General features: G+C 44.8%; 56 protein-coding genes and 2 riboswitches (2 of these 58 only partly in view). Of the genes, 35 read left to right on the top strand and 21 right to left on the bottom strand.

The genetic code is table 11. The annotated features are described in order from the left end of the window. The 5 genes from BLS23_RS01090 to BLS23_RS01070 all read left to right on the top strand — a co-directional run. On the top strand, positions 1-509 hold the 3' portion of the coding sequence (locus tag BLS23_RS01090; protein WP_089650665.1) for a LacI family DNA-binding transcriptional regulator. The gene continues 505 nt to the left of window position 1, outside the view; only the last 509 of its 1014 coding nucleotides appear in the window; its start codon lies off the left edge, out of view; its stop codon occupies positions 507-509. A gap of 83 nt (positions 510-592) precedes the next feature. Next, the gene (locus BLS23_RS01085) at positions 593-2707 is read left to right on the top strand and encodes an amylo-alpha-1,6-glucosidase (RefSeq protein WP_089650664.1); all 2115 of its coding nucleotides are present in this window, start codon (positions 593-595) and stop codon (positions 2705-2707) included. Positions 2708-2729: 22 nt separating this feature from the next. Then, entirely contained in the window at positions 2730-4010 is a 1281-nt protein-coding gene (locus BLS23_RS01080) for an ABC transporter substrate-binding protein (RefSeq protein WP_089650793.1), read from the top strand. A gap of 150 nt (positions 4011-4160) precedes the next feature. After that, positions 4161-5045 (top strand): carbohydrate ABC transporter permease, encoded by an 885-nt coding sequence (locus BLS23_RS01075; protein WP_208599153.1) that lies wholly within the window; start codon positions 4161-4163, stop codon positions 5043-5045. Between the two features lie 12 nt (positions 5046-5057). Beyond that, positions 5058-5879 carry a carbohydrate ABC transporter permease gene (locus tag BLS23_RS01070; RefSeq protein ID WP_089650663.1) on the top strand — a complete coding sequence of 274 codons (822 nt, stop codon included), beginning with the start codon at positions 5058-5060 and terminating at the stop codon, positions 5877-5879. A 137-nt stretch (positions 5880-6016) separates the two neighbouring features. Here the strand turns inward: BLS23_RS01070 and BLS23_RS01065 are convergent, their stop codons facing one another. Beyond that, the gene (locus BLS23_RS01065; RefSeq protein WP_089650662.1) at positions 6017-7090 is read right to left on the bottom strand and encodes a hypothetical protein; all 1074 of its coding nucleotides are present in this window, start codon (positions 7088-7090) and stop codon (positions 6017-6019) included. Positions 7091-7406: 316 nt separating this feature from the next. Between BLS23_RS01065 and BLS23_RS01060 the strand changes: the two genes are divergently transcribed. Together BLS23_RS01060 and BLS23_RS01055 are read left to right on the top strand one after the other, a co-directional pair. Continuing rightward, positions 7407-7778, top strand: a complete 372-nt coding sequence (locus tag BLS23_RS01060; RefSeq protein ID WP_089650661.1) for a CidA/LrgA family protein — start codon at positions 7407-7409, stop codon at positions 7776-7778. After that, on the top strand, positions 7771-8460 hold the full coding sequence (locus tag BLS23_RS01055; RefSeq protein ID WP_089650660.1) for an LrgB family protein: 690 nt from the start codon (positions 7771-7773) through the stop codon (positions 8458-8460). The genes BLS23_RS01060 and BLS23_RS01055 overlap by 8 nt, the downstream gene beginning before the upstream one ends. Positions 8461-8501: 41 nt before the next feature. Here the strand turns inward: BLS23_RS01055 and BLS23_RS01050 are convergent, their stop codons facing one another. Further along, positions 8502-9032 carry a hypothetical protein gene (locus BLS23_RS01050; RefSeq protein ID WP_089650659.1) on the bottom strand — a complete coding sequence of 177 codons (531 nt, stop codon included), beginning with the start codon at positions 9030-9032 and terminating at the stop codon, positions 8502-8504. A gap of 46 nt (positions 9033-9078) precedes the next feature. Next, positions 9079-10152, bottom strand: a complete 1074-nt coding sequence (locus BLS23_RS01045) for a serine hydrolase (protein WP_089650658.1) — start codon at positions 10150-10152, stop codon at positions 9079-9081. A 446-nt stretch (positions 10153-10598) separates the two neighbouring features. On the opposite strand from BLS23_RS01045, the gene BLS23_RS01040 reads away from it, so the two are divergent. The 7 genes from BLS23_RS01040 (at position 10599) to BLS23_RS01010 (ending at position 17745) form a co-directional block, all read left to right on the top strand. Next, a complete protein-coding gene (locus BLS23_RS01040) occupies positions 10599-12110 on the top strand; it encodes a malate:quinone oxidoreductase (protein WP_089650657.1) in 1512 nt (503 codons plus the stop codon). 288 nt (positions 12111-12398) lie between these two features. Next, positions 12399-12803, top strand: a complete 405-nt coding sequence (locus BLS23_RS01035; RefSeq protein WP_089650656.1) for a VOC family protein — start codon at positions 12399-12401, stop codon at positions 12801-12803. A 200-nt stretch (positions 12804-13003) separates the two neighbouring features. After that, on the top strand, positions 13004-13210 hold the full coding sequence (locus BLS23_RS01030) for a hypothetical protein (RefSeq protein WP_244157017.1): 207 nt from the start codon (positions 13004-13006) through the stop codon (positions 13208-13210). A 197-nt stretch (positions 13211-13407) separates the two neighbouring features. Further along, positions 13408-14670, top strand: a complete 1263-nt coding sequence (locus BLS23_RS01025; RefSeq protein ID WP_089650654.1) for an MFS transporter — start codon at positions 13408-13410, stop codon at positions 14668-14670. Then, entirely contained in the window at positions 14624-15244 is a 621-nt protein-coding gene (locus tag BLS23_RS01020; protein ID WP_089650653.1) for a TetR/AcrR family transcriptional regulator, read from the top strand. The genes BLS23_RS01025 and BLS23_RS01020 overlap by 47 nt, the downstream gene beginning before the upstream one ends. 103 nt (positions 15245-15347) lie before the next feature. Further along, positions 15348-15450, top strand: a riboswitch (SAM riboswitch). A 96-nt stretch (positions 15451-15546) separates the two neighbouring features. Then, entirely contained in the window at positions 15547-16668 is a 1122-nt protein-coding gene (locus BLS23_RS01015; protein WP_089650652.1) for a 5-methyltetrahydropteroyltriglutamate--homocysteine S-methyltransferase, read from the top strand. A gap of 90 nt (positions 16669-16758) precedes the next feature. Next, entirely contained in the window at positions 16759-17745 is a 987-nt protein-coding gene (locus BLS23_RS01010) for an aldo/keto reductase (RefSeq protein WP_089650651.1), read from the top strand. Positions 17746-17912: 167 nt separating this feature from the next. Here BLS23_RS01010 and ahpF read toward each other — a convergent pair whose 3' ends face one another. After that, positions 17913-19448, bottom strand: a complete 1536-nt coding sequence (gene ahpF / locus BLS23_RS01005; RefSeq protein WP_089650650.1) for an alkyl hydroperoxide reductase subunit F — start codon at positions 19446-19448, stop codon at positions 17913-17915. Positions 19449-19462: 14 nt separating this feature from the next. Then, complete coding sequence (gene ahpC, locus BLS23_RS01000; RefSeq protein WP_089650649.1) at positions 19463-20026, bottom strand: alkyl hydroperoxide reductase subunit C; 564 nt, start codon at positions 20024-20026, stop codon at positions 19463-19465. Between the two features lie 385 nt (positions 20027-20411). Between ahpC and BLS23_RS00995 the strand changes: the two genes are divergently transcribed. The 5 genes from BLS23_RS00995 to BLS23_RS00975 all read left to right on the top strand — a co-directional run bounded on the left by BLS23_RS00995 (position 20412) and on the right by BLS23_RS00975 (position 26165). After that, positions 20412-21146, top strand: a complete 735-nt coding sequence (locus BLS23_RS00995; RefSeq protein WP_089650648.1) for a hypothetical protein — start codon at positions 20412-20414, stop codon at positions 21144-21146. Positions 21147-21242: 96 nt separating this feature from the next. After that, the gene (locus BLS23_RS00990; RefSeq protein ID WP_089650647.1) at positions 21243-22073 is read left to right on the top strand and encodes a PRD domain-containing protein; all 831 of its coding nucleotides are present in this window, start codon (positions 21243-21245) and stop codon (positions 22071-22073) included. Between the two features lie 205 nt (positions 22074-22278). After that, the gene (locus BLS23_RS00985; RefSeq protein ID WP_089650646.1) at positions 22279-23652 is read left to right on the top strand and encodes a sucrose-specific PTS transporter subunit IIBC; all 1374 of its coding nucleotides are present in this window, start codon (positions 22279-22281) and stop codon (positions 23650-23652) included. 101 nt (positions 23653-23753) lie between these two features. After that, entirely contained in the window at positions 23754-24710 is a 957-nt protein-coding gene (locus BLS23_RS00980) for an aminoimidazole riboside kinase (RefSeq protein WP_089650645.1), read from the top strand. Positions 24711-24713: 3 nt separating this feature from the next. Beyond that, the gene (locus BLS23_RS00975; protein WP_089650791.1) at positions 24714-26165 is read left to right on the top strand and encodes a glycoside hydrolase family 32 protein; all 1452 of its coding nucleotides are present in this window, start codon (positions 24714-24716) and stop codon (positions 26163-26165) included. A gap of 71 nt (positions 26166-26236) precedes the next feature. Here the strand turns inward: BLS23_RS00975 and BLS23_RS00970 are convergent, their stop codons facing one another. Beyond that, positions 26237-26941 carry an SgrR family transcriptional regulator gene (locus BLS23_RS00970; RefSeq protein WP_089650644.1) on the bottom strand — a complete coding sequence of 235 codons (705 nt, stop codon included), beginning with the start codon at positions 26939-26941 and terminating at the stop codon, positions 26237-26239. Positions 26942-27237: 296 nt separating this feature from the next. On the opposite strand from BLS23_RS00970, the gene BLS23_RS00965 reads away from it, so the two are divergent. Further along, positions 27238-27456 carry a hypothetical protein gene (locus tag BLS23_RS00965; RefSeq protein WP_089650643.1) on the top strand — a complete coding sequence of 73 codons (219 nt, stop codon included), beginning with the start codon at positions 27238-27240 and terminating at the stop codon, positions 27454-27456. Between the two features lie 87 nt (positions 27457-27543). Here BLS23_RS00965 and BLS23_RS00960 read toward each other — a convergent pair whose 3' ends face one another. Next, a complete protein-coding gene (locus BLS23_RS00960) occupies positions 27544-29043 on the bottom strand; it encodes an esterase/lipase family protein (protein WP_208599147.1) in 1500 nt (499 codons plus the stop codon). 198 nt (positions 29044-29241) lie between these two features. On the opposite strand from BLS23_RS00960, the gene BLS23_RS00955 reads away from it, so the two are divergent. Then, positions 29242-29610: a hypothetical protein gene (locus BLS23_RS00955; RefSeq protein WP_089650642.1), complete on the top strand. Its 369-nt coding sequence runs from the start codon at positions 29242-29244 to the stop codon at positions 29608-29610. Between the two features lie 57 nt (positions 29611-29667). On the opposite strand, the gene ymzB is transcribed toward BLS23_RS00955, so the two are convergent. Continuing rightward, the gene (gene ymzB / locus BLS23_RS00950; protein WP_167355967.1) at positions 29668-30009 is read right to left on the bottom strand and encodes a protein YmzB; all 342 of its coding nucleotides are present in this window, start codon (positions 30007-30009) and stop codon (positions 29668-29670) included. A 240-nt stretch (positions 30010-30249) separates the two neighbouring features. On the opposite strand from ymzB, the gene BLS23_RS00945 reads away from it, so the two are divergent. The 3 genes from BLS23_RS00945 to BLS23_RS00935 all read left to right on the top strand — a co-directional run bounded on the left by BLS23_RS00945 (position 30250) and on the right by BLS23_RS00935 (position 32635). Next, entirely contained in the window at positions 30250-30948 is a 699-nt protein-coding gene (locus tag BLS23_RS00945; RefSeq protein WP_089650641.1) for an LppM family (lipo)protein, read from the top strand. Positions 30949-31033: 85 nt separating this feature from the next. Then, complete coding sequence (locus BLS23_RS00940) at positions 31034-31582, top strand: histidine phosphatase family protein (protein ID WP_089650640.1); 549 nt, start codon at positions 31034-31036, stop codon at positions 31580-31582. Positions 31583-31723: 141 nt separating this feature from the next. Next, positions 31724-32635 carry a hypothetical protein gene (locus tag BLS23_RS00935; RefSeq protein ID WP_089650639.1) on the top strand — a complete coding sequence of 304 codons (912 nt, stop codon included), beginning with the start codon at positions 31724-31726 and terminating at the stop codon, positions 32633-32635. A gap of 122 nt (positions 32636-32757) precedes the next feature. Here the strand turns inward: BLS23_RS00935 and BLS23_RS00930 are convergent, their stop codons facing one another. The 5 genes from BLS23_RS00930 to BLS23_RS00910 all read right to left on the bottom strand — a co-directional run bounded on the left by BLS23_RS00930 (position 32758) and on the right by BLS23_RS00910 (position 37918). Next, complete coding sequence (locus BLS23_RS00930; protein ID WP_089650638.1) at positions 32758-33378, bottom strand: NUDIX hydrolase; 621 nt, start codon at positions 33376-33378, stop codon at positions 32758-32760. Between the two features lie 61 nt (positions 33379-33439). Next, positions 33440-35383, bottom strand: coding sequence for an ABC transporter permease (locus tag BLS23_RS00925; RefSeq protein ID WP_089650637.1), 1944 nt, complete (start codon positions 35381-35383; stop codon positions 33440-33442). Further along, positions 35373-36134, bottom strand: a complete 762-nt coding sequence (locus BLS23_RS00920) for an ABC transporter ATP-binding protein (RefSeq protein ID WP_089650636.1) — start codon at positions 36132-36134, stop codon at positions 35373-35375. Before BLS23_RS00920 ends, BLS23_RS00925 begins: the two co-directional genes overlap by 11 nt. 99 nt (positions 36135-36233) lie before the next feature. Then, positions 36234-37238, bottom strand: coding sequence for a sensor histidine kinase (locus BLS23_RS00915; RefSeq protein WP_089650635.1), 1005 nt, complete (start codon positions 37236-37238; stop codon positions 36234-36236). Then, positions 37235-37918: a response regulator transcription factor gene (locus BLS23_RS00910; protein ID WP_089650634.1), complete on the bottom strand. Its 684-nt coding sequence runs from the start codon at positions 37916-37918 to the stop codon at positions 37235-37237. The genes BLS23_RS00915 and BLS23_RS00910 overlap by 4 nt, the downstream gene beginning before the upstream one ends. A 190-nt stretch (positions 37919-38108) precedes the next feature. On the opposite strand from BLS23_RS00910, the gene BLS23_RS00905 reads away from it, so the two are divergent. Together BLS23_RS00905 and BLS23_RS00900 are read left to right on the top strand one after the other, a co-directional pair. After that, a complete protein-coding gene (locus BLS23_RS00905) occupies positions 38109-39176 on the top strand; it encodes a branched-chain amino acid aminotransferase (protein ID WP_374189694.1) in 1068 nt (355 codons plus the stop codon). Positions 39177-39325: 149 nt separating this feature from the next. Beyond that, complete coding sequence (locus tag BLS23_RS00900) at positions 39326-40417, top strand: DUF3221 domain-containing protein (RefSeq protein ID WP_089650632.1); 1092 nt, start codon at positions 39326-39328, stop codon at positions 40415-40417. 191 nt (positions 40418-40608) lie between these two features. On the opposite strand, the gene BLS23_RS00895 is transcribed toward BLS23_RS00900, so the two are convergent. Then, positions 40609-40794 (bottom strand): hypothetical protein, encoded by a 186-nt coding sequence (locus BLS23_RS00895; protein ID WP_089650631.1) that lies wholly within the window; start codon positions 40792-40794, stop codon positions 40609-40611. A 165-nt stretch (positions 40795-40959) separates the two neighbouring features. On the opposite strand from BLS23_RS00895, the gene BLS23_RS00890 reads away from it, so the two are divergent. Together BLS23_RS00890 and clpP are read left to right on the top strand one after the other, a co-directional pair. Then, positions 40960-41616: a sigma factor-like helix-turn-helix DNA-binding protein gene (locus BLS23_RS00890; RefSeq protein WP_089650630.1), complete on the top strand. Its 657-nt coding sequence runs from the start codon at positions 40960-40962 to the stop codon at positions 41614-41616. Between the two features lie 15 nt (positions 41617-41631). Continuing rightward, complete coding sequence (clpP, locus tag BLS23_RS00885) at positions 41632-42213, top strand: ATP-dependent Clp endopeptidase proteolytic subunit ClpP (RefSeq protein ID WP_089650629.1); 582 nt, start codon at positions 41632-41634, stop codon at positions 42211-42213. 27 nt (positions 42214-42240) lie between these two features. Here clpP and dapA read toward each other — a convergent pair whose 3' ends face one another. Then, on the bottom strand, positions 42241-43137 hold the full coding sequence (gene dapA, locus BLS23_RS00880; RefSeq protein WP_089650628.1) for a 4-hydroxy-tetrahydrodipicolinate synthase: 897 nt from the start codon (positions 43135-43137) through the stop codon (positions 42241-42243). Positions 43138-43258: 121 nt separating this feature from the next. After that, a riboswitch (Lysine riboswitch) is annotated at positions 43259-43437 on the bottom strand. Between the two features lie 781 nt (positions 43438-44218). Between dapA and BLS23_RS21900 the strand changes: the two genes are divergently transcribed. Both BLS23_RS21900 and BLS23_RS00870 read left to right on the top strand, forming a co-directional pair. Next, positions 44219-44641, top strand: coding sequence for a hypothetical protein (locus tag BLS23_RS21900; RefSeq protein ID WP_089650627.1), 423 nt, complete (start codon positions 44219-44221; stop codon positions 44639-44641). A 155-nt stretch (positions 44642-44796) separates the two neighbouring features. Continuing rightward, the gene (locus tag BLS23_RS00870; RefSeq protein ID WP_089650626.1) at positions 44797-46056 is read left to right on the top strand and encodes an MFS transporter; all 1260 of its coding nucleotides are present in this window, start codon (positions 44797-44799) and stop codon (positions 46054-46056) included. A 177-nt stretch (positions 46057-46233) separates the two neighbouring features. On the opposite strand, the gene BLS23_RS00865 is transcribed toward BLS23_RS00870, so the two are convergent. The 3 genes from BLS23_RS00865 to desA form a co-directional block, all read right to left on the bottom strand. Further along, entirely contained in the window at positions 46234-46842 is a 609-nt protein-coding gene (locus BLS23_RS00865) for a response regulator transcription factor (RefSeq protein ID WP_089650625.1), read from the bottom strand. Positions 46843-46844: 2 nt separating this feature from the next. After that, entirely contained in the window at positions 46845-47975 is a 1131-nt protein-coding gene (locus BLS23_RS00860) for a sensor histidine kinase (RefSeq protein ID WP_089650624.1), read from the bottom strand. Between the two features lie 67 nt (positions 47976-48042). After that, the gene (desA, locus tag BLS23_RS00855) at positions 48043-49092 is read right to left on the bottom strand and encodes a Delta(5) desaturase DesA (RefSeq protein WP_089650623.1); all 1050 of its coding nucleotides are present in this window, start codon (positions 49090-49092) and stop codon (positions 48043-48045) included. Positions 49093-49358: 266 nt separating this feature from the next. Here desA and BLS23_RS00850 point away from each other — a divergent pair, with 266 nt between their 5' ends. Next, a complete protein-coding gene (locus BLS23_RS00850; protein WP_089650622.1) occupies positions 49359-49793 on the top strand; it encodes a universal stress protein in 435 nt (144 codons plus the stop codon). Here BLS23_RS00850 and BLS23_RS22235 read toward each other — a convergent pair. Further along, a complete protein-coding gene (locus BLS23_RS22235) occupies positions 49779-49940 on the bottom strand; it encodes a hypothetical protein (RefSeq protein ID WP_425250609.1) in 162 nt (53 codons plus the stop codon). The genes BLS23_RS00850 and BLS23_RS22235 overlap by 15 nt on opposite strands. A 374-nt stretch (positions 49941-50314) precedes the next feature. Here BLS23_RS22235 and BLS23_RS00845 point away from each other — a divergent pair, with 374 nt between their 5' ends. The 3 genes from BLS23_RS00845 (at position 50315) to BLS23_RS00835 (ending at position 54401) form a co-directional block, all read left to right on the top strand. After that, the gene (locus BLS23_RS00845; RefSeq protein ID WP_089650789.1) at positions 50315-51232 is read left to right on the top strand and encodes a proline dehydrogenase family protein; all 918 of its coding nucleotides are present in this window, start codon (positions 50315-50317) and stop codon (positions 51230-51232) included. Positions 51233-51264: 32 nt separating this feature from the next. After that, the gene (gene pruA, locus BLS23_RS00840) at positions 51265-52812 is read left to right on the top strand and encodes an L-glutamate gamma-semialdehyde dehydrogenase (RefSeq protein WP_089650621.1); all 1548 of its coding nucleotides are present in this window, start codon (positions 51265-51267) and stop codon (positions 52810-52812) included. Positions 52813-53096: 284 nt separating this feature from the next. After that, positions 53097-54401 carry a PucR family transcriptional regulator gene (locus tag BLS23_RS00835; protein WP_089650620.1) on the top strand — a complete coding sequence of 435 codons (1305 nt, stop codon included), beginning with the start codon at positions 53097-53099 and terminating at the stop codon, positions 54399-54401. Between the two features lie 65 nt (positions 54402-54466). On the opposite strand, the gene BLS23_RS00830 is transcribed toward BLS23_RS00835, so the two are convergent. Further along, a complete protein-coding gene (locus BLS23_RS00830; RefSeq protein WP_089650619.1) occupies positions 54467-56086 on the bottom strand; it encodes a CoA-disulfide reductase in 1620 nt (539 codons plus the stop codon). A gap of 200 nt (positions 56087-56286) precedes the next feature. Between BLS23_RS00830 and BLS23_RS00825 the strand changes: the two genes are divergently transcribed. Beyond that, positions 56287-56637, top strand: a complete 351-nt coding sequence (locus tag BLS23_RS00825) for a YidH family protein (protein WP_089650618.1) — start codon at positions 56287-56289, stop codon at positions 56635-56637. Positions 56638-56692: 55 nt separating this feature from the next. Here the strand turns inward: BLS23_RS00825 and BLS23_RS00820 are convergent, their stop codons facing one another. Further along, positions 56693-57671: the 3' portion of an MDR family MFS transporter gene (locus BLS23_RS00820; RefSeq protein ID WP_089650617.1), read on the bottom strand. Its footprint extends 419 nt past the window's final position; only the last 979 of its 1398 coding nucleotides appear in the window; the start codon falls outside the window, past its right edge; the stop codon is at positions 56693-56695.

Genomic DNA, 57671 nt, shown 5'->3' with positions numbered 1-57671 from the left:
CTATGAAAGCGATCCGCCATTTAGCTGAATTAGGACACTCCAACATTGCTATGATCAATGGTCATGATCAGGCTTATGTAAGTAAAGAAAGAAGAAAAGGGTTCGAACTTGGCATGGTGGAAGAAGGCTTGGACATCCACCCGGAATGGATAGTGAATGGTGAGTTCACGGAGTTAAAAGCAGAAGAGGCAGCCTATCAACTTCTGAAAAACAACCCTGAAATTACCGCAATCTTTTGTGCTAGTGATTTAATGGCTTTAGGTGTCATGAGAGCAGCATTTGATCTTGGTAAGAAAATTCCTGGTGACTTATCCATTGTCGGCTATGACGATATTACTTTGGCTTCTTATGTAACACCAGCTTTAACAACAATCGCTCAGGATACTTTCCGTATGGGTTATGAAGCAGCTGATTTGCTTTTGAAGATTCTCCACCAGACAGATGAGAAAAGAGTTCAGTTGATTGATAATGAACTAAAAGTTAGAAAAACAACAACAAGATGTAATTAATATATTTTTTTGAGAAATTCCGAAACGTTTCGGATATATTTTTTATCTTAAATCCAAAACGTTTCGGTTAGGAGGATGAGAAGATGGAATATCGTGTTTTGAAGGACAATGAATTATTTTTGTTAACGGATAAGAAGGGAGACATCCCACTAAATCATAAGTATGGACTGGGGCTGTACAAGAAAGATACCCGTTTTCTCAGTGAAATGAAGATAACGATTAATGGAGAAGAGCCCATTCTCTTAAAATCAGAACCAGGTGAAACCTACGAGTCTTCAATGTTACTTACAAATCCTCACATAGAAAAAGACGGGGAAGTGGAGTTATGGCGAGAATCCATAGAAATAAAGAGACATCGTTTCATTTATAGTGATGTTCTATATGACAGGGTCACCTTAAGGAACTATAATCCGAAAAAGGTGAAGTTCACGGTTGAGCTTTCACTCGATGTCGATTTCTCTGACATGTTTATCGTTCGAGGTTTTCAAAACGGAACGACCGGCAAGAAATTAGGAGTGTCCCAAACCGCTAACGATTTAGTTTTTTCATACGTTGGAGCGGATGACATAAAGAGAAATACTAGAGTTGCCTGGGATGAACAAGAGAATGCAAATGTGAACGACCAAACGATTCAAGTACCGATTGAGTTGGATCACGGCGAGGTGAAAGAACTTACTTTATATATCATTCCTACATTGGCAGGAGAGAAGATAGAAGTGCACGATTGGTCCCTGGCTTATAAGGGTTTGAAAGAGAATTATAAAACTTGGAATGAAAGCGTTACCAATATATCAACAGAATATAAACCACTGCAAAACCTGGTGGACAGAGGAATACAGGATTTGCAGGCATTATCGACCGATGTAGGTCATGGGCCTTTCTTTGTAGCTGGTTTGCCGTGGTTCGGTGTTCCTTTTGGGAGAGATAGTTTAATTGCAGCATTACAAATGCTTCCGTTCCAACCGGATATCGTACGCGGGACGCTTAGGACGATGGCTCACTATCAAGGTACAAAGAAAGATTCCTGGAGAGATGAAGAACCAGGGAAAATTATGCATGAAGTACGTTATGGTGAGCTTGCAAATACGAACCAAGTTCCATTTACTCCTTATTATGGATCTATCGATTCGACGCCACTGTTCCTCATTTTAGTTACCGAATATGTACATTGGTACAAGGACATGCAGCTTTTTGAAGAATTAGAAAAAACCATTGAAGCAGCCCTTGATTGGATCGATTTATATGGGGACAGGGATGGAGATGGTTTTGTAGAGTACCACCAGGAATCATCGAAAGGAATTGCTAACCAAGGTTGGAAAGATTCCGCTGATTCGGTTGTTCATAGAAATGGAGACTTTGGAGAATCCCCAATTGCTCTTGCAGAGGTACAAGGGTATGTGTATCAAGCAAAAGCCGGCTTGGCTCAAATCTATGAAGCGAATGGTCAAGAAGAAAAAGCAAAAACATTGTGGAAACAAGCGGAATCACTTAAGAAAAAATTTGAAAGTGCTTTCTGGATGGAAGATAAAGAGTTCTATGCCATTGCTTTAGATAAAAATAAAGAGCGAGTGGGGACGCTTACCTCTAATCCCGGACATGTTTTATTTTCCGGTATGTTAATGGAAGAAAGAGCACAAAAAGTGATGGATATGCTCGTTTCCCCTGCTATGTTCTCTGGATATGGCATTCGTACGATGGGAGAGGGAGAAGCGGCCTACAACCCGATCAGCTATCATGACGGAAGTGTCTGGCCTCATGATAACAGTATGATTTTACTAGGAATGGGGCTGTTGAAAGGTGATGAACAAGCGAACAAGGTTATCTCAGGCATGATTGAAGCTTCTCAATCATTCGAAAATCATAGACTCCCTGAACTGTTTTGTGGATACAGCAGAGAAGAAGGCAAGCCGGTCCCTTATCCAGTAGCATGTTCTCCGCAAGCATGGGCGGCTGGCACACCACTTACTTTTGTTAGAACGATGCTTGGTTTGTATCCAAATATAGAAAATAACCAATTAGCTATTCATCCAAAATTACTGCCTGAAATGAGTGAACTGAGCTTGGAAAATCTTCCTCTTGGGGATGGATATCTATCTTTGAAAGTGAAACGAGATTCCAGTGGGCATCAAGTAGACATTCATAAGAATACAACGGGTTTCCTTATTCAAAAAGCAGAACATGTGAGTGTTAATGTTTAAAAAAACGGAGGGATTGATGGGTATGAAAATCAATAAAATGTTGGCGGCTGTAGGGGTTTCAGGCATGCTGTTAGGAACAGCTCTCGTAGGATGCAGCAGTGACTCTTCGGGTGGAGGAGAAAATGAGGATGGGAAGACGGTTGTTGAACTAGCTGGTTGGGGATCTAGTCCTGAAGAAGAAAAATTATTGAAAGAAACCATCGCCTCTTTTGAAGAAAAACACCCTGATATTGAAGTGAAGCACGAAGTGATTGCTGATCAATATATGGACGTTACAAAAACCCGTTTGGTAGGTGGGGAGGCCGCTGATGTCTTTTATCTAGATGCATTAGAGGCTCCTTCACTCATTGATACTGGAGTTCTAGAGCCTTTAGATGAATACGTGACTGAGGATTTCGACGTAGAGGACTTTGAAGAGCCGCTTCTGAATGCGTTCAAGATAGATGGAACTCAATACGGTTTTCCAAAGGATTTCTCAACATTGTCTTTATTTTATAATGAGTCAGCCTTTGAAGAGGCTGGTCTCGAAGGTCCTCCAGAAACATGGGAAGAACTTGGAGAGTATGCACAAAAGTTAACGGTGGATGAAGACGGAGATGGGCAGCCAGAGCGATTCGGTCTTGGTTTGTCTAAAGAACTTGCACGACAATTTTATAAGTTCCAACCTTATGGTGGACAAGTTGTCGATGACAATGGGAAAGCAGCTTTCGCAAGTGAAGAGGCCATTGCTTCACTAAAACCTGTCATTGAAATGTACCAAGAGGATCAGAGCGCTGGATTACCCTCTGATGTAGGTACAGATTGGGGTGGAGATATGTTTGGTCAAGGAAAGGCTGCTATGGTTATTGAAGGGAACTGGACCATCCCGTTCTTAGAAGATAACTTCAGTGACTTAAACTTTACAACAGCGGAACTACCAACCATCAATGGAGAGAAAGCAACCGCTGCTTTCACTGTTGCTTACGTAATGAACAAACAATCCGAGGTGAAAGAAGCATCGTGGGAGTTGATTTCTTACCTCACAGGTAAAGAAGGTATGGAAACATGGACAAGCAAAGGATTCGCACTGCCAACGCGTAAATCTGTAGCGGAAGAGCTTGGGTATGATGAAGATCCTCTTCGCCAGTCATTTGTAGAAGGAGCATCTTACGCACAACCATGGCAAGCAGGTAAAAACCTACCGACCATTATGACAAACTTTGATAACCAATTCATTAGTGCACTTCTTGGCGAACAAACGTTAGAGGAAGCGTTGCAAAAAGCTCAAGAGACGGCCAATAAAGAAATTGAGTCTTCCAATTAAAGGATAAGAGGGGACCACTTGAGTCCCCTCTTACATTTATATCAGGAAAGAGGTGTCAACATGGATCCGGTGAAAAAAGAGGATCGTTCTCAAGTTTTTCAGAAAAGAGGTTCCAAACAAAAGAAACAACCAAAAAAGCCGAAGAAAATGATGACGAAGACATTTAAAGAAGGGTTTTCGGGATACTTGTTTATGAGCCCTACGATCTTCACGATTGGAATTTTTGTTGTCATTCCTATTTTATATGCTTTGTACTTATCCTTTAATGATGTTCAATTGCTGGGAGGCATAGGGTACGAATTCATTGGACTCGATAATTATACAAGGTCGTTTGATGATGGACGGGCCATGATCGCTCTAAAAAATACTGCTGAATACGTTTTGATTGTAGTACCCGTCCAAACCTGTTTAGCCTTACTATTAGCTGCTGCTTTAAATTCTAATATCCGTGGGAAAAACGCATTCCGAATTATTTTCTTTTTACCGACGGTAACATCATCCGCTGTTCTTACAATCATTTTCATGTGGATGTATAATCCTGACGGGCTTATCAATACCTTTTTGGCTTTTTTACAATTGCCTACGTATAATTGGCTGGCCGATCCGAGCATTGCCCTGAAATCTATTATGATTATGAATATCTGGGCCACGGCTCCATTCTTTATGGTCATTTATTTAGCGGCGATGCAGGATATCTCTGATTCTGTTTATGAAGCAGCGACCATCGACGGAGCAAACTGGTGGCAAAAGTTTATCTACATCACAATCCCAATATTGAAGCCTGTAACTTTCTTTGTCGTTGTCATGGGGGTCATAGGTACATTCCAGTTATTTGACCAATCCTACATCTTCTCTGGAGGATCAGGTGGACCAAATAACTCGACACTGACCATCGTGTTACTTATTTATCAATATGCCTTCAAATCATTAGATATGGGCTATGCATCAGCATTGGCAGTTATTCTGGCAATCATCATCATGGTAGTTACATTGATTCAGAAGAAATTCTTTGGTGAAGAGAAGCTTCATGACTAAGGGGGTTCAGAGATGAAGAAAAGACTATTTTCCAAGCCTTTCATTTACACAATCTTAATTCTATACGCGGTCATCACATTCATTCCATTTTTGTGGGCTATTCTTTCTTCCTTCAAATCGCTGGAAGAAATCGTATCAGGAATTACATTTTTACCAGAAACATTCACTTTTGATAACTACATTCAAATCTTTTCCCAAGAGCCCTTATTTCTAAGGTGGATGTTCAATTCCATTTTTATCACAGCTTGTATGGTTTTCTTGAACATTATTTTTAACTCCATGGCCGGATACGCATTGGCAAGAATTAAATTTGCAGGCCGTAAGTTTTGGTTTTTCCTAATCCTTGTGGTTCTCATGATTCCATTCCAAGTAACCTTGATTCCTAGTTACCTAATTTTAAAGATGTTCGGATGGTTAAACACCTACCAAGGATTGATCATCCCAGGTATGGTTAATGCAACGTTCATATTCATGATGAGGCAGTTCTTTTTGAACTTCCCGAAAGAGCTCGAGGAAGCGGCTCAAATGGATGGACTTAGCCGGATCGGTACGTTTTTCAAAATTGTTATGCCATTAGCAAAACCCGCACTCGCTGCGCAGGCTGTCTTTATTTTTATGTCTTCTTGGAATGACTTTATGAGACCGCTAATCATCATGTCAGATGAAGAGATGTTTACGCTGACTTTAGGGTTGAATACATTTAAAGGACAATACATCAGTTTCTGGAATTTAATTATGGCAGCATCGACTCTTATGACGATTCCGTCCTTACTGATTTATGCCTTCTTTAACCGTTACTTTATTAAAGGTGTCACGTTTACAGGTGGTAAATAACTCAAAAGTCTTTTAAACCTCATCACTCGGAGAATCTTCACATGGTGAAAGTGGGAGTATCGTTTCTAAAAACCATTGCTCCTCACTATCGCAACAGAAAAAGTGCCTGCTCGTCATTAAGCGAACAGGCACTTTTTTTATTGATAATTCACTATCGCAGGACTAGGATCGAGTTTCACAACTTCTTCCGGTGTCATCACCGGCTGATCCTTATCATAGAAAACTTTAAAACCTCCGTACTGGGAAGGATTGTCGCGCACATATTTTTTATACAGCGCCATTTTATCAATCGATGAGCCCCAGCCGTCAAAATTAAGCGCCACTTCCACGTTATCAGTGGGTTGAATAGCATCTTTATTCGTAAGCACATGTTCCGTGAACTGGTGGACAAGAACAAACTTATCGGGCAGGTTATTTTTCTCTGTCAGCTTGGAAAGGTATTCAACGGCTTTTTGAACCTCTTTTCCATCCACCTGGCCGAGGTCTTCTCCTGGTACTTCGCCTTCATCGACTTGAAATTCGGTGTCGATCGCAAGGTGAACGTTCGGATGCTTGAGCCATTTCTCAATGCTTTTCACCTGGTTCATCACCGTATCGGTACCAAGCTGGATATCGAGAAGAACGAGCGCATCGTGTTTCTCCGCGAGGTTTACATACTCCTCGATTTTTTCATCCGGGAGCTTACTCACGTATGTACCCTCAGGTCCCGGAGCGCGTTGGGCCATGGTCGTAATCAGTTCAATGGTTGGAATGGCCGGCCGGGCAGGATCAGCATTCGAGTAGGCCTGGGCCTGCTCTTTGAGCTGTTTCATAAGTTCCTCAGGCTCCATCGTGCCGAGAATGCCCATGTTTTCTGATTGAGGGGTCCCATAATAAGCGACAAGTCTATGATCCTTCAGCGGTCCGTTCGCCTTATCTTCCATCCCTTTGCTGAGTGTCTCACCGACAGGAACGGAACGCTTAGGGTCACCACCGAGCGCTAGCTCCTCATCCGGCATATTCTTAAGTTCTTCTTTGGACAAGCGTTCCTTGAGTGGGACGGCGTCTTCAGATGGTTCTAACGCTTGATAAGGAGGCTCCGGGTCCTTTTTTTGTTCTGGTGCAGTTTCTTTTTTAGGGGCTTCTTCTGCCTCTTCTGAAGTCTGCTCCGCACAGGCTCCAAGCAGAACAATTATTAGGGCTGCAAGCAGCAGTTGTATGAATTTTTTCATGATGTTACACACTTCCTTTTAACAGAAAAGATTGGTTGTTTAGGTACAATATAGAAAAATACTAACATATTGTGCAAGATCCAAAGCTCATGTCATGAGAATGAAAAAGAAATATAAAGAAGTGTCTATGTATGATTTAAAGTTTGTACTTAATGTTAAGATGATTCAGTACATGATGCGCGGGACAATCACTCTTATGGTAAGATCATTTCCTGTTCACTTAACAACTAGGGAGCAGGATTTTTGTATGCTCTTCACATTCCTATATAATGAAGGAAGAAAACTTCCATCTCACAACTAGAAAGAAGGATCACACGTGTCAAAAGCAGTCACTATTATTCTGCAGATCACCGGCTTATACATCATCTACTTACTCGGAACACTTATACAAAATACATTCAACCTATTTATCCCAGGCAGCGTCATCGGCCTGGTAATTCTGTTCGCACTCTTATCATTAAAGATAGTCCCCGAACACTGGTTCAAACAGGGCGTGGGGTTCATGATCAAACATCTGCCGTTCTTTTTCATTCCGGCCACAGTCGGCGTCATGAGCTATGCGTATGTTTTTGAAGGGAAAGGGGTGCTTTTGATTCTCATCGGCTTATTGAGTACGGCTTTAGTGATGGGGATCTCAGGTTTCGTCGCTCAGTGGATGGCGAGAAGGAGGGAGGCTGCTCATGAGTAGTCTTCTTCCGGCTTCGTTCATAATCATTCTGACGATTCTTATCTATCAGGGGGCGTTGTTCATCTATCGCAGGTTTCGCCGCATCTATACGGCCCCGATTATTTTGTCGACCGTGACCATAATCATTCTTTTACTGCTGTTCGGTCTTTCTTATGATACGTATATGCTCGGCGGCAAGTGGATTGATTATTTGCTTGGTCCGGCAGTCGTTGCGCTTGCTTTCCCGCTTTATCAGTACCGTGATCTTCTGAAAAGGATGCTCCTGCCGATTTTGGTAGGGACTTCAGTTGGCGCGTTTATTGGTGTGACCTCTGGACTTTTGCTTAGCAAGTGGGCGGGTTTCAGTGAGTTGATCATCCACTCGATCGTTCCGAAATCAGTGACAACTCCTGTTGCGATGTCAATTGCGGAATCAAGCGGCGGTGTCATGCCGCTTGCAGCTGTTTTTGTCATGATTGCCGGCATTGGTGGAGTGCTGATCCACCCTGTGGTGATGCGCTTTTCCCGCCTCACCCATCCACTCGGAAAAGGGGTCGGCATGGGGAGTGCTTCACATGCGATTGGGACGGCGACATCGATGGAGCGGGATCCGCTTGAAGGTTCTGTCAGTACGATCGCGATGGTGTTGAGTGCAGTCCTCGTGTCGATCCTGGCTCCGGGTTTAACGATATTGTTCATGTGAAAAAGTGTCTGCCTCTATTCTTCTGAGCGCAGACACTTTTTTTATTTTTTTGGCCAGATGAAATGGCTGATTGCAATGAGAAAGTCGACACCGAGGACAAGGGTCCAGAGCTTCAGTGCATTGGAAAGAGCTTCAGTGCGAGATGGATCACCAATGAGAAAAATCAGGCTCACAAGAAAAATGGCCCCAATTAAATAGGCAAGCACATGCTGCAGCCAGCTTTTAAAGTAGTGCTTAGCATGGGGGATGCCGGAAAGCTTATTGGGGCACGGCCCTTCTTTTGTGATGTAATATCGGAAACGAACATCCGCCCATTTAATCATGCTTTTACCGAAGGCGACCGACACACCGATATAGACGGCAGCAATCGCATGGGCGATTGTAGCCTCAGCCCCGTTCCATAGGTGAACACTTGTCGTTACAAGTAAGATCAAATCAATGAGTGGGGTTAAAGCGAGTAACAACAGTCCTGCTCTTTTCTTTTTGAAAATATAACGTGTCACTAGTCCTGCGATGATGACAACCCAAAATCCGATTTCACTTGCGACAATCACCCAGGCGATCAAGTCCAATGGTTTTCCTCCTGCCTTTTTTAAATCGTAATCTAAGTTTTACTACTCAAGAACTTATTTTCTTTCTAAACTCCTTGTTGGTTAACAGGTGAAGCAAAAAGGAGTTAAAGTTCCTTTGCAGTTTTCTAGAATTTAAGACGTTCAAATTGTTGGCCAAGAACACGACCTCTGTCTGATTGCCTTCTTTATCCGTTGTATAGGAAGCATGCGTGAAAACAAATAAAGTCGAGCCTCCTTTCATCCCACCGTGTTCGATCCACTTTCTGTTTGCTGGATGTATGTACAAAGCATAACCTAGGATTTCTTCAATACATCGCTGCATCTTATCATCAAATGTTCCTCTTCGATTGATGACCTGCATGAGGGTCAAATAGTCTTGGGCTGATGCTGCGGGTAATCGGTCAGACCATATCTTTTGGAACTCAACATCCAGCTTCACTTCGTTCATGTATCCTCTCTGTTCGTTTGCAGCTAAATGCTCATGAATTTCCAAAGAACAGTCAATATATTCCTCTCTAGACATGCCCTCAAGTCTCTTTAGAAGATCATTTTTATCCGTAACCTTCTCCTTGGTTTCAATATAGGAAGGGATGTACAAGGAGGAGACAATTGGGAATATGGGTGTATGGCTCTTCATATGAAGAGAAGCTGGTAAAAGATTGATAGCTTCTAAGCCAAGGTAATTCATTAGGAATTCTGTGTTAGCATTGGAGCTGTAGGCAATCATCCCAATCGCGATTTCTTTTAAGGTGTACTGGTCTTTGTCGGAATTGGCACGAACCCATTGTTTGTGAGCACCGCCATCTGTCCCTTCCATATAGAACTTCAAAAGCTCCTCTTTGGGAATCCATGCATTTTCATCAATTATGTTATCGCTCACTTGTCTTGCAAATACAATTGCAATGATGATTTTCATAGTACTTGCTAAAGGTAGAACAGTATGTGGATTAATTGAAATCGTGGGTTCATCGTTGCGTTTGATTATAAGTGAGATGTCATCTTTTTCTCTTCTTTTCTCGGCATAATTGATGACCATATCAAAATTGTTATAAAATATTTTCCATAATACAATGGCGGTTAAGGCAATCGCTACCCCTATTGGGATGAATTGGTCGGTCAAAGGAAAGTCTCCCTTCTATAGTATATTGAGTTCATGCATGTAGCCTTTTATATGTTTACGTTTGCATTTAAGATTTGTTTCATTTTTCCATTTGGGAGGAGTACCATTCTGTCGACTGATTTAGAGGTGAAAATAAAAAGACCCGTCCAAGACGGACTTTAAAAAATTCACTCATACCCTGGATATAAGATGTAAGTAACCAACAGGCTGAGGAAGCCCGGACCTATCCTTGCACTGCTCTCTATGAAAATGGACTTGAAGCCGTATGTGCTGAACACCACGGCCCTTCTTTGAATAAGCTGATGGTGCGATGTTTTTCTTTCCTTGATGGGAAAATACCCTACGGAATCCGTATTCGGAAGGGCTTCCAAATATTTTAATTTTTCGATAATAGTGATACACTGAACATAGATAAAAATAACTGATAATAGGGAGAATGAAAGGGAATGAGCAAAAAATACTCGAAGACAGATGTGATTTTAATTGGTGCAGGGATCATGAGTGCGACATTGGGATCTTTGCTTAAAGAATTGGTGCCGGACTGGAACATTCGCGTGTTTGAAAGGCTTGGTAGTGCAGGGGAAGAAAGTTCGAACGTATGGAACAATGCAGGCACAGGCCATGCAGCCCTTTGTGAGCTGAATTACACGAATGAAAAGCCTGACGGTACGATTGATATGACAAAAGCCATTAAAGTAAATGAACAGTTTCAAGTCTCCAAGCAATTTTGGTCTTATCTCGTGAAAAACAATCGGATCAGTAACCCGAATGACTTTATAATGCCATTACCCCATATGAGTTTCGTTCAGGGAGAGAGAAATGTTGATTTCCTGAGAAAGCGCTTTAATACCATGGTTGCGAACCCGTTGTTCAAGGACATGGAATTTTCTGATGATCCAGATAAACTGGAAGAATGGATTCCGCTAATCATGAAGAACCGAACGATCACAGAACCGATCGCGGCAACGAAGATCGATGCGGGGACGGACGTGAACTTCGGTTCATTGACGCGGAAGATGTTCGAGCACTTGGAAAAAGAAGACCTTGAAATCAACTACAAGCACAGTGTTGAGGATATCAAGCGTGCAGAAGACGGATCGTGGGAAGTGAAAGTACGGGACCTTCAAAACGATAAAATGGAATACCATAAGTCCGACTTCGTCTTCATCGGCGGAGGAGGGGGAAGTCTACACTTGCTTCAAAAAACGGGAATTCCTGAATCGAAGCAGATTGGTGGATTCCCAGTCAGCGGTCTGTTCATGGTATGCAACAACCCGGAAGTGATCGCCGAACACCGCGCGAAAGTGTATGGCAAAGCGAAAGTCGGTGCACCACCGATGTCTGTGCCACACCTGGATACACGTTTCATTGACGGCAAAGAAAGCTTGCTTTTCGGACCATTTGCAGGGTTCTCGCCAAAGTTTTTGAAAACCGGATCGCTGCTTGATTTGATCACCTCCGTCCAAAGAGATAACTTGGCTACAATGGTAGCGGCAGGTGTGAAGAACGCTTCCTTGACGAAATACCTGATCGAGCAGGTCATTCAATCGAAGGAAAAACGTCTGGAAGAACTGCGTGAATTCATCCCTGCGGCCAAAGCAGAGGACTGGGATCTCGTCACCGCAGGTCAACGCGTACAGGTCATTAAGGATACCGAGGGTGGGGGCAAAGGAACGCTTCAATTCGGAACTGAAGTCGTCAGTTCCGCCGATGGCTCCATCGCTGCCTTGCTTGGTGCTTCACCAGGCGCATCGACAGCGGTTTCTGTCATGCTTGACCTGATGGGAAGATGCTTCCCAGAGCAGTTGAAGGAATGGGAACCGAAAATCAAAGAGATGATTCCTTCTTACGGGAAAAAATTAGTTGAAAATCCAGAGTTGATCCGCGAAATTCATGCGACTACAGAAGAGACGCTTGGGCTGACGGAGGAGCAGGAAGAGAGTCCTGTGAATATTTAAATGCAGCGAAAAGTGCCTTTCCCCACACAGGTGGGAGGGCACTTTTTTTATTGTCTTATAGGTTAATGTTTCGTAACTCGTGTGCAATGTCCTCTAATGTTGCTTAAACGTCCCCTATCGAGAAGTTATTGTCCATTTTCTTACTCCGACCAAAGTTGTATATATTTTTCATTCTTTCCGCTAATGGGTTTTCCCTCGGAATCTATTACTATTGGTTAAAAAGAGGGCATTCAATCATGGCTAGTTTCAGTTAGAGAATTGCTCTCGGTAAGCGGGAGGAGAAGAAGAATGAAGTTTCCAAGCTTTGAAGCATCACAAATAAGGGTAGCGAGACCTACCGACCAATTAGAAAAAGTCATTGAATTTTATGAGGCAGGACTTGGTTTAGAGAGAATGACAGACTTTGCAGGACACAGAGGATATGAGGGTGTGGTTTATGGATTACCTGGTCTATCCTACCAACTCGAGTTCACCAGGCATGAATCTGGCAGCCCTTGCCCTGCACCTTCTAAGGATAATTTGCTGGTTTTTTATATAGAAAATCGGGGTGAGGTGCTGGATGTAACTGAAAGACTCCATGATATGGGATACAAGAAAGTGGAATCTGAAAATCCATATTGGAAGGAAAAAGGGATAACCATTGAAGATCCAGATGGTTGGAGAGTCGTTTTGATGAATACGAAAGGGATTTGAAATGAAAAGGTTAGTCAGATCAAAAGAAAGAGAAATGCATAGAAACACTATGCTTTTCTCTTTCTTTTATTCTTCCGAGGTCTACCAATTAAAGCTGTTGTGGGAGCTGAAAACGCTGTACTGAAGAATCTTTTAAATGGGAATGCTTGTTTTAGATTGGCATGGTTTGAAATAATGAAAAGCTGTAAGGAGGGATGTGCATGTTGTTCTTTATTATTCTTGCCTGCATGTTATTAGGTTGGTTGATTATGATGACCGGTCCTTTGATAGGAGGAATCATCACTTTTGGTATTGTTGTTGGTTGCTTATTTAGGGGGTTATTTCTCATCAGTGAAATACATAAACAAATAGTCAAAGATGAAAGAGAGAGAGACTTAGACAGCGACATGGATGAGAGGTCGTTCTAAGTTTGATTGCTGCATGGCCCTTGGATAAGTAGTAGTGAATATAGGGACGTAAAAGCATGGATGTAAAAACTTTGCCTTCATGCTTTTATGGGCGATTTTACTCTTTTTAAAACAACGGTTGCAAAACGACACCAGTGTCGATATAATATAACTAACAAAACGACATCGGTGTCGTTTAATTGAGAGGGGCCCAACCTATGGAACGTTTATGGAAAAACAAAGGGTATATGACCTTGATGTCCGCGCAAGCCATTTCGAGCATTGGCGACTGGCTCAGCATTGTTGCGATTATCACGCTTGTCGGATTGAAATGGGATGCATCACCGCTTGAAGTGTCGTTCGTCTTTTTATGTTTGGCTGTGCCGATGGCTTTGTTTGGACCGGTTGCTGGAATGGTGGCTGACCGCTTCAGCCGTAAAACGCTTATGATCGTATCTGATGTCGTTAGGGCGGCTTTAATACTGATTTTGACGGTCGCGACATCGCTTTGGATGGTTTATGCAACGCTACTTACGATCGGAATCTTCTCCGCAGTCTTCATTCCTGCGAAAAACGGGAAATTGAAGGAAGTGGTGCCGGAGGAGGATATGAAAGGGGCGATGTCGATCACTTCGATGATTGACTCGTCAACGAAAATTCTCGGCCCGCTCGTCAGTGGATTGCTTGTTACGGTTTTCGGCGCCCAGCAAGTTTTTATCATCGACTCGGCCACGTTTCTCGTGTCTGCGGTCATCCTCTTGTTTGTTCCAAATGCGCTTCCTCTGGAAACGACCGAAGAAGAAAAAGAGAAAGCGTCGTTCAAGAAAGAGTTCGCGCTCGGATTTTCTTTTCTTAAATCGAACCGCTTTATGATGACGGGTTTGATTCTTGTCGGGCTCAGCCTGTTGATTCTTCAATCGGCCGATTCTCAGCTGATTGTCTTAATTCGTGAGCTGACGCAGGTGTCCCCCGATTTGTTCGGTTATCTAGTGACGGGGTCTGGTCTCGGCATGTTCTTAGCAGGATTTTTGTTAGCGAAGAAAACGGATTATAAAGCTTATCCGCTCATGCTCCTTGGGGTTTGTGGAATCGGAGCGAGTTTTGGGATTATGGGGATGCTTACCTTTTATGACCTCAATTATTCTATCCTTTGGGGACCGGGACTCGGATTCACCGCGGGTTTCTCTGCAAGTCTGATTTTTGTTCCGTTCCAGGCGACTGTCCAGGTGAACACGCCTGTTCATATGACCGGGCGCGTGTTTGGGGTTATCAATAGTGTCATGACGACTGCGACCATCATTGGGCCTCTTGTCGGAGGATGGATCGCGACGATGATTGGCGTCATTCCGACGTTTACCATTGCAGCAAGTCTCCTTGTCTGCGTATCCATCGTAGGATTTGTAACGAAGCGAAAAGTAGAGGGAGGGAAAGCACATGTCTCCACGAGTGAGCAAGGAACACCTGAAGCAACGACGAGCTGACATCATGGAATCTGCAAGGAACGTATTCATCGAACATGGATACGAGCACACGACGATGAAGCATGTCATGGAGTCGGCTGGCGTCAGCCGCGGCGGTCTCTATCAATATTTTTCAAATAAAGAAGACCTATTTGAAGCCTTGCTTGAAGAAGGGCTGACGGATGAAGCTGAAACGACAGAAGATTCTCTTGAAAAAGTAGAGTCCTATTGGGACCTGCTTATGCAGCTTTTGTTCGGGGAAGATGGCAGTCCGAATACAGAGATGGACCCTCTCGCACCAAGCAAGCTTGAGTTCTTTATCACCGGACGTAACAATGAACGAAGACGTGCGTACGGGGAAAAACGTTATGAAATGGGTCTGCAGATTTACGATGGACTCATCACAAAAGGGCAAAAATCCGGTGAGTTCAGTGATCGCTATGAAAGCCAAATTATTGCGCGGTCGATCATCACTTTCATTGACGGGCTGGCACTCGATCATGCCATTTTGCCCGAAGAGAAGGTAAAGTTGAAGGAGCAGTCGGCTCTGTTCGTGGATTATTTGAAAATGGCGTTGATTGAATCCTCCTCTTGAAGAGGGGGATTTTTATTTAAGGAAAACAAGAGAAAAATGTTCAGAATCGGTTGTCAATTTCAATCGAAGTCCTGTATAGTAATCTTTAACAATTCAATCATGTTTCTTATCCAGAAAGGTGGAGGGACTGGCCCGTTGATACCTTAGCAGCAGACTTATAGAAAGTACTGTGCTAATTCCAGAAGCGTTCAGCTTGCAGATAAGAAGGGAATCGTTCGGCGGTTACTTAGCCCCTCTTCTTATTTAGAAGAGGGGCTTTTCTTATTGGAGCGCACAAACTATGAAAGAAAGAAGGGTTATAAATGTCTATAACAACCGAAAAGAATGTGAAGAGAACACCATTTAAAGGAGACCATGTAGGAAGCTTCCTACGGCCAGAACGATTGAAAGCAGCACGTATCCAACAGGCAGAGGGAGAAATAACGGAAGAGGAATTGCGTCAAGTGGAAGATGAAGAGATTGTAAAATTAGTAGAAAAACAAAAAGCAGCAGGATTGAAAGCTGTCACGGATGGCGATTTCCGCCGAAGCTGGTGGCATTTTGATTTCCTCGAAGGCCTCGATGGGGTAGAAGATTATGAACCTGAAAAAGGTCTGAAATTCAAAGGAGTGGAAACGAAAGCCCGTGGAATTAAAATTACAGGACAGGTAGGTTTCAGTGATCATGAGATGGTCAACCATTTCCGTTTTTTAAAAAGCATTGCCGGTGATGCTGTTGCCAAATTGACAATCCCGAGTCCGAACATGCTCTTATTTCGTGCGGATCGGTCGGAAGGCATTTATGATGACGATGAAGAACTCGTCAATGATTTAGTGGTGGCTTATCGAGGATTCATAAACAAAATTTATGAGGAAGGCTGCCGCTACCTACAGTTTGATGATACGTCATGGGCGACGTTTTTCTCAGAAGAAGGACGTGCTTCAATGAAAAAGAAAGGCCAAAACCCTGAGGAAGTGGCCGAGCTGTGTGCACGTGCCATCAATGAGTCGATTGCCAACAGACCGGATGATCTGCTTATTACCATGCATATTTGTCGAGGCAATTTCCGTTCGACCTTTATGACGAGCGGAAGCTATGAAGCGGTATCGGAAACAATTTTTGGTGGCTTGGATGTTGATGGTTTGTTCCTTGAGTTTGACGATGAGCGCTCCGGCGGATTTGAGCCCCTTCGTCATATGAACCGCCAAGACTTATCCATCGTTCTTGGTTTAATTACATCAAAGTATGGAGAGTTGGAGGATCCAGAGCGCGTGAAGGCTCGTATTCTTGAAGCTTCAGATTATGTACCTTTGAGCCAGCTGTGTTTGAGTCCTCAATGTGGATTTGCATCAACAGAAGAAGGTAATGAAATCACAGAAGAACAGCAGTGGAAGAAAATCGACCATGTTGTCAGGATTGCAGAAGAAGTGTGGCAGGAGGGCTGATGTAGACTTAATCTCCTTGGAAGGAATGTTTCATTTTTCTTATAGTTGGTTATACAACTATAGGTTCTTTTTAAAAGGAGGAATGAACACATGAAATCACTGCAGGATGCATTGAAACATAAAGTAGGACTTGGCACAGCCCCTTTAGGAAATATGTTCAGGGATGTCCCGGAAGAAGAAGCCCGTGAAACGATACAAACCGCCTGGGATGAGGGCGTCCGCTATTTTGACACTGCACCTTTTTATGGAGCCGGTTTAGCGGAGATGCGTGTCGGTGACGTGTTATCGAAGTATAACCGTGATGACTATGTATTAAGCACAAAAGTCGGTCGTTATATGACGGATGAGACAGAAGAGAACGCAGGGCTTTTTGAACATGGCCGGAACAATAAAGTCATTACCGATTACACGGAAGACGCAACGAAACGGTCGATCGAGCAGAGCCTTGAACGACTGCAAACCGATCGTTTAGACATGGTCTTCGTGCATGACGTTTCTCCTGATTTCCACGGAGATGAATGGGTGGCTAAATTTGAAGAAGCGAGAACCGGAGCTTTCCGTGTATTGTCACGTCTTCGGGAAGAAGGAGTCATCCGTTCGTGGGGCCTTGGCGTTAACACGACAGAACCGATTGAACTTGCGATGGAGCTTGAGGAAACAAGGCCGGATGTCTGCTTATCCGCAACGCAATATACGCTCCTCCAGCATGACCGCGCGTTACAGCGCATGATGACGATGGCAGAAGAGAAGGATGTAGACATCGTTGTCGGCAGTCCTTATAACTCTGGTGTCTTGTTTGGTGGAGATCACTACAACTATGAAAAAGCCGGCGCGGATATCATTGGAAGAGTAAATCAATTGAAGGAAATTGGCGACAAGTACGATGTGCCGTTAAAAGCAGCTGCACTCCAATTTTCAACGGCCCATCCAGCCGTAAAGTCGGTCATTCCCGGCTCGACTCGTCCGGATCGTATTAAGGAAGATTTGGAGATGATTCAGAGGGAGATTCCGAAAGCATTTTGGGATGAACTTGTGGAGAGAGGGTTTATTTCGCCGCTTGCTCCTCTGCCAATTTAATCAGTAAAAAGGAGGAAGCCGTGAGTGGTTTCCTCTTTTTTTTGATCTTTTCATGTACCTCTTTTTACTCCTCATGACACCTTCTTATATGAGTAACTTCCGTCTAGCTCATGTTGACAATAAAAAAGAAGAGCGACCATTGCCGCTCTTCTTTGGTATAAAGGTCATTAGTTACGAATCAAGTAATCAAACGCACCTAGCGCCGCGTTCGCACCATCACCCATAGAGATGATGATTTGGTTGTGTGGGGTGTCAGTTACGTCACCCGCAGCAAACAATCCTGGCACGTTTGTTGCGCCGTGTTTGTCTGTGATGATTTCACCGATGCGGTTCATTTCAACAGATTCATCCATCCATTCGGTATTAGGTACAAGTCCAATTTGGACGAAGACACCTTCAAGGTCGATGTGCTGCTCTTCCCCTGATTCACGGTCGATGTATGTGATTCCGTTCACATTGTCATCGCCGGTGATTTCTTTAGTTTGAGCATTTGTTTTCACTTCAGCATTTGGAAGGCTGTTCAAGCGTTCTTGTAAGACTTCGTCTGCTTTCAGTGTGTCTGCGAATTCAAGCACAGTTACGTTTTGTACGATACCGGCAAGGTCAATCGCTGCTTCGACACCAGAGTTTCCGCCGCCGATAACGGCTACGTCTTTGCCTTCAAACAATGGTCCGTCACAGTGTGGGCAGTAAGCAACACCTTTGTTCTTATACTCGTCCTCACCAGGTACGCCGAGTTGACGCCAGCGTGCACCTGTGGAGATGATGACGGTTTTACTTTTCAGCACTCCGCCGTTTTCGAGTTCAAGTTCGAACATGTTGTCATCGTTCTTCTGCAAGCTTTTCGCACGTTGAAGGTTCATGATATCGATCTCATAATCTTTGACGTGTTCTTCTAAGCTTGCGGCGAACTTCGGTCCTTCTGTGCTCTTCACACTGATGAAGTTTTCGATCGTCATCGTATCAAGGACTTGCCCGCCGAAACGTTCAGCGACGATGCCGGTACGGATGCCTTTACGTGCAGAGTAGATGGCTGCACTTGCGCCTGCAGGACCACCACCGATGACAAGAACTTCGTAAGGCTCACGGTTTGTGAATTCCTCTGGAGATGGACCTTCACTGATTTTCGCTACGATTTCTTCAAGCGTCGTACGTCCACCACTGAAGAATTCTCCGTTCAGGTGTACAGAAGGAACGGCCATGATGTTTTTCTCTTCCGCTTCTTCTTTAAACGCCGCACCGTCGATCATCGTGTGCGTAATATTCGGGTTCAGCACGCTCATGATATTCAGGGCCTGAACAACATCCGGGCAGTTGTGGCAGCTTAAGCTGACAAACGTTTCAAAATGAAACTCTCCGGAGATGTTTTTGATTTGGTCGATCATCGTATCGTCGATTTTCGGAGCTCTACCACTCACTTGCAGCAAAGCAAGAACCAAGGACGTGAATTCATGACCAAGCGGAACACCGGCAAACGTAACACCTGTTTCTTCTTGCGGGCGGTTCACGCTGAAGCTTGGTGTGCGTTTCATTTCTGTGTTTTGTACTGTGATTTTCGGTGACATGGATGCAAGCTCATCCGTGAGAGCCAGCATGTCACGGGAGACTTTATCGTCTCCCGTGCTGACTTTCAGTTCGATGTCACCTTCTAAAAGCTTTAGATACTCTTCTAATTGTGCTTTTATTTGTGCATCGAGAACCATTTATATTCCACTCCTTAAATTTTGCCGACTAGGTCAAGGCTTGGTGTTAGTGTATCTTCGCCTTCTTCCCATTTTGCTGGGCAAACTTCACCAGGATTGTTGCGTACGTATTGAGCAGCTTTGATTTTTCCGATAAGGCTGCTTGCGTCACGGCCGATTCCGCCAGCGTTGATTTCTACTGTTTGGATAACGCCGTCTGGATCGATGATGAATGTACCGCGCTCAGCTAGTCCATCTTCTTCGTTCAGTACGTCAAATTGACGGGAGATCTGCTGAGATGGGTCACCGATCATTGCGTAAGTGATTTTGTTGATTTTTTCAGAAGCATCGTGCCAGCCTTTGTGTACGAAGTGAGTATCTGTAGAAACAGAGTAAACTTCAGCACCTAGTTCTTTCAGTGCGTCGTAGTTGTTTTGTAGATCTTCAAGTTCTGTCGGGCAAACGAAAGAGAAGTCTGCTGGGTAGAAGCAAACAACGCTCCACTGTCCTTTGAAGTTTTGTTCTGATACGTCAACGAAGTCACCGTTTTTGAATGCTTTCGCCTGGAATGGTTGTACTTCTTTACCGATTAGAGCCATAGTAGAATTCCTCCTGTAAAGTATGTTTGATTAGCTGCCGGAATGTTGCAGCTTTTTATAATAATTCTAATTCAGTAGCTATTATTATATAAAATCGACTTTTTGTCAACAATGACAAAAATCTGTCGAAAATTAATTCTCAGCTGACTGAATGAGAATGATTATACAAAAATTTCTCACGTTTTCTAGTGTAACAAGAAATAGGGAAAGGGTTTAGTAATTAGCCTTCCCGATTTTCATTTATTATAGAATCATATTGAGGAAATAAATTCATGGAAAGGTTCAGTTTCTTTTGTTCGGGTTTTGTAAAGGTTGTGAGGGAAGTAAAGGGGAATGGCGGATGGTGTCGAATAGTACATAAGCACTCAAAAAGAGGAGGATGAGAATGACTGATAATAAGAAGAACATAGTGGCTTTTGCGCAGCCTTCCGAACAGACAACCCCTTTTCGTCATGGCCAACCACTGTCGGAGGAAGTCATGGACACGTTCTTGCCTGAGACTTACAATGACTTCGTTTCTTTTATTGTACAAAGAGTCGGGGAAGTGTATCGGCCGCTGTTGATGGAGTTCGTGGAGGATCACGATCCCCCGGAAGACAAACGCCTCGCGCTTGAGTTGAATTTGTTTTGGTGGCGCGTCCTATATGATGTTTCTGAAATTGAGAACGTAAGCTTTGTGGAGGATTTTTGTATGGAATATAAGCAAGATCTCAAGCAAACCCCTTTGATGAAAGCATGGCTTGAAGAATGGGAGAAAGCCTCACCGAAATTCTACTATATTGGCCACAAGTTCGGAGCAAACGCCTTCGTTGCTGTGGACATGGAGACAGAAGAAACGGTAGAGGTGGTCATGATTGATAGAAGGGTGAAGGAGCCTGAAAAAGGCAGCATAGCCGTGGGGACACTCATTCCAATGGGTAATGCTCTCTATTTTCCGGTGACCGGTTTCTATTATTTTGATCCAGAAGTGAGTAAAGAACTGGCCCGTCCGCTCATGTACCATTATGAAAAGCATATGGAAGCATCCCCTGTGCTCGAGGGATTTGTGCATGTTCTCTCCATTGCCCTGCAAATCGAACGTATGATTTTGGAAAAGACCACTCCTTCCTCCCTCTCTTAATGTTTCCTCTTTGCTCTAACCGCCCATACCATTGTCATAGAAGACTCTCTTCGTGGTAATATTGAAGGAGTAACCATTCGAGCGGAGGAGCTTACTATGCGCATTTTTAGAATCCTGAACAATAATGCAGTCGTTGTCTATGATGGCCCCCAGGAGAAGATTGTTATGGGGAAAGGCATCGCTTTTCAAAAGAAGCGGAACGATATTGTGCCGAAACATAAAATCGAAAAGATATTCCTCTTACGTGATCAGTCCTCAGAAAAATTCCAACAGCTTTTATCCACTTTACCGGAAAAGCATATAGAAGTTGCAGAACGAATCATTAGTCATGCGGAAGGGTATTTGGAAGCGCCGTTAAACGATCATATTCATATTGCGCTCACTGACCACTTATCTTTTGCATTGGAACGCCTGGAGCAAGGGTTCCCGATTCAAAACAAGTTGACGAATGAAATCAAGTTTCTATATAAAAAGGAATTCGAAGTAGGGATGTGGGCAAAAGAAGAAATCAAACGTGAGCTTGGTGTCGAGGTCCCGATGGATGAGGTCGCTCACATCGCGCTTCACGTTCATACCGCTAAAATGGACACGCCGTCGATGAGCGAATCGTTGCAGACGGCGACCATTTTGCGTGATTTTGTTGAGCAGGTCGAAGCGATTGTTGGGCTTACCATTGAAGAAACGAGCATCAACTACCAACGCTTGATTACCCATCTCCGCTTTGCATTGAATCGTGTGGAAGAAGGCAGCAACTTCGAACCGATTGATGAAGATATGCTGGAGCTGATTCAAACGAAATATAAGGAAGCTTATGAGACGTCAGAGAAAGTAGCCCGCTATTTGAAGGAAGAATACGGCGTAGATTTTCCAGATTCTGAAGTCGCCTACATCGCTTTGCATATCCAGCGTCTGTTAAACGTAAATTAATTTTATTAAGGGATTGACGATAGCGTTTTCATTGGTTAGAATGAAATTGTTCAAAGTTGAATATTGCAGGATTGTTACTGGTAAAGCAGGCAAGACCTAAAATGTGTAGAGTTGGCTAGGTGACTCGTGTATGCGAATGACCTATCCATACTGTGCGCGTTTTAGGTCTTTTTTATTTCCCAAAAAATAACAAGGAGGAAACATCATGAATCATAAAGAAGTAGCTGAACAATTGGTTCCATTGCTCGGCGGCAAGGATAATGTTGTCAGTGCCACTCACTGTGCCACACGTTTACGTCTCGTCATTGATGATGAGAGTCAAGTCGATAAAGCAGCTATTGAAGAACTCGATGGCGTTAAAGGAGCATTCTCAAGTTCCGGTCAGTTTCAGATTATCTTCGGAACAGGAACTGTCAACAAAGTTTTCACCCATTTCGGCCCAATGGTCGGAGCTTCAGTGGAAGAAGAAGAAAATGACAAATCCGTTTCTCACAAGGATGCGGCGAAAAGTAAAATGAACCCACTGGCGCGTTTTGCCCGGACGCTATCGAACATTTTCGTGCCGATCATTCCAGCGATAGTTGCTGCAGGTATGCTGATGGGTCTCCTAGGCCTGATGAACACGTACAACTGGGTCGATCCAGAGAGCGGAATGTTCGTCATGCTTGATATGTTCTCATCTGCCTCCTTCATCATTCTACCGATCTTGATTGGTTTTAGTGCCGCGAAGGAATTCGGAGGGAACACATATTTAGGTGCCGTTATCGGTGGAATTATGACCCACCCGAATCTTTTGAACCCATGGGGACTTTCTGATGCACAGCCGGAAACTCTTGATTTCTTAGGGTTTGGTGTCGAAATGCTTGGATATCAGGGAACAGTTATCCCTGTTCTATTGACGGTTTATGTGATGGCGAAAATGGAACAAGCCTTCCGTAAAGTTGTTCCGAATGCGATCGATTTATTGCTCACGCCGTTCTTGACGGTTATTTTCACAGGGTTTGTTGCCTTGCTTGTCGTTGGACCACTTGGCCGTACGCTCGGTAATGGATTGACTTCCGTGCTTGGTGTTGTGTATGACACGGCTGGCCCGATTGCCGGTCTGATTTTCGGTGGATTGTACTCCACGATTGTCCTGACAGGTGTTCATCACAGTTTCCACGCCATTGAAGCGGAACTGTTGAACGTCGGTGGTAACTACTTGCTTCCAATTTGGGCGATGGCGAACGTTGCTCAAGGTGGAGCGACGATTGCGGTCTTCTTCAAGACGAAAAACAAGAAAACGAAAGAAATCGCTCTTCCAGCAGGAATCTCTGCTTTCCTTGGAATTACGGAACCTGCGATTTTCGGTGTCAACTTGAAATACCGTCGTCCGTTCATCGGAGCAGCGATTGGTGGTGGACTAGGTGGCGCGTATGTTGTGTTCACAAAAGTGATGGCGAACGGAATCGGTCTGACCGGTTTACCGATGTTCGCAATTGCCCAGGATCCGATTAACTACGGAATCGGCTGCTTGATCGCGATTGGTGGTTCCATCCTTGCGACGCTTCTACTCGGATGGAATGAAGATACGAAATAATAGTGACGAATCCTTACTAGTCTTTCGGCTGGTAGGGATTTGTTTTGTATAGGTTAATGGAAGATAATAAAGATAGCTATGATTTTAGAGGAGGATGAACAATGAAAAAAGGTGTCATTTCGCTCGGGGAAGCATTGATTGATTTTATTCCGTTAGATCAAGACAATACGAACTATCAAAAGAGCCCAGGCGGGGCGCCGGCGAACGTTTCTGTCGGTGTGGCAAGACTTGGGGCCAAGTCTACATTTTTAGGAAAAGTCGGCGATGACGTGCTCGGGCGTTTTATGAAAAAAACGCTCACCGATTACGGGGTACAGACCCACAGCATGTTCCTCACACCGGACGTGAGGACGGGTGTTGTTTTTGTAACAAATGCCGAGGACGGGGAACGAAGCTTTGACTTTTACATCCACCCGAGTGCCGATCAGTTCCTTGAAGCAGGAGAGATTGACGTGTCAGATTTTGATACCCATAAAGTGCTTCATTTCGGTTCGATTTCAATGATTGGTGAGACAGTCAAAAAGGCGACGCACCATGCGGTTGCTTTGGCGAAGGAAAAAGGGATGATCGTCTCGTATGACCCGAACTTACGTCTCATGCTTTGGGATTCCGAAGAACAGGCACGGGAAACGATTCAGTCGATGCTTTCAGAAGCAGACCTTTTGAAAATATCGGAGGAAGAGTTGGAGTTCATCACAGGCGAAGCGGACATTGAGCGTGGGCTTGAGAAACTCGCAGCTTATGATATTCCTTTGACCCTGATTACGATGGGCGGAGAAGGTAACTATGTGTGCACGTCTGAGGGAATCCAGCATGTGCCAGCGATGAAAGTAAAAGCAGTCGATACGACAGGTGCAGGCGATGCGTTTGTTTCCGGCATGTTGTACTCCTTGAATGAGTACGAAGGCGATATCACTGCCATTACGCTTTCGGAAGCGGTGAAGATGGCGAAATTCGCAAGTGTATCCGGGGCTTTGGCTGCATCGACGAAGGGTGCCATGACAGCACTGCCGACACGAGATGAAGTAGTCAAACACCTTGAAGGGGCAGGCGAGTAATTGATGAGTAAAGATCAGGAGTTGCGCCAGGCCGCGTTTAAAGAAGTTGGAAAATACCAAGATCTTGTAGAGGCAGATCCTTATCGGCTGCACTATCACATCATGCCGCCCGTTGGCCTTTTGAATGACCCGAACGGCTGGATTCAGTGGAACGGGACCTATCATTTGTTTTACCAATGGATGCCGTTCAAAACGGGGCATGGGGCGAAGTTCTGGGGCCATTATTCGTCCGAGGATCTCGTCAACTGGACGCATGAAGATATTGCTCTTACTCCCTCTGAGTGGTTTGAGAAAAATGGCTGCTATTCAGGTTCTGCGATTGAACATAATGGCGAACTATATGCTTTTTACACAGGGAACGTGAAGGATGAGGAAGGCAATCGCGAGTCGTATCAATGTCTTGCTGTTTCAGATGACGGCATTCATTTTGATAAAAAGGGGCCGGTCGTACATCTGCCGGAAGGATACACGGCTCATTTCCGTGATCCGAAAGTGTGGGAGCAGGATGGTTCTTACTTTATGGTGGTCGGTGCTCAGACGGAAGACTTGAAAGGAGCAGTCGCACTGCTTCGAAGTGAGAATTTATATGAGTGGAACCATGTCGGCGTCTTAGCTGGCGGGGGAGAAGGCCGGCTAAGTGAGTTCGGTTATATGTTCGAATGCCCTGATCTGTTTGATCTGGGCGGCGAGGATGTGCTTGTATTTTCACCCCAAGGGCTTGAGGCTGAAGGAATGAAGTATCAAAACGTCTATCAGGCGGGCTATGTTGTTGGGGCGTTTGATTCTCAGAATGGATCCTATGAGCATGGTGACTTTTATGAGCTGGATCACGGCTTTGACTTTTATGCACCACAGACGACGGAAGATGAGCAAGGCCGCCGGATTTTGTTCGGTTGGATGAGTGTGCCGGATCAGGATGAACAGGATCATCCGACTGTGAAGCATCAGTGGCTGCACAACATGACGTTGCCGCGCGAACTAAAGCTTGTAGACGGAAGAGTCTATCAAACACCAGTAGCGGAGCTTGAAGGTTTACGCGAAGGTGATGTGGTGGAACGAGAAGTGGAGCTTGATCACGAGACACTTGAAGTGGACGGGGTCAAAGGTGAAGCAGAAGAGCTGAAGCTGGAGCATATCGATGTTTCTGAAGGTTGGTTCGCGCTTGAGATTGGCGGAGCTGCACGTCTCGTTTATTCCAGTGGGCAGAGAATCTTTACATTGGAACGTGAAAGTTACGTGGACGGGGTCGTTGAGAAGCGTCAGACAGAAGTTGCGGAGTTAAAGGATATGCACATCTTTATCGATACTTCGTCTGTAGAAGTGTTTGTCAACGGTGGCGCACACGTCTTCACCGCCCGCTTCTACCCAGCACCTAACGACGAAAGCCTTCGGTTCACCGCATCAGACAAAACAACCTTCAACCTTAAAAAATGGGATTTGAGGAAAGTGTTTTAAATTTCCATTATCTGTATGACCTGGTACACCATATTATGGTATATAAAATCATAAAAGAAGCCGGAGCTCGCTTAGAATGCGTCTAAGTAAGCTTCGGCTTCTTTTTTGGTGGGAAAGATTTTGTTGTGACCCATTTCGTCCATCCGCTGTTTCAAGTATGGATACATGTATTCAGCATGTGTGTAGAGGGCGATAGCTGAAGGTTTTTTAGAGACGACGAGGGAGCGGAGTTCTTCCATTTCCCCTTCTACATCAGGGGTGTTGATTTTTTCACCGTTCATATCAATGAGGATCGTAAACCCTTCCGTCGCGTGCTCCAAGCTTTCTTTGATGGCGCTGCAGTAAATAGCAACGTTTTCTTTGGTGATAAGTTCGCGTATATTAATAAACTGTCTTTGTATGGCCGGATCGTAATAGACAATAAATTTCGAATGGTAGTACCAGTCTGTCAGCTCTAGCATGATTGAGGGGGCTTCTGTTTCCACACGAATGAACGCTTCATTTTCCCGGCCGTCGAAAATCATACTCTTGAAGAATTGAAGCTGCGCTTCTTCTTTTGTCAGATGAAAGATGATGGACGAACGATTCCCGCGCCCGCGTCCAGGAATCCAGGTCAGCCACCCCACCTCTTCCATCTTTTTTATGATGATTCTTAAATTCCTTAGTGTGTAAAAGAGATCATCCGCCAGCTGCTGCATGGTGACGTCCACTTGCTCTTCTTCTCCTACGTTATGAAAATGTGTACGCAAACGAATATAAGTTTCCTCAAGCTTCACGGTCTTCTCATCTCCTCAAAAGCGGAATTTTACCTGCATGACCTTTGCCTCTTTATCTCTCTCTATTCCTGCTATGATTGAATTAGAAGTTAAAAACAGTATAACACTTTACTGTGGGAATACGGACGTGCATAGAGTCTTCCATTTTTATCAACCTGTTTATCAAGTGAACCTGCTTAGCTCTGTTTAAGCTAAAATCATTGAGCTGGCTTTGGCGGAATTTATAACAGGTTTGGAAATGGTGGTTTCAGTATCTTAAGGACATTAATATTAGTACGAACGTAAGGGGTAAAAATATGGTTAAATTCATTTTATTTATACAGAAGGTCGTTGTAAGGCTATTATCGATGAATGGGTGTTTGCAAATCACCGCAATAAAGAATGGACGGCATTTCAGTTTCGAAATCATTCTAACTAAAAAGAAGCGCATTCCTTTAAATTGGAGAGCCATTCCCATCTCGGTGGGATCAGGAGATGACCGTGAAAAAAGAAAAGTGCTTCATGAAAGTGATTAGGTGGTTGTATGATTTCCATATAATGTATGACGTGGTACACCAATATATGGGAAAAGACGGTCCTTTTCAAAGGGACCGTCTTTTTGTTTATGGTGCGTAGAGTTTGCCTTTGTCATCGATGTAAACGGTTTGGATGAGAGTTCGTTCGAGAGGGGTACCTTCATAGGTTCCTTTCACGTCGATGGTCATGTTGTAGACGCCTTCACCAAGGCTTGGGATCTTAAAGTCATTCCCATTCTTCTTCGCCTTCAATTTCTTCTCTTTTAACTTTCCGTTTTTATCATAGTACTCAACAGTCATATCGGTTTTTACGTTCAGTTTTTTGTTTCCTTTCACCTTCATTTGATTTCCTTTCACTTCTCCACTAAGCATGGCATCGACTGGGCTTTCGAAAGTCGTGTTCAGGAGGTAGCGTTCTTTTTGTTCGGCTTTCGTTTCGAGCGTCCATTTCCCTGCTTCCGGTTTTTCAATGGTGAGGGTGTGGTGGTAGGCTCCTTTGAAAAATTCAGTATCGTCCGCCGTCACCTTAAAGTCGGCATATGTTTTTTTACTCGGTGATGCGAGTGCCAAGGAGGTATCTTTTTTGTCACTGATCCAGTCAAAGGTTACGGAATCCACGCCCTTTTCAACCGCTACACTTTCCTTATGTGTCCCGGCATATTCCCCGCCTGTGATGTAATGGCCTGCTGGTGTCTCAGCACTTTCCGTCACAGCAGCTGTCTCGAAGCTTGCGGCAGAAGCTGAATAGAACGTTTCTTCATTTAAGTAATTTTTGAACAGGTTGAAAGTAGAGGAACCTTCTTTGATTGTCGTATGGTTCCACCTACCTACACTGATTTCAGCAGCGTAAGGAAGGCGCGAGCTTTGGACGGTTACGGCGCCGTCATTGCTTCCATAGGCACTCAAATAAAGACCGCCCCAGTATAAAGCGCTTCCAAAATTTCCCCATTTCGTTCCTCCCAATGTGTAAATAGGGGTGTTGTACACATTAGCGTGGCTGTCTGTTACCGAGCGGTAATAGTCCATGTAGCCGGTTTGGAGCGAGTATGTGCCATCATTTTTACTTCCTATGATGCCGGTAAGCCATCCCGCCCAGCTGCTGTATGCGAGGTCTGCAAGCTCTGAGCCGCGGTGGGGTGAGGATAAGGTGATCACACGTTCGATATACGGATCTGCTCCGTAATGAACGAGGGCGGACTGGGTATCCACACCGCCTTTACTATGAGCGACGACGACAACTTTTTCACCGAAGTAGTTGTAGACCTCCTGTACTTTTTGAGCTAAAAGAGCTCCGTTATCCCACATGCTTTTTCCAGCATTTAGATCAATGAAAGCTGTTTCGTATCCGTTTTGATAGGCTGTGGCATACATATTATTATTTTCATACCAAGTGTCAGAGGAGCTGTTCAATCCATGTACAAAAAGGATGGGGTGGGAGTTGGCAGCAATTGAGGAAGGGGTTGTTCCGACATACCATTCGCCGGGGTTACCCGAGGAACCATCCTTGATCGACCCGGCCAAACTGACAGATGGTACGGTGAGAAAAAAGGCAGTAAAAACGACGAACCACTTTTTGAAATTAATCATTCCCTGTCTCCTTATAATAAAGTTTTCGGGATTCGTGAAGGTTGTCCCTGGTGTGTCCCCTTCTATACCATTCTCTATAGGAAATTCATTTCCTCCATTTGGAAAATAGGAACTTTTGTTGAAATATGTTTCTAAGACCTTCCGTATCCAGGGGGGCTCACATAGGATAAATTATGAGTAAATGGGGGAGGAATGAGGATGTCCCACAGAATCACTTCAGGTAATCGTCTTCTTTTCGTCACAGAACCAGGCGGGCAGGTCATCGAGGAAGGACAAACGGTCGATTTGACGGAAGAATATCCGGCGGGCATCGATGTCAGCCCTTTTTATACGATTCGGGTGGCTGGAGGAAACCGGGTGGTCTCAGAAGGAGCCGTCACGTTCAAGTTACTTATGAAAGTCAATCAGGTCAGTTTTTTAACCCTCGATCAGATTACGGTTTATCCGGGAGAAAGGTTCAACCGTACCTATAATGTGCCGGGGCTGGGCCTTGGGATAAAAGCGGAAGCAGAAAATGGTTCGGGCGTGGATGCCGTCGATTTAGTTGTGATCGGGTTTAAGTTTTAGAATCCAAAAATAAGAACTTAAAAAAGGACGCCTCCGCTAAAAGACGTCCTTTTTGCTTTATTCTTTTTCAATTGTATAGGTCCCCCGAGCAGTCTCCAATGTGAAGCGGTCATTCAAGAACTGATACCGTGTCGTATCCTCCAATGGAATTTCATAGTAGGCTGAGGGCAGGGGCTGAGCGCTTTGCGCATCGGTTTCTGTCTGTCCTTGTCCATGTAAGTAGAGCGCGTGCATTGGTGTGTATTCATCGAGCCGGCGCGTGTGAGTCTCATAAGATATGTGGTCAAGGTTCATCGTAATGGTATCTTCATCCCGTAGTTCGTGTTTTTTGATGCGGATGTTTTCGCCGTGCCACTGCTGTAATTGCTGGTTGAATTCTTCAATCGTCAAATCGTTCATGCTGATCCCTCCTGCATTTATCTTTTCCACAAGGCTTGTAAACATGCAGGTGATGCTTCCCATATCATGGTAAAATAAATGGCATAGCTTTTATCCAGTTGTGATATCGATCAATTTGCGGATATATCAATTTAACAGGGAATATATCAGTTAAATGTAGGATTTATCGGCTGAATTCAGGATTTATCAATGAAAGCATGATTTCTTACATATAAATCAGATGAAGGAGGGGACCACCCCATGAGAAAGACGGGACAAGTTTTTATGCTGCTCCTTTTGTTAACTCTTTTAACCGCCTGCGTAGAAGGGGACCTCAAGCTGAAGATCAATAAGGACGGAAGCGGCGAACATACGGTTACAGCAGGCGTCGAAAAAGAGGCACTGAATCGCTTCGGAGACCGGGCTGAAAATATGATGAACTCTGTTTCTGGAGAGCTTGAGTCAAAAGGTTACGAAGTGGAATTCTATGAGGAGAATGGTTTTACTGGTTTTCGGGCCAAAAAGGAATTCGAGGATGTGCAGGAGCTGGAACTTCTCCCTGTGTCCGGCGGAATGACGGAAGCAGGGGTGGCGCCTGCGATTGGCAATATTCCTGTTGAGATGACGACTGAAGGTGGGCTTTTTACAACGACGTATAAAGTGGAAGCAGCGCTCGACCTCTCGAACTCTGGTGTGATCGGCGGGATGCAATCTCTCGTCGCGGATCAGCTTGATTTCACGTTTACACTCGACCTTCCTCTAAAACCGAAGTCGCACAACGCCGATCGTGTGGATGGGGATGAATTGCAATGGGACATCCGGACAGCTGGTGAAACGAATGTAATGGTGGAGATGGTCGTGCCGAACGTAAAAAACATAATCATCGCAGCGGTTGCTGGAAATTTCCTTCTTTTTCTTCTCGTATTTCTATTTAAAAAAAGAAAAAAGAAAAATGATTAAGAATCCCCGTTATGTTATGGGGATTCTTTTTTTTCACACAGACGAAATCTATTCAGAATAAAATAATGAAAAAGGGGTGTGTCATATGGATCAAGTCTTATTGGAAAAGTTGCAAGAGGGAGGGTACACACTGTATGTCCGCCATGGAGAAGCGAATGTCGGAGTGGATCAGCCTGATTTTTCGTTCCAAGACTGTTCGGCACAGCGGAACCTATCGGAAAAAGGGAGAACTCAGGCAGAAAGGTACGGAAACGCGATTCGCAGGTGGAACATCCCTGTCGCTTTCCCCGTCTTCACTAGTCCCTTTTGCCGCGCGAAAGAATCCGCCATGCGTGCGTTCGGTGCAGAACAAACGCTGAGTGATCCCTTTTGGTCCACTGTTTATCAGCTCAACACCCCAATTCCTCCTTACATGCAATCCGCTATCCTTACACGTCTTTCTGATTATCTTGAACAGGCACCACCTGAAGGAGCAAACCGGTTCATAATAGCCCACAGCTTTCCAAAAGGTATTGCGTTTGGCGCCATTCCTAGTATGGGAACTATTGTCGTAAAACCTTATGGAAAGGGGCGTGGATTTTCCGTTGCCGGTCACTTTACCATTGAGGAACTTGAAGAGTTTGTAAAAAATTAAGTTATCACTTTCCTTTATTCGACAAGAACAGGTATAGTAAACATAGATATGAGCAACGGTAGACGGTGCCTTCAGAGAATCCTGTCACATCCCGGCGTCTACATTGAGAACCCGCAGCAAAACACTCACGGAGGGTATACAATGTTCAACTCGTTTAAGAAAAAAAAGAAGGGATCGATGACCATCATCATCACAGTATTGTCTCTTGCCATCATGGGGGCTTGTACTTTTGGACCTGACGAAGCGGAAGCGAAAAGTTGGAAGAGTGAGATGAATTTGACGGAGGATTTGAAGTATTCCGCAGAAGCGACCGTACGACTATACATTCAATTGTGTAAAGAGGAGCAAGAATGGCTTCCTTTCAAAGATGCCCTAGAAAAGATTGAAGCCTTAAGCAAAGTGGAAGCGATGGATCTTTACTTGGAGAGTTACTACAAAAAAGTGAAGTCAAAAGATATTCGTGACATCGTCAATGACGTATATGGCATTGACCTTGAGGCGGTGTCTGATCTTGGTGCCGGCAAGCAGACAAGCACCTACTCTGACGATGTTCTCGGGTTGGTGAGACAAGCACTTGATGAAGAGGTCAGTGATGAGGCTATCACCAACATGGAAAAGATAGAAGTGATGGACTTATACTGGGAGGCCTTCGATGGAAAAATGTCCGGCGATGAAATAAGGAAGATGATCAACGCTATCTTCGGCATCAATTTGGCAGGCATATCCGGGCTTGAAGGTACAGGCGTTGCGCTTTTTTCAAAAGAACAGTGGATTTCCCATTATGAGAATGATTTGTTTGTTGTCCATACAGGAGCGGATGATGTAGACGTGTGGGTTTACCCAACGGATTACTTCAAGGAGCAGACGGGAGTGGAAGCGAATCCTCGTCAATTGGAAGTAGCCCTGAGCGCCTTAGGCTTTGAATATAGTGAAGAGAAAGAAGCGCTTTACTACGCTAATCCTACAGGGAAGTCTGTGCCTGACAACTTCAAAGGTCAGACGCTCGGGACGATTATTGGTGTAATCAAGGAAGAGTATGAGGGGCTGAACTAGGGAGGGGGAAATGAAAGGAAGTTCGTAAAGGGAATATCAAGCTTCAAGGATTTTGAAGACATGATGGGATGGATAAAAAAGATGCCTGCCTATGTTCTGTAGAACATAGGCAGGCACCTTTTTTATTTTTTCAAGACATCCACAAAATGGGAAACGATCCTTGCTGTCATCCCCCAAATCACTTTATCTCCGTATATATAAAAATATTCCTCAAGCTGACGCGTCCGCCAGTTGTATTCTTCTCCGCCGGGAATCAAATCAAATGGAAAATTCGCTTCCGGCTGGGCTTCGAAATGTACGTAATGGATGCGCGGTCCATTTTCCATGAAAAAGGAAAGCGGCACCGTAAACACTTCACGGACTTCATCGGGGTTGCGAATGAGTTCGTCTTCTGTCACATCTAAATACCCTGCAAACGTGTAGACGATCATGCCGAAGGGGGAAATCAGGTAGTCGAGCGGATGGACTTCTGTGAACTGTCCAGACTTGACGCCTAATTCCTCTTCCGTCTCCCGGATGGCGGCCTGTTTGGCAGAAGGGTCCTCAGGATCAATTTTTCCACCTGGGAAACAAATCTCACCGGGCTGTCTTCTGAGCTGATGAGAACGCACTTCGAAAACGACATGAAGCTCATTGTTTTTTTCGATAATCGGTAAAAGGACAGCGAACTTACGGAACTGTTCGTGTCCGAGAACAGAGGGGTTGTGTTTTTTCACTGTCTCAAAAATGGTTTTTGCGTCCATAGTTTTCACCTCGTTCTTTTACTATACCAGAACATCCTTCGGAATAGAAAAGAGGCACTCATCAGAGCGCCTCTTTAATGATTTTTTTGTAATAAAGAACAGACAGCAGTCCGAAAATTGAATAGAAAGCGGTGTAGAGCCCCATGACGATCAGCATCGGGGTCCATAGTTCGGTGCCGAAAAAGAACCAGCCCGATTGGACGGCAAAGTAGCTGTGCGGGAGACCGATCAGTAGCGGAATGCCGAAATTAAACAGCTGCTTTCCTTGAATTCCCCGTAGGAGGTCGCCGCGGGTGAAGCCGAGTTTTCTTAGAATCGTATAACTTCCTTTTTCGTCTTCACCTTCGTCCATCTGCTTGAAGTAAAGCACACAACCGGAGGTGATTAGGAAAGTGAGGCCTAGGAAGCCGACGATAAACATGACGAGCCCCATGTTTTGTTTTTGAGACATGGCGCTGTGCCACTGGGAGCCGTTGTCTCTCCCTTCATCGAGTCCCATATCAGCAAATATCTCGTAAGCTTTCTCTTGTTTACTTGAATCTTCAAGGTTTACACCTGTATAAAGATTGGATTTTGTCTGGATCTCAGGGTTATAGTTTTGGCTCAGTTCTTCAAACAACGCTTCATCAACGACGCCGATCGGAAGACCGCCTGCCACGTAATAGGAAGAGAGCAAATACTCTTCTTCCAACCCTTGATATTCCAGTTCGCGCCAGTTACCGTCCAATAAAATTTGTGCCGTCCCTCCATCATGAAGGGAGATGAAGGACTGCATTAAATCCGTATAGCCTGTGAGCTTCATTTCTCCTTCATCGAGTTCGATTCCGTCTGTCTGGACTTCACTGATGACGGGGAAGGTTGTCTTTTCGGTGTTGAAGTTCAACTCTTCCAAATTCGCATCGAGGATGTCTTTAACGTTGAATTCTGCTTCATATACAGGGATTTGATTTTCTGTATAGGCGATGCCTTCCTTTTCTAGTCGGTCCATAAAGCCATCCGCCTTTTCGGGTTCAATGATGGCAAAATCATCTGGTACCGTCGTCTCGGCTAATTTTTCTGCCGAATAGTAGGAAATATACATAAGCGAAAGCAGGCTGATCGCAAGCGCGGACACCGTCGTAATCACGGTCAGCAAAAAGGCGTTCGACTTCATCCGGAACATGACGGACGACAGGGAAAGCACTTCATTGATATTCAGATAGCCGTTTTTATTTTTGCGGATCAAATTGGAAACGAAGCGGACCGACCCTTTATACAAAAAGTACGTTCCGACAATGACTGAGCCTAGGATATAAAGCATGGCCAAGTAAAAGCCGTTGATCGTCGTAATGCTGCCTTCAAACAGCTGGGAAGACAAATAGTATCCGGATGCAATCAATCCGATGCCGAGCAGGCCCATCAGATGTTCCCAAACCGACAGCTTCTTCACTTTTCCTTGAGCGCTTGAAGTAACACGGAAAAGGGAAAGGATTGACTGTCTGTGAATGAATAGATAGTTCGTCGCCATGATGACGAGATAGATCCCGGCGAAAACGATCAGCGTCTGGAAAAAGGCCTGGGTGGAAAAGTTGAGCTCAGCGATTTCATCAACCCCGACCACACGGAAAAAGCTCATCAGTATCAACTTGGAAATCGCAAAGCCGATAAAAATTCCGACGGCCAGGGACCCGAAATAAATGATCAAGTTTTCGATGCCTAAAATGCGTGCGATGCGGTTTTTCGTCATGCCGATCAGCTGGAACAAGCCGATTTCCTTACTTCTTCTTTTGATGAACAACGCATTGGCATACAGCAAAAAGATGGCAACGATAGCAATCAGTAAAATGGATGCGACCCTGACTGCTGCTTCGCCTTTGATCGATCCTTCCTGACTCATCGAGGGGTCATACTGTAAGGTGACGAACGAAAAGTACAACGCGACACTGAAAATGAGTGCAAATACATAGAGGTAGTAGTTTTTCAGGTTCTTTTTCAAGTTGCGTAAGATGAGCTGATTAATGTTCATACTGCACACCGCCAAGCACACCTTGGGTCTTCATGATGTCCTTCAAGAACGTCTGCCTCGTCTGGTCGCCTTTATTGAGCTGCGTATAAATCTGTCCATCTCTGATGAAGATGACGCGGCTGCTGTAGCTTGCGGCGACAGGATCGTGGGTGACCATCGCAATCGTCGCTTCACGCTTTGCATTCAGTTCGCTCAGTTTATCTAAAAGGTCGGAAGCAGATTTTGAATCGAGCGCCCCCGTTGGTTCATCGGCGAAAATGATGCTCGGTTCGTGGATGAATGCTCGTGCGGCTGAGGTGCGCTGTTTCTGACCACCAGAAATCTCATTCGGGTATTTATTTTGGACGTCTTCGATGCCTAGTTCCTTCGCTACCGAATCGAATTTCGCCTGGGCCTCTTTTTTGGACACTTTGGAAATCGATAGAGGGAGGAGGATGTTCTCTTTGACCGTCAATGTATCTAATAGATTGTACTCCTGAAAAATAAAGCCGAGATGATGCTTGCGGAACTCAGCAAGCTGCTTATCTTTTTGACTCGTAATCTCCTGACCGTCGATCGTAATCGTCCCGTGACTGACGCGGTCGATGGAGGATAATACATTGAGGAGCGTCGTTTTTCCCGATCCTGACGCGCCCATGATCGTGACGAACTCACCAAGCTGGATGGAAAGGTCGATGCCCTCTAAGACGTGCTGTTTCATAAACTTGTTTCCGTAACTTTTATGAATCTTTCGTGCGTCTAGTAAACTCATTTCGTTACCCCCTTCATTCTATGACTTCATTGTAGAACCACTGGAAATCTTTTTCCTTCGATTCATCTAACAAAATGACGGAAGCATGTGACAGTTTCGTCACATGCTCCCAAGCTTCGTAAATTCATTCGGTTTTGGGAAGCTGAGGGTGAAGGTTGTGCCTTTTCCGAGTTCGGATTCCACATCGATGTCAATCTTCAACGCTTTTCGGATCCGGTCAGTCAAGTAAAGGCCCATGCCGGTAGCGGCTTGATCCTGATGTTCCGTCGTTGAAGTGAACCCTTTTTCAAAAATTCGTGGAAGGTCCCTCGGGTCGATGCCGCGTCCCTCATCCTGGATCGTAAGCTGTACGCGGCCGGCTTCTTCCGTACTTGCGATCGTAATTTCCGATTTCTCACTGTATTTAATCGCATTCGTCATCAGCTGTCTGCATATGAATGCGAACCATTTCGCATCTGTCAACACGGTTTCAGCTTGTAGATCAATATCAAAGCCGATCCCTTTTTGCATGCACCATGACCGTAGCGATTTGATCTCATTGAATAACAGCGGCTCAAGCTCCACTTGTTCTATATAAAGGTCGTTTTCGATAAAAGGAATCCGCTTCTGATGCAGCTGCTGATCAAGAAGCAGGTGGATACGCATCCACTCGAAGGTCAGCTGTGACTTCAGCTTGAAGTCATCGATACGGTCGATGATCAACCGCATTGCAGTCATGGGTGTTTTCACTTCATGAATCCATGATAACAGCTCGTCTTTTTCCTGTTCGAGAAGACTCTGGTTACGGGAAGCTTCCTGCATCAACCGTTCCATCTGATCACGCACATTTGTCTCAATTACCGCTTCAAAAGGACTGTCCGCTTCAGGGAATGTCGTCAAGTCGAGGTCGTTGTCCCGCTCTTCCAGTTCCGTATAGAAGCGGGTTTCTTTGCTGTAGCGGATGAAAAGGAAAAGGATGACGAGAAGTCCTGATAACAATATGTAGTAGAGCATGGCCGAAAGCGGTACGGTCTGATCAACGAACGCAACAAACAAGGCGAGCAGCTGGAGGATCACGATCAGCAGAATCCAACTGATTCGTTCAGCCAGGAATTTCAGAATCATGACTCGTCCCTCGCGACATACCCTTGACCGACCTTCGTTTCAATGGCATCACCAAGTCCAAGTTCTGCAAGCTTTTTGCGCAGTCGATTGACGTTGACCGTGAGGGTGTTGTCACTGACGAACCGTTCGTCTTCCCACAGGCGATGGATGATTTCCTCACGGCTGACAATTTTGCTTTTTTTCTCGATCAGCTGCTTTAAGATGAGCATTTCATTTTTCGTAAGGTCGACGGTTCCATCGTCATTCGAGACCCGGTTTCGTTCATAGTCGATGGTTGCACCGAGCCACGTTTTCAATTCATTTTGATCGGTATTGTAGTTATAAACTCGACGAAGGATCGCCTGGATTTTCGCGATCAGCACATCAAAGTGGAACGGTTTTTGTACGAAATCGTCCGCACCAAGGTTCATTGACATCACCATGTCTGTCGGGTGGTCCCTCGAGGACAGGAAGATGATCGGGACATTGGAATGTTCACGGATCAACCGGCACCAGTGGAAGCCGTCAAACTTCGGAAGCTGAATGTCGATGATGACAAGATGGGGATCGACATCCGTGAATACTTCCATCACCCGGCTGAAGTCACTGATGCCGTGGACTTCATACGACCACTGCGAAAGACGTTCTTCCATCTCCTGAAAAAGGGTACGGTCATCTTCAATTAACAGCAATTTGAACAAAGGGGACACCACCTTTCCGTATTTTACCTTTTATCAGTATAGCAAATGTACAGGTACTTACGCATTTTATTACGAAAAAGCGGTAGTGTAGTAAAAATATTTTGACCATTGCGTCAAATCCTCTTTAAAAAAGAAGAGGATGGGCGTACAATGGATACTAATATTCAAAGACCACCATAGAAAAGGAGTCATGAAAATGTCATTGAACATCGTCGAAGCAACCCATAAAAAAGCCAAACCAGAGAGTGAAAAGATTCCTTTCGGACGCACCTTCACGGATCACATGTTTGTGATGGACTATGAAGAGAATAAAGGCTGGCATGAACCGCGGATCGTCCCTTATGAACCGCTCACGCTTGATCCTGCCGCGATGATTTTCCATTATGGACAGACCGTTTTTGAAGGATTGAAGGCATACCGAACCGATGATAACCGCGTGCTTCTTTTCCGTCCTGAGAAGAACTTCGAGCGACTGAACTTATCGAGTGACCGCTTGAGCATTCCGCCGGTCGATGAACAAGAAGTACTCGGTTATTTGAAAGAATTGGTCCAGCTTGAAAAAGATTGGGTCCCTGCATTTGAAGGAACGTCCCTTTACATACGACCATTTATTATTGCGACAGAACCGAACCTTGCGGTGGCTCCGTCCAAATCGTATAAACTGATGATTATCTTATCACCGGTCGGCCCGTATTTCTCAGGTGGCATCAAGCCGGTAACGATCAACGTGGAAGACAAATTCACACGTGCCGTCAAAGGCGGAACAGGCATGGCGAAAACTGCCGGCAATTACTCATCCGGCTACCAGGCACAAGCGAAAGCTGCAGAAGAAGGGAACAACGACGTCCTATGGCTTGATGGGGTGGAAAAACGCTACATTGAGGAAGTCGGCAGTATGAACATCTTTTTCAAAATCGATGGGGAAATCGTGACTCCAGCGTTGAGTGGAAGCATTCTCCAAGGGATCACGCGTACGTCAATTCTAGAACTTCTGCGTAAATGGGAGGTTCCTGTAAACGAGCGCCGGATTTCTATTGATGAACTGTACCAGGCTTATGAAGACGGCAAGCTCGAGGAAGCCTTCGGAACAGGCACCGCGGCCGTCATTTCTCCGGTTGGTGAATTAAACTGGCTTGGCAAAAAGATGGTCATCAACGACCACGAAATCGGTGCCTTGTCGCAAGAGCTTTATGATACGATCACAGGGATTCAACGGGGAAGAAAAGAAGATCGCTATGGTTGGACAGTGGAAGTATAAAGGGAAGCCTCAGGTATTGATGCCTGAGGCTTTTTTTGATATCTGAAAACCACTACGCTAAAGCATTATAGTGGAAGAGACAGGGACATTCAAACCCTGTAACGTTTTCCATTTTTTAGCGACTACTTATACAAAAGGGGGCGGTAAAGATGAAAGATATTGGGGGTATTTTGTTGTTCGGGCTGCTTTTGTTATCGTCGTGCAGTCAATCCGAACCACCTCAAGAGAAAAACAAATCTATGAGTGCCGATCATAAAGAAAGTTATGAAATGATTGTGGACGCCTGTCCAGAGCCAACATATGACGGGCAGACATTTGATGAATTATCAGCGGAAGAGAAAGAATTGTATGATGTGGGTGAAATGTCAGACGAAATGAAAGAACGTAATCCAGATTTGTTACAAGTGACGCCTCTCCAATCTAAACGGCAGGAATTCTTCAGGGATAGTATTTCTGAAAAAGGCTACACGTTAGATGATTTAAGGAACATAGGTGAAATGTATATGGTTGAGGGAACCATCATTCTTCAATTCAAAGACCAGTTGACAGAAGAAGAGCAGAAAGTAAAAGAATCTTTTATGAAAACGGTGAAGGAAATCAAACAAAAATTCAATGAGAATGCGATTCATACTGAAAAAGTGGAAATTTCGGCAAATGAGCTCAGAGAACAACACGATGCGTTATCTGGAATTTTAGATGGTTCTTCTATTGAAAATAAATTGTGGGGATATGGGACGTGTACACCTTCCAAACAATTGAAGATCGAGGTCACAGAACAATTAACGGAAGAAGAACTCAAGCTTCTGAATGAAAATGCTGAAGTAGAAATTGCTGTTCAAGTAAATGAGCCGAGCCAATTAGAAGGATACGTGACTGAAGTCAGAGGAAATGAAATGCTTGTTGATATGATTTGGTTTAGCAATCGTCCAGATGCAGTAAAAGTAGGTGATCATGTGAACGTTTCTTATACTAATGTGATGGAGTCTCTTCCTGCACAAGCGGGAGCCATGGAAACGGAAATTTTAAAAGACTCCCAACCAGAGGGGGCAGACATGAAAACCTCTGCAGCAATTAAAAAAGCGGTAGACCAAGCAAAAGAAAAGATTCAAAGCCCCTCACACGAGAGTGAGTATTTGAGTGTAAGGGAAATTGAATACAACAAAGATCATGATCAATGGGGAGTCTTATTTGAAACTACAGTTGAAGAAGAAATGGTAGAGATTCAAGTGAAAGATGAGTGAGAAAAAGGTATTCGGTGCTACATTTCTTTGTGCAAGCCCTTCACTGCTACCTCATCAGTGAGGCTTGCCAAACATCAATCTTCAAGAACTTTATAATACAATCACATGGGAGGGAAAAAAAGAAAAGATCGCTATGGTTGGACAGTGGAAGTATAAAAGGGAAGCCTCAGGTTTGGTGCCTGAGGCTTTTTTTAATATTCGTTTGTTTTTTTGTTCAAGTGTTTCACCAGGAACATCAGGACAAAGTAAAGAAAGAAAACGATGGCAAGACTCACAAACCAATCGAATGTCGCATGGAGAAAAGGACTTATGATGATGACGACGAGAAGAAAAACAAACCGGGCGATGTCTTTCTTCTGGTTCCTCCGAGTGAACATCGCACCCCTCCTTTTTCTATCCTCTAACCGAATATTGCTAACCTTAACCTTTTTTAAACCAAAGGGGTTTAGACGACCACAATAGAATAAAAATAATAGAAACACCCGTATCTTTTTCATGGATTTTTCCGTTATAGCTGTGAGAGGTCGAAAGGAGTGTGAAAGGTGGAACTAAATACAAGTAATCCCGTTGGGAATCTTGGTCTTGAGGAGATCGAGAAGGACTATGATAAGCTTTTAAGCTATTGTCTTTTCTTAACGCGCGATGGATGGGACGGAAAAGACCTTGCCCAGGAGTCGGTTGCAAGGGCGTGTGAGCATTATGATGCAGGGGAAATCAGACCAGCTCTTCTTAAAAAAATCGCCTACCATGTTTGGGTGGATCAAAAACGCATGGAGAAAAAGGAACCCTTGATGGAGAGGCCGGCGGATGACTTTGTAAAAAAAGAAGAGACTGTCGATGAAACCTTGGTTCAACTCCTGTTAGAGAAATTGACGGTGAAGCAGTTGCTTACATTTATTTTGAAAGAAGCTTTTCATTATAAAATTGCAGAGATTGCAGAACTGCTTCAAATGAAGGAAACAGCAGTTAAAGCGTTATTGAAGCGTGCGAGGGATAATCTGCACAGGTGTCCCGAAGCGGAAAGGCTACAAATGATGCGAACCCGCTCAGAAGACGATCTTCTCTACCAAACATTGGTCAGAACGCTCACCATTCAGGATCCAACGTTATTGATTGAAAAAATTCCGATTCTCCTCAAACCTGCTTCCAGAAATCAGCGACCAGCTTCACCTTTAAACGTCCTCTCTTTAGCAGCATAAAGGAGGGAAAATCCGATGAATACGATTCCTTATGTCATTGAACAGACAAGCAGAGGGGAGAGGTCCTACGACATCTACTCCCGACTTTTGAAAGACCGGATCGTTATGGTAAGTGAAGAAATCAATGATCACATGGCCAACAGCATCGTCGCCCAACTTTTATACCTTGCAGCGGATGATCCGGAAAAAGACATCTCTTTGTATATCAATAGCCCAGGAGGATCGACGACTGCTGGTTTTTCCATTCTGGATACGATGCAGTATATCCAGCCTGATGTGCGGACGATCTGTACGGGGATAGCGGCCTCTTTTGGAGCGATGCTTTTATTGGCGGGTACAAAAGGAAAGCGGTATGCTCTGCCGAATAGTGAAGTCATGATTCACCAGCCACTTGGAGGAGCTCGCGGACAGGCGGCTGACATAGAGATATCAGCGAAACGAATTATCAAACTGAGGCAGCACATTAATGAAATCATCGCCGAACGGACCGGGCAGCCTGTGGAAAAGGTGGCAGAGGATACCGACCGTGATTATTTTATGAGTGCGGAAGAGGCGAAGGAATACGGAATCATTGATGAGATTGTTCACAAAAAATAAAAAACCGCCCGGCATGGGCGGTTTTTCTTATGGAGCCGTGAGTGCTTCTTTCGGTTGTACTTTTTCAAGTTCGCCGAGAACATGCTTTTCTTCCTCTTCGGAAAGCGGTAGGAGGGGAAGACGGACACCACCGACCTCCACACCTTTAGCATGAAGCGCCGCTTTAACCGGAGACGGGCTTGGTGCAGAGAAGATGGCATGCATAACAGGAACAAGCTTTTGGTGAAGACGGGCGGCATAAGCAAAATCGCCTTCGCGGAAACTTTGAATCATCTGCTGCATTTCATTTCCGATCACGTGGGAGGAGACGGAGACGATTCCTGTACCTCCGATGGATACGAATGGAAGCGTATTGGAGTCTTCGCCACTGTAAACTGAAAAGTCATCGGACGTTTCACGAATGATTTCCGTCGCCGCATCAAGGTCGCCGCTTGCTTCCTTGATGGAAACGATATTTTTGATTTGAGATAGGCGAATGACGGACGCCGGCTCCATGTTGATGACGCTTCTTCCTGGGATGTTGTAAAGCATCACGGGAAGCGATGTAGATTTTGCAATCGTAGAGAAGTGCTGGTAAAGACCTTCTTGAGTTGGTTTATTGTAATAAGGGGTCACGAGCATGACGGCGTCGACACCGACTTCCTCAGCTTCTTCAGTCAAACGGATGGACGCTCTCGTGTTGTTGGATCCGGTACCTGCAACGACAGGAACTCTTCCGTCAACCACTTCAACAACGAATTTGAAGAGGCTCACTTTCTCTTCTGTCGTCAATGTTGGTGATTCACCAGTTGTTCCTGCAATGACCAGGGCATCCGAACCGTTTTCAATCAAGTGGTTGACTAACGCTCGAGTTGCATCAAAATCAATGTTTTCTTCGCTGTCAAAAGGGGTCACCATTGCTGTTAATACTTGGCCGAAATTCATAACCTCACACCTTTGTTTAGAATTTTGAATACGTTCGAGGTTGTGAGGGCTACGGCAGTCAAAATAAAAACGGCAACAACGAGGGCGTCGCTGCTGCCGTAGAAACTTTTAAACCGTTCCTGCGTAAGATAGCCCTCCATATAGTTTCCTATATGACAGTCCTGTACTTGTTAAGCAGCAGAACCAGCATCAGGGATATGAGATCCCTTTCGCTTCGGCAATTTCCCCTTTCCACCTTCATCTCAGGAGCTCATTCTCCTCCGACAAGTGTACTCATGTCATTGCACCTCTATCCTTACTTCAAAATCATTTGAAATAAGAAAATATTTAGTTAGTTAAAGATTATCAAAAAAGTATCCATCTTACAAGGGGAAAGACAAGGGAACAAACGATTCGACAAAATCTCTGAGATTCTTATCTTAAGCTATCTGGCAGGAATGTGTAAGACTCGATTTCGAGACTTTAGTTGAGAGGATAGGGGCTGCGGGGAATAACTCGCTTTCCGCGGGAGCGCGGTGAGCGTCCTCGGACTGCGTCCTGCGGGGTTTCACCATGCACTTTTTTCCCACAGGAGTCTCCCTATTCCCCTCCGCCCCTAGCCGAATGAGGTTTTCGAAATCCCTCTTAAAGTAACCTGCAGATTTTGGTGGTGAAGTGCTGATGAATCACCCGATATAGTAGCTTCTACCATAGCAACTGCACGAATAAGGCGAGGGAACAGGGGCTGGGAAACGTCCGCATGAAAAGCGGAAGGAAATCCGGACGTGTTTGTTTTTCTACGTACTGATTCAAAGCACTGCAAACCGTCGTTTCCCTGCCCCCGTATCCATGGCCAGGAATTCGTCATTACTTATTCCAACCATGCAAGGCTTACTCCGTAGACCTTTGGGAGGGGCTCTTGACGCTTCCGCGGAAAGCGAGTCATCCCCCGAAGCCCCGACCCGCTCATCAAAAGTCTCGAAACTGAGTTTTCCAGTGTAGGGAGCAATTCTTACATGAAGAGAATTGGAGGGGATAGGCACGATTTGGGGGTGGGGTTCTTAGTATATGGTGTATGAGTTTTTTAGAAGGGACGGATCGGATGAATCAATATCCAAGTTATTATAGTAACGGGAATCAGGATCGGATCGTGTTCGGCGGTGGTGGAATGTTTAACCCGGGAGCTGGAGGAGGTTTTGGCGGATTATTCCCTCCAGGCACTTGGGGCGGCGGTACTGGCGGGCAGTGGCAGCAACCATTTCCGTGGGGAGGTCCAGGCGGTGGGAGTTGGCAGCCGCAACCTTCCGTTCCAGGTCAGTGGATAGGCCCTGGTGGTCTGCCGCCCGGGTACAATGGTGGATTCCAACCCGGAGGTTCCTGGGGAGGACCATTTACACCACCAGGACAAAGCCAACACGATCTGTACCGGGCTTGTATCAACAATTGTGCCGCACAGTTTGGATCTAATGACCAAGCGTATTTCAATTGTATTAATCGTTGCCGCAGTCAATACATGGGCGGCTGATCATCCGAGAGGTTTGTAAAGGGCAAACCTCTTTTTACATAGGTGGGGAAATATCAGTCTCGAGACGGATGGAGAATCATTCTGTGGCATATCGTTGCTGGCATCGACCTTTTATACAATGGAATCAACCAATAATAAACGAAGGTGTGATTCATATGGCAGTCAATGAAATAGCGTTGCAACAATCAGAAACGGAACCGAGAGAGATTCCCTCCATATTCAAGAATCGAAACTTTTTGCTGCTTTGGGGAGCGGCACTTTTATCAAGTTTTGGTATTTCTTTTTTCCTTTTTTCACAAAGCTGGTATGTCGTCAATGTCTTAGGTTTAGAGGCCTCACTTGGCATTCTGTATATCGCTGTTAGTATTCCACGGGTGCTTTTTATGATTATCAGTGGAACGGTGGCGGATCGCTTTGATAAGGCGAAGATCATGTTCTTGTCTGATTTTATTCGTGGGCTGCTTCTCGTCGGCCTTGTCGTCTGGTTTATTTTCGGTGGAATTACGTTATGGACATTTGTGACTTTTGCTTTTTTCTTCGGTATTCTGGATGCTTTTTTCTGGGCAGCGGAAAGTGCCGTCATTCCTTCAATCATTCATAAAGATAATCTGACAAGAGGAAATTCGATTATCCAGATGACCAACCAAACATCATTCATCCTGGCTCCTATGCTTGCCGGAGTCATCATTGCGTTTGGAAACTATGAAATTGTGTTTGCAACAACAGCAGTCATGCTTATTGTGGCAAGTGCTTTGATTTTCTTCATGCGTGTACCCAGAGTGAAAGAAGGATCGGAGGAACAGAAAAGGTTTTGGGATGATTTTAAGGAAGGATTGCTCTACGTAAAAAATTCCCGTGTCATTTCGCTTGTCGTTTTAACGACGATCTTTATGAACCTCTTTTTAGTCGGACCTTTAACGATGGGTCTTCCGTTATTTGTGAAGACCATTCTGGAAGGGACCGCGATGGATTTCAGCTTTCTTGAAGCAGGTTTGGCTGTGGGTATGCTGCTTGGTTCGATTGTGGTCGGTGTGTTGAATGTGAAAAAGAACCGCGGGAAAATTGGCATCATTGCGCTCGTTATCTCAGGGATAGCATTTACAGGCCTTAGCTTCACGACAGAACTTTGGATGAGTATATTATGTCTTGGAATCTTTGGTTTCGCCTTATCGGGATCAAACATTCCATTCATTGCTGCCATTCAGAGTTTAATTGAAGAGAAGATGCTAGGACGGGTGATGGGGCTCATTTCGCTCGCTTCCATGGGACTGATCCCTGTCAGCTATGCCTTAACATCAGGGGTCCTAGCCTTCGGCGTTTCCATCCATCACATTATGGCAGTCGGTGCGATTTTAGTAACCTTGTATTCTGCGTTTATTTTCTTTAGGTTTAAAGAGTTGAGGGAGATTGAATAGAAAACAAGCCTACGACTTATGAAAGGGAGGGCAGAATACAGAAACCTCGCTCATTAAAAGGCGAGGTTTTTTCTTCAGGAAGAGTTATGGATTGTGAATGGTTCTGGTGAACGACTAGCCCTGAAAAAAGCGTATGATTCCCTAACGCGCCTTATCTTAGTGAGTAGGACGGGGGGATTAACGGGATTTTTTGTACCATCCTTTTTCTTTGAATTTTGAAATCGCTTCAATGCGGTTGCTGACTTCTAATTTTTCTAATATGACAGACACGTAGTTGCGGACGGTCCCCGGAGTGATGAAGAGCTCCTGGGAGATTTCTTTTGTATTCTTTCCATCTGCCATCAGTTGGATCACCTCGCGCTCACGTTCTGTTAAAGGGTTTTGCTGGGTGAACGCCAGGTCGACGAGTTCTGGGTCAAAGATGCGCTGTCCGTTGGTGATTTTCCGAATGGCTGTGGCGAGTTCTTCACTCGGGCTGTCTTTCAACAAATAACCACTAACACCGGCGCGACGGGCGCGGTCGAAGTAGCCGGGGCGGGCGAACGTTGTCAAAATGATCACCTTGCAAGGCTCTTCATATAATTCTTCAGCGGCATCCAGTCCATCCTTCACAGGCATCTCAATATCCATGATGCACACATCCGGCTTTAATTTTTTCACAAGCTCACAAGCTTCTTCGCCGTTTTGAGCCTGACCTACGACTTCCATGCCGTCCTCTAAATCGAGAAGAGCTCCAAGTGCACCTAAAAGCATGCGCTGGTCTTCGGCAATGACGATACGGATCATGCTTATTCCTCCTTTTCTTTGTTTTTAATAACGTTCGGAACGTGAAATTGTAGTGTCGTACCATTTTTTGATTCGATTTCAAGTTTACCGTTCACAAATTCGAGGCGTTCACGCATGCCTTGTAGTCCATGGCCGCGAAAGGGGTCCAGCGAGGCGGGGAGGCCTTTTCCATCATCTTCAATACCGATGAGAATTTCAGTCGGGGATTGTTCGATGGTCACACGGCAGGTCGTTGCTTCACTGTGTTTCACAATATTCGTCGCTGCTTCTTTCAAGCACATGCTGAGTACATTTTCCACGAGCAGAGGAGTATTGGTTACCTGAGGGTCTCCTTCGCATTGAAAATTCATTTCTGCCGCTTCGATAATTTGTTGTACGCGGACGATTTCATCTTCGAGCTTCGTCCCTTTCATATTCGATACCATCTCCCTGACTTCCTTCAAAGCTGTCCGGGCTGTGTTGCGGATATCCTCCACTTCTTTATTGGCCTTCTCCGGATGGACCGTCATTAACTTGCGGGCGAGGTCACTTTTCAAACCGATCATCGAAAGCTTTTGTCCGAGCGTATCATGGAGATCACGCGCGATCCTTTCACGCTCTTCAATGACCATCAGTTGCGAAATTCGTTCATTCGCATCTTCCAATTCCCCTTCGAGTTTTTGTTGTTGGCTCCGATAGCGGACCGTAAACGGAAGGAGAATGACCCCGATCACCGTAATGATAATGAAAGGGAGGTTCGGAAAAAGAGAATCAATTTGGTAAATGAACGTTGTCGTAATCGCAATTAACGTCGACGTCAAATGGACGATATATAAAGATAAAAAGCCACCGAGATGTTTGATGTTTCCAATGAAATACGCAATAAAAAGGGCGAAATAAATGTATCCGAACAAGGCCGTCATGACGATACTGATGACCATCTCAACACTGACCCATAAATAGACGAATCGGCTGTTGGATATGAACGACAACCGGTAAGCGAGGAAGAAGATCAGCGTCATCAGAATGCCGAACAGCATTTCGTACATGGATGAAGAACGGAAAATGAAGAAAAAGGGCAACAGACAAAAAATGATCCAAACGTAAATGCTGAGCCCTGTATTTTTTGGAATGATTTGATACCAGTTCTGCATGCTGGTGCACCTCCTTTTTCTTAGCATAAAGGAAAAGCCCATTCGAGGGAATGGACTTTCAACTTCTTTATTCATCCTGGAAGCTTGGCTGCCTTTGATCGAGCATGGCTACGCGCTTTTCTTTTAGAATTGGTTTCACTTCCTTGAAGGATACGAATGTTTTATTTTCTGTATCATACAGCCGGAATCGAATCGATTCAAAGCTTGTTGCGAGAGTAATCGTCGTCGCATGTTTCAAAGGAGGTGTCTTTTCGTGCGCTTCCTCTAATGCATAGTTCGGAACTCTCGGGCTTAAATGGTGCACATGGTGGAAGCCGATATTGCCGGATACCCACTGAAGCACTTTAGGAAGCTTGTAATAGGAGCTGCCATCGACGGCTGCTTTTACAAAATCCCATTCTGACTCGTCTTCGAAGTAAGAATCTTCAAATTGGTGCTGTACATAAAACAACCAGATGCCTAAGACGCCTGAAACATACAGGACCGGGATTTGAATGATTAAGAAAGCTTCCCAGCCAATTGCCCAGATAATTAAGCTGTAAAGGGCGACTACAGCAATGTTTGTCACATACGTATTGATACGCTCTTTCTTTTTGGCGCCTTTTCGGTTGAAACGGTTGGAGACAAGGAACAAGTAAAGCGGTCCAAGGCCAAACATGACGATCGGGTTACGATAGAGGCGGTAGGCGAGTCTTTCTTTCCAAGATGCTTTTACATACTCGTCCACGGTCATGACCCAAATGTCGCCCGTGCCGCGTTTATCTAAGTTTCCGCTTGTTGCATGGTGAATGGAATGGCTTCGTTTCCACTTATCAAAAGGAAACAACGTTAGAATGCCTGTAATCGTTCCTATGATGCGGTTGGCCTTTTGGCTTTTCAAGAACGACTGGTGCGTACAATCATGGAAGATGATGAAAAGGCGGATGACGAATCCACCAGCAATCATAGCGGCAGGAACAGCAAGCCATACAGAGACGGACAGGCTTGCATAGGCCAATATCCACAATAAAACAAACGGGATGATTGTATTGATCAACTGGCGGATGCCTGCTTTTGTATCAGGTTTCGCAAAGGCTGAAACGCTTTTTTTCAGCTCTCGTTGTTTATCCTTGTTCATAATAACGACTCCTTCGTATTTGTTCATGTTACTTATGATAGGAAAAAACCCTCCATTTTATAAGACATAAACGTCAGGACATTTATATGACACTTGTCATGGGTGTTTGTCTATTCTTAGGAGATGAACATGGAAATGTAGTGTTGAGGATATAGGAATGAGGTATTCGCTCTCTTAGTGTAGAAAAGAGATCATCATTAAGATAACGCTTACAATGTGATATAATGGAAGTATAAATTGATACTCTATTATTGGAGGGTTCCCCTATGACCAAACGAATTCTCGTTGCGTACGATGGGAGTGACTTGAGTAGAGAAGCGGTATGGGAAGCAAGGAATCAGGCGTGTGAAACTCCCAGTAGGGAAATTCATATCGTATCCGTCGTTAAACCCACAGGTCCAGCAACAAATGCTGCGGTATCCCATAGTATCGGGGATGAAATGGCAGAGAAGTTTGCTGGAGAAATGGATGGGTTGAAAGAGCAGTTGTCTTCATCTGACGTGGGTGTGATCACAGAGGTCATCATTAGTGATGTACAAGAAAACCCTGGAATTAGTATTTGTAAATATGCGGAGGAGAAAGCGGTGGACTTGATTATTGTTGGTAACCGTGGACTTGGGAAAGTGAAAAAGATGTTATTGGGAAGTGTGAGCAATAACGTCGTCCAGCATGCCACCTGCCCCGTATTAGTCATGAAATAAAGGAAGAGAAAGCCTGAAGCAACCCCCTTCAGGCTTTCTTTTTTTATGGTTATAGAATGCTGTGGTTTGTGTAGCTTGCTGTGTCCATCCGACTCCTGAAGGGCCTATGATCCAGGCGGTCGGGTAACATACCCAAAAAGCAGTCAAGTAAGCAGCGGTTCGCTTACAATATAACCACTCATCGTGTCACCTCAATCTTCTATCTAATCGCCTCTCATTCTAGTCAAAAGAATGGAGGACTAGACATTTACAAATTCTGGCGTACCAGATCTTACATAAATTTCCATAAAACATAATCAAAAGACTGTTTGTTCCCGCTGCAGTCTTTTGATAAACGGGGGTCTGCCGCTTTTGTGTTTAAACTATAAAACTGGGGCCTTATCTTTGTGTTTGCTACACGTTGCCGAATGTAAGCGCTATTCGTTACAATTTTCTTAACAGTTCAAACATTATTACTTCCATTCCACCTAACGAGCCCACTTGGTGAATCAATAGGAGAATGATGAAAGGGTGTGGTGATCTTGGAAGCCATCAGTAAGAACTTTTTCTTATACCTTTCCAACAATAAGTTGTTAGATCGCTTTGCTAAGCGCTTTGGCAGTAAATTTGGGGCTGACAAGATAGTAGGGGGAGAGACGTTCTCCCAGGCAATTCCATTAATACAGCAATTGAACCATGAGGGTTTGGTCGTTACGGTTGACCATTTAGGAGAGTTTGTAGACTGTGAGGAAGAATCCAGAGACCGCGCAGGTGAATGCATCCGTTGTATTCAGCAGATTGCGAGTAACCAGCTGCAGTCGGAAGTATCTCTTAAACTGACATCGCTTGGACTGGACATCAGTCGCGAGTTGGTTATGGAAAACATGGAACTTATTTTAAAAGAAGCCCAAAAGCATGACATTACGGTCACCATTGATATGGAAGACTCGTCAAGGTGTGGGGCTACCTTAGATATTTATCAGGCGTTGAAAGAGGACTACCCGAACTTAGGTACGGTCGTTCAATCTTACCTTTATCGCTCCGATGAGGACCTTGATCGTCTTAATGATTGCCAACCTTACTTGCGCCTTGTAAAAGGGGCTTATAAGGAATCGGGGAAAGTCGCTTTTCCTGAGAAGCATCTCGTCGACGATAATTTGAAGCATCTGATTAAGAAAAACTTGCTGAACGGCAACTATACAGCCATTGCAAGTCACGATGATGCGATCGTCGATTACACGAAAAAGCTTGTGGAAGAACACAACATTCCGAAAGACCGCTTTGAATTCCAGATGCTTTACGGCATGAGGAATCAAATGCAGAAAGATCTTCTTGAAGAAGGGTACAAAGTGAGAGTGTACCTTCCTTATGGAGAAGATTGGTACGGGTACTTCATGAGAAGGCTCGCCGAAAGACCAGCGAACATCGCCTTTGCATTGAAAGGTGTTTTCAGTAAATAAAACTTCTACACATTAGAAAGGGGAATTTTATCATGGTCCAGCCTTATAAACACGAACCATTCACAGACTTTACAATTGAAGAAAACAAAAAAGCTTTCGAGGAAGCGCTGAAGCAAGTGAAAGAAGAATTAGGGCAGCATCATGATCTTCTCATCGATGGCGACCGCATTCGCACAGACAATACGATTACTTCTACAAACCCTGCGGACACGAAGCAGGTCGTAGGTACCGTATCAAAAGCGAACGAAGATTTAGCTGAAAAAGCTGTCCAGTCAGCAGCGACTGCTTTTGAAGACTGGAGAAAATGGGATCCACGTGCTCGCGCTGAGCTGTTGTTCCGTGCGGCCCACATCATCCGTCGTCGCAAGCATGAATTTTCCGCTTATCTCGTGTATGAAGTAGGAAAGCCTTGGAAAGAAGCGGATGCTGATACAGCAGAAGCGATTGACTTCCTTGAGTATTATGGTCGTCAAATGATCGAATTAAAAGAAGGAAAACCGGTAGAAAGCCGTCCTGGTGAGCAAAACCGCTATATTTATACATCCACAGGCGTTGCGGTTGTCATTCCGCCATGGAACCTTGCGTTTGCCATCATGGCAGGTACAACGGTCGCCCCACTTGTTACAGGAAGCACGGTCGTTATGAAACCGGCAAGTAACAGCCCGGTCATTGCCGCGAAATTCGTAGAAGTGCTTGAAGAAGCGGGTCTACCTAAAGGTGTCTTGAACTTCGTACCAGGAAGCGGTGGCGAAGTCGGCGACTACCTTGTCGACCATCCGAAAACGGCCCTGATCTCCTTTACAGGTTCCCGTGATGTCGGAACACGCATCATCAAGCGTGCTTCAGAAATTCAAGAAGGTCAGAATCACCTGAAGCAAGTGATCGCCGAAATGGGCGGTAAAGACACCGTCGTCGTCGATAAAGAAGCGAATATTGAAACAGCAGTGGATGCCATTATTGTTTCCGCATTCGGATTCTCTGGCCAGAAATGTTCTTCCGGTTCCCGCGCCGTCGTTCATGAAGATGTGTATGACGAAGTGTTGGAAAAAGTAAAAGAACGCGCCGAGCAGCTGACAGTCGGAAATGCATCTGAAGAGAATGTCTACATGGGACCGGTCGTCGACCAGGGCGCTTATGATAAGATTATGAGCTACATGGAGGTCGGAAAAGAAGAAGGACGCCTTGTTACTGGTGGTAAAGGTGACGACTCGAAAGGATATTTCATCGAGCCGACAGTCTTTGCAGATCTTGCTCCAGACTCCCGTATGCAGCAGGAAGAAATCTTCGGACCGGTTGTCTGCTTCACAAAAGCGAGAAACTTTGATGAAGCGATTGACATTGCCAACAACACAGAATACGGCCTGACAGGTGCTGTCATTTCTGATAATCGTGAGCACCTGGAAAAAGCGAAATATGATTTCCACGTCGGAAACTTGTACTTCAACCGTAACTGTACAGGAGCCATCGTCGGTTATCAGCCATTCGGCGGCTTCAAGATGAGTGGTACAGACTCCAAAGCTGGCGGACCTGACTACCTTGCTCTTCACATGCAAGCGAAGACGATCTCTGAAATGTTTTAAAAAGCCTAAGGCTCTCCCAAACTTGGGGGAGCTTTTTTCATACTACATACGTGCTTCTTATCCTGTGCTCGGTTCCGTTACGGATAGGTGGTGAAAAGGGGATGGGCAGTGCGATTGCCGTCCACGCAAAAACCCTGATTCACCCATAATGTATTGGATGCTTGTGGTTCAGATTACAGCAAGGGATACCTGTTAGGGAACCATTGTTTCACGATAAATAAAGCCTTGGTTATATATTTCTTTTTCTTTCCATCCACAACCGATATAATGGAGGGTAACGATACATGACATTCAACCTACTCGGAAAGGTCAGGATTCCTATGGAAGTCAAAGAATTGATCCTTCAGGCAGAAGATATTCATAAAGCGACAGAGCTGATCAGTTCAAAGTTGAAGAAGCCTGTCATTATTGAAAATAAGAATTTCGAATTGATTGCTTATAGTTCAACGTTTGATGATTTCGATCAGACACAGCAGAAAACGATCCTTTCGAAAAAGTGTCCGATCTTCATTATTGATCGTTTAAAGAAGGAAGGCATTGTCACTCGTCTGGAAAAACAATCGGACCCTATCCGCGTCCATCCCATGGAGGATCTTGGATTTCAACAGCGGGTCGTCATTGCCGCCAAACATCTTGGACATACGCTGGGTTACGTGTGGGTTCAAGAATCGGAGCAATCTTTGAACGAAGAGGAAATGGATTTTTTAGAGGAAATCACCGGACATCTCGGGAAGTTGATCTATGACCAATTCATGAAAGAGAACGCCAAAGAAGGGCGGAAAGAGGAGCTTCTCTGGCAGCTGCTTCATCATGAATACGCCAGCGAAAGCCAGTTTCGTCATGATGCCTCTCTCGCTCAACTTAAGATCCCGGATCGTTTTTCAATTGTCGTTTTTTCAGTCACTGCTCCTCAATACAAGTCGATGCTGGATGATTTGGAAAACACCGTAAACCGCTTCCGGACGAACCGCCACCTGTATTACTTGAAGACCGAATTTCAGTTGATTCTGTTCATTGAAGGAAGAGGATTCGACCGCTTTTCATCAAGGGATATTGCCCGTGACCTCATTGATGTCGTCAAAGTGGAAACAGGGGAGGAAGATTTTTATCATTTCCTCATTGGTGTCGGGAAGGAATACACGAAGATTTATTACATGCGAAAAAGCTTCCTCGAAGCGTTGGAAGTCATCGAAACGGCGAACTTCATCGGCCCGCGTCCTGAAACGATGCCACGCGAGTTTCCAAAACTTGGCCTGTACCGATACTTAGCGGCGTTGTACGAAAAAAACAGTTCGGAGGATTACTACAGTGAAGATTTGCTGACGTTGATCAAAAATGACACGACGAAGCAGACGGATCTCCTCTTCACATTGGAAGCTTATCTTGCCAACAACGGAAAAGGAAAGCAGACGGCGAGTGAACTGTTCATCCACCCCAATACGCTGAATTACAGGGTCAAGCAAATCCAGGAGCTGACGAACATCGATTTCTCTGATTTCAATATGAAAGCTTATTTATATACCGAGTTGTTGTTACTAAATAATGTAGATAGCTATTATGAACGATACAAAGCAGCGTTGCAAAAATAAAAGGAGGGGGCATCCATCATGTCCCCTCCTTTTCCTTATGCCTGGACGGCGCATTCGTAAGTTTTTTAACCACCGCTCAAATTCTTGGCTTGATAACCGTTGTGTGTGAGAATTGTGGTTGCTAGATACCCTCTTAAACCTACCTGGCAGTGTACATATACAGGACGATCTTTAGGCAGTTCATTCAATCGGTCCCGTAGTTCTCCTAAAGGAATGTTGATGGACCCTTCAATAGCTCCGTTTTCTCTCTCTTTCGGTTCTCTGACATCTACAATGATTTCCCCTTTTGCAAGGAGGTCCGCTATTTCATGGTAGTGAAAAACAGATACTTCACCATCCATCACATTGGAAGCCACGTAACCCGCCATGTTGACAGGGTCTTTAGCTGATGAATACGGAGGGGCATAGGCTAATTCCAAATCTGCCAGATCGGTTACCTTTAAGTCCCCTTTTATGGCTGTCGCGATCACATCGATTCTTTTCTCTACTCCTTTAATGCCGACACCTTGGGCCCCTAGTATTCTTCCTGTGTTCGGATCGAACAGCAACTTTAAGGATATCGGACTTCCGCCAGGATAATAGGACGCGTTTGACGCCGGATGAATGTGAATGGCTTCATAATCTTTTTGAAGAGCTTTCAAAAGTTTTTCGTTATTTCCGGTAGTCGCAACGGTAAGGTCGAAAATTTTTGCTACAGATGTTCCCAAAGTACCTGAATAGGATACGGGTTGACCATGGATGTGGTCGGCAACCAAACGCCCTTGTCGGTTGGCAGGCCAGGCAAGTGGGATCATCGCAGGGGTTTGCTGGATATAATCTTTGACTTCTATCGCATCTCCGATCGCATAAATGTTCTCATCCTTCGTTTGAAGTTGTTCATTTACGAGGATGCCTCCACGGGATCCGATCTCGAGATTCGCTTTTTTAGCAAGGTCGTTTTCAGGTTGGACACCGATGGACAAGATTGTTAAATCGCTATCAATGAAACGGCCGCTCTGTAAAAGGATTTTGTTTCCCTGGTCTTCAAATGCCTGGACACCGTCATTGAAAATTAAGTTCACTCCATGTTTTTTCAGCTCTTTATTTACTATGCTTGCCATTTCGTAATCAAGAGGGGCCATCACCTGGTTGCCAAGTTCAACAATCGTCACCTGTACCCCGCGGTGGACAAGGTTTTCAGCCATTTCCAAACCGATGAACCCTCCACCAATAATGACGGCATGTTCAGGTGCTTTTTCGTCCACCCACGCTTTAATTTTATCCGTGTCAGGGACTGTACGTAGAGTAAACAGATTTTCTGCTTCTTGTAATCCTTTGAATGGTGGAACAAGAGGCTTTGCCCCAGGAGATAAAATGAGTGTATCGTACGTTTCCTCATACATTTCCCCTGTATCCACTTTGCGAATGGAGAGCGTTTGTTTCTCGCGGTCGATCTTTATGGCTTCACTAAGGTTACGGATATCCAGATTGAATTTTTTTGACATGCCTTCGACGGTTTGGACAAGGAGCCGGTCTCGGTCGGTAATCATTTCTCCTATATAATAGGGTAAACCGCAGTTTGCGAAAGAAATGTAAGGTCCTTTTTCAATCATGATGATTTCATTTTCTTCACTCAGGCGTCTTAGTCTGGCTGCAGCAGTTGCACCACCGGCCACACCGCCCACAATGATAATTTTTTTAGACATCGTAATCCTCCCCTTCTTTCCTTAATGTGAAACTCTTCACATTAAGTCTTATCTATAGTTTACTCTGTGTTCCCCTAAAATACAATATACCCCCTCGTGTATATTTTGTGACAATCTTTTTCCAATGAAAAAGAGGATTCGTGCATGAGGGGCTTCTGACGTTGTAAGATAAAGATAGTGGAAAAGGAGATGGTGATCCGATGGTAGATGAAATGAAGCTCATTCAGCAGCACTTAGCCAATGAACGCACCTATTTAGCTTGGATCCGAACGAGTATTGCCCTTGTCGGGATCGGGTTTTTAGCTACAACGGTCCATATTTCAGCCCTTCCGACGGCAGGGGAGTTGGCGAACAGTCTGGCTATGCTCGTCAGTATTTCCTCCTTGTTTCTTGGCGTAATGACGATTATTGGTGCGACTGTGAACTATTATCATACGCGGAAGAACATCAATGAGAACCGCTTTGTATCCTCCCACCGTATTATTGTCTACATGACTTCTGTGGCCTTTTTGCTGTTTATATTGGTGACCACGTATTTATTTTTTGTATAATACTAGAAAAAGCCTCGCTGACTTTTCAGCGAGGCTTTCCTTGTGTTGGATTTTTTTAAGCGTTACTGAATTCACCTTCATCCGGACGGGATTTTTTAATGAAGAAAGCCATGATGAAACCGGCAACGGCAAAGATCCCAGCAACAATAAAGGAGACGTTTACTCCATGAATCAGGCCTGTCACTCCTTCAGAAGGAATGGTCTGGCTCGTCATGACAGAAACGAGCATGGCCGTACCAACGGCCCCTGATACTTGGCGCATCGTATTGTTCATGGCTGTCCCGTGTGGCATCAAATGCTGTGGCAGCTGGTTGAGTCCTGCTGTTGTTACAGGCATCATCACCATAGCAATTCCGAACATACGGACACAGTTGACGAGAGCCAAGTATAGAAAGGTCGTCGACGGATCAAGGTTCGTAAAAAGGAATGTAGAAACCGTGAGCAGTCCGAGACCGATGATGGCAAGCCAGCGCGCACCGAATTTATCAAAAAGACGACCGGTGATCGGGTTCATGATGCCCATTAACAATGCACCCGGCAATAGCATCAAACCTGACTCGAAGGCCGTGAATCCGAGCATGTCCTGCATGAGAATTGGTAAAATGACCGCCCCACCAATCATGGAAATAAAAACAATCATCCCCAGGGCGGTCGTCAGGGTGAAGACTTTATATTTGAAGATACGGAATTCCAAAATCGGTTTTTCCAATTTCATCTGTCGGGTGATGAAAAGCGTCAACGTGACCGCTCCGACAGCTAAAGAAAGGAGCACCTCCTGACTTAAAAAGCTGGCACTGCCGGCAACACTGAATCCATATAAAAGTCCGCCGAAACCGAACGTGGACAGGATGATGGAAATCGGATCGACTTTCGGGAACGTTTGCTTTGTTACGTTTTTCAAAATGAAGTAAGCGACGATCAAGTCTGCAATTGCAATCGGTAAAATAACGAAGAACAAGCTTCTCCATGGGAACTGCTCGACGAGCCAGCCGGACAATGTCGGTCCGATGGCCGGTGCAAAGGCAATGACGAGA

It is taken from the genome of Halobacillus aidingensis (genome assembly GCF_900104185.1).
Lineage (GTDB): Bacteria > Bacillota > Bacilli > Bacillales > Halobacillaceae > Halobacillus > Halobacillus aidingensis.
The sequence above is the reverse complement of the archived record's forward strand: the minus strand, read 5'-3'. Positions and strand labels throughout refer to the sequence as shown.

Coding starts and splice junctions, on each gene's coding strand:
- BLS23_RS01085 (WP_089650664.1), top strand. CDS start 593: ATGGAATATCGTGTTTTGAAGGACAATGAATTATTTTTGTTAACGGAT.
- BLS23_RS01080 (WP_089650793.1), top strand. CDS start 2,730: ATGAAAATCAATAAAATGTTGGCGGCTGTAGGGGTTTCAGGCATGCTG.
- BLS23_RS01075 (WP_208599153.1), top strand. CDS start 4,161: ATGACGAAGACATTTAAAGAAGGGTTTTCGGGATACTTGTTTATGAGC.
- BLS23_RS01070 (WP_089650663.1), top strand. CDS start 5,058: ATGAAGAAAAGACTATTTTCCAAGCCTTTCATTTACACAATCTTAATT.
- BLS23_RS01065 (WP_089650662.1), bottom strand. CDS start 7,090: ATGAAAAAATTCATACAACTGCTGCTTGCAGCCCTAATAATTGTTCTG.
- BLS23_RS01055 (WP_089650660.1), top strand. CDS start 7,771: ATGAGTAGTCTTCTTCCGGCTTCGTTCATAATCATTCTGACGATTCTT.
- BLS23_RS01040 (WP_089650657.1), top strand. CDS start 10,599: ATGAGCAAAAAATACTCGAAGACAGATGTGATTTTAATTGGTGCAGGG.
- BLS23_RS01035 (WP_089650656.1), top strand. CDS start 12,399: ATGAAGTTTCCAAGCTTTGAAGCATCACAAATAAGGGTAGCGAGACCT.
- BLS23_RS01030 (WP_244157017.1), top strand. CDS start 13,004: ATGTTGTTCTTTATTATTCTTGCCTGCATGTTATTAGGTTGGTTGATT.
- BLS23_RS01025 (WP_089650654.1), top strand. CDS start 13,408: ATGGAACGTTTATGGAAAAACAAAGGGTATATGACCTTGATGTCCGCG.
- BLS23_RS01020 (WP_089650653.1), top strand. CDS start 14,624: ATGTCTCCACGAGTGAGCAAGGAACACCTGAAGCAACGACGAGCTGAC.
- BLS23_RS01015 (WP_089650652.1), top strand. CDS start 15,547: ATGTCTATAACAACCGAAAAGAATGTGAAGAGAACACCATTTAAAGGA.
- BLS23_RS01010 (WP_089650651.1), top strand. CDS start 16,759: ATGAAATCACTGCAGGATGCATTGAAACATAAAGTAGGACTTGGCACA.
- ahpF (WP_089650650.1), bottom strand. CDS start 19,448: ATGGTTCTCGATGCACAAATAAAAGCACAATTAGAAGAGTATCTAAAG.
- ahpC (WP_089650649.1), bottom strand. CDS start 20,026: ATGGCTCTAATCGGTAAAGAAGTACAACCATTCCAGGCGAAAGCATTC.
- BLS23_RS00995 (WP_089650648.1), top strand. CDS start 20,412: ATGACTGATAATAAGAAGAACATAGTGGCTTTTGCGCAGCCTTCCGAA.
- BLS23_RS00990 (WP_089650647.1), top strand. CDS start 21,243: ATGCGCATTTTTAGAATCCTGAACAATAATGCAGTCGTTGTCTATGAT.
- BLS23_RS00985 (WP_089650646.1), top strand. CDS start 22,279: ATGAATCATAAAGAAGTAGCTGAACAATTGGTTCCATTGCTCGGCGGC.
- BLS23_RS00980 (WP_089650645.1), top strand. CDS start 23,754: ATGAAAAAAGGTGTCATTTCGCTCGGGGAAGCATTGATTGATTTTATT.
- BLS23_RS00975 (WP_089650791.1), top strand. CDS start 24,714: ATGAGTAAAGATCAGGAGTTGCGCCAGGCCGCGTTTAAAGAAGTTGGA.
- BLS23_RS00965 (WP_089650643.1), top strand. CDS start 27,238: ATGGTTAAATTCATTTTATTTATACAGAAGGTCGTTGTAAGGCTATTA.
- BLS23_RS00960 (WP_208599147.1), bottom strand. CDS start 29,043: ATGATTAATTTCAAAAAGTGGTTCGTCGTTTTTACTGCCTTTTTTCTC.
- BLS23_RS00955 (WP_089650642.1), top strand. CDS start 29,242: ATGTCCCACAGAATCACTTCAGGTAATCGTCTTCTTTTCGTCACAGAA.
- ymzB (WP_167355967.1), bottom strand. CDS start 30,009: ATGAACGATTTGACGATTGAAGAATTCAACCAGCAATTACAGCAGTGG.
- BLS23_RS00945 (WP_089650641.1), top strand. CDS start 30,250: ATGAGAAAGACGGGACAAGTTTTTATGCTGCTCCTTTTGTTAACTCTT.
- BLS23_RS00940 (WP_089650640.1), top strand. CDS start 31,034: ATGGATCAAGTCTTATTGGAAAAGTTGCAAGAGGGAGGGTACACACTG.
- BLS23_RS00935 (WP_089650639.1), top strand. CDS start 31,724: ATGTTCAACTCGTTTAAGAAAAAAAAGAAGGGATCGATGACCATCATC.
- BLS23_RS00930 (WP_089650638.1), bottom strand. CDS start 33,378: ATGGACGCAAAAACCATTTTTGAGACAGTGAAAAAACACAACCCCTCT.
- BLS23_RS00925 (WP_089650637.1), bottom strand. CDS start 35,383: ATGAACATTAATCAGCTCATCTTACGCAACTTGAAAAAGAACCTGAAA.
- BLS23_RS00920 (WP_089650636.1), bottom strand. CDS start 36,134: ATGAGTTTACTAGACGCACGAAAGATTCATAAAAGTTACGGAAACAAG.
- BLS23_RS00915 (WP_089650635.1), bottom strand. CDS start 37,238: ATGATTCTGAAATTCCTGGCTGAACGAATCAGTTGGATTCTGCTGATC.
- BLS23_RS00905 (WP_374189694.1), top strand. CDS start 38,109: ATGAAAATGTCATTGAACATCGTCGAAGCAACCCATAAAAAAGCCAAA.
- BLS23_RS00900 (WP_089650632.1), top strand. CDS start 39,326: ATGAAAGATATTGGGGGTATTTTGTTGTTCGGGCTGCTTTTGTTATCG.
- BLS23_RS00895 (WP_089650631.1), bottom strand. CDS start 40,794: ATGTTCACTCGGAGGAACCAGAAGAAAGACATCGCCCGGTTTGTTTTT.
- clpP (WP_089650629.1), top strand. CDS start 41,632: ATGAATACGATTCCTTATGTCATTGAACAGACAAGCAGAGGGGAGAGG.
- dapA (WP_089650628.1), bottom strand. CDS start 43,137: ATGAATTTCGGCCAAGTATTAACAGCAATGGTGACCCCTTTTGACAGC.
- BLS23_RS21900 (WP_089650627.1), top strand. CDS start 44,219: ATGAATCAATATCCAAGTTATTATAGTAACGGGAATCAGGATCGGATC.
- BLS23_RS00870 (WP_089650626.1), top strand. CDS start 44,797: ATGGCAGTCAATGAAATAGCGTTGCAACAATCAGAAACGGAACCGAGA.
- BLS23_RS00865 (WP_089650625.1), bottom strand. CDS start 46,842: ATGATCCGTATCGTCATTGCCGAAGACCAGCGCATGCTTTTAGGTGCA.
- BLS23_RS00860 (WP_089650624.1), bottom strand. CDS start 47,975: ATGCAGAACTGGTATCAAATCATTCCAAAAAATACAGGGCTCAGCATT.
- desA (WP_089650623.1), bottom strand. CDS start 49,092: ATGAACAAGGATAAACAACGAGAGCTGAAAAAAAGCGTTTCAGCCTTT.
- BLS23_RS00850 (WP_089650622.1), top strand. CDS start 49,359: ATGACCAAACGAATTCTCGTTGCGTACGATGGGAGTGACTTGAGTAGA.
- pruA (WP_089650621.1), top strand. CDS start 51,265: ATGGTCCAGCCTTATAAACACGAACCATTCACAGACTTTACAATTGAA.
- BLS23_RS00835 (WP_089650620.1), top strand. CDS start 53,097: ATGACATTCAACCTACTCGGAAAGGTCAGGATTCCTATGGAAGTCAAA.
- BLS23_RS00830 (WP_089650619.1), bottom strand. CDS start 56,086: ATGTCTAAAAAAATTATCATTGTGGGCGGTGTGGCCGGTGGTGCAACT.
- BLS23_RS00825 (WP_089650618.1), top strand. CDS start 56,287: ATGGTAGATGAAATGAAGCTCATTCAGCAGCACTTAGCCAATGAACGC.